General features: G+C 73.7%; 31 protein-coding genes and 1 pseudogene (1 of these 32 running past the window's edge). 15 read left to right on the forward strand and 17 right to left on the reverse strand.

The annotated features are described in order from the left end of the window. Together BMY61_RS46480 and BMY61_RS27235 are read right to left on the reverse strand one after the other, a co-directional pair. Window positions 1-888: pseudogene (locus BMY61_RS46480) on the reverse strand (iron-sulfur-binding reductase); the annotation flags it as partial. A gap of 105 nt (window positions 889-993) precedes the next feature. After that, entirely contained in the window at window positions 994-3,099 is a 2,106-nt protein-coding gene (locus tag BMY61_RS27235; protein WP_052438685.1) for a transglycosylase domain-containing protein, read from the reverse strand. Window positions 3,100-3,331: 232 nt separating this feature from the next. On the opposite strand from BMY61_RS27235, the gene BMY61_RS27240 reads away from it, so the two are divergent. From BMY61_RS27240 to BMY61_RS27250, 3 genes are all read left to right on the forward strand, one after another. Then, complete coding sequence (locus tag BMY61_RS27240) at window positions 3,332-3,775, forward strand: DUF6325 family protein (RefSeq protein ID WP_042447414.1); 444 nt, start codon at window positions 3,332-3,334, stop codon at window positions 3,773-3,775. Between the two features lie 37 nt (window positions 3,776-3,812). Further along, window positions 3,813-4,151 (forward strand): SHOCT domain-containing protein, encoded by a 339-nt coding sequence (locus tag BMY61_RS27245; RefSeq protein WP_075004085.1) that lies wholly within the window; start codon window positions 3,813-3,815, stop codon window positions 4,149-4,151. A gap of 208 nt (window positions 4,152-4,359) precedes the next feature. Next, window positions 4,360-4,719: a hypothetical protein gene (locus BMY61_RS27250; protein ID WP_042445068.1), complete on the forward strand. Its 360-nt coding sequence runs from the start codon at window positions 4,360-4,362 to the stop codon at window positions 4,717-4,719. Window positions 4,720-4,723: 4 nt separating this feature from the next. Here BMY61_RS27250 and BMY61_RS27255 read toward each other — a convergent pair whose 3' ends face one another. The 3 genes from BMY61_RS27255 to BMY61_RS45280 all read right to left on the reverse strand — a co-directional run bounded on the left by BMY61_RS27255 (window position 4,724) and on the right by BMY61_RS45280 (window position 6,295). After that, window positions 4,724-5,392, reverse strand: coding sequence for a maleylpyruvate isomerase family mycothiol-dependent enzyme (locus tag BMY61_RS27255; protein WP_042445065.1), 669 nt, complete (start codon window positions 5,390-5,392; stop codon window positions 4,724-4,726). Next, a complete protein-coding gene (locus BMY61_RS27260; RefSeq protein ID WP_143094536.1) occupies window positions 5,389-5,799 on the reverse strand; it encodes a (R)-mandelonitrile lyase in 411 nt (136 codons plus the stop codon). Before BMY61_RS27260 ends, BMY61_RS27255 begins: the two co-directional genes overlap by 4 nt. Before the next feature lie 88 nt (window positions 5,800-5,887). After that, window positions 5,888-6,295 (reverse strand): hypothetical protein, encoded by a 408-nt coding sequence (locus BMY61_RS45280; RefSeq protein WP_143094537.1) that lies wholly within the window; start codon window positions 6,293-6,295, stop codon window positions 5,888-5,890. A 274-nt stretch (window positions 6,296-6,569) separates the two neighbouring features. Between BMY61_RS45280 and BMY61_RS27275 the strand changes: the two genes are divergently transcribed. The 4 genes from BMY61_RS27275 to BMY61_RS27290 all read left to right on the forward strand — a co-directional run bounded on the left by BMY61_RS27275 (window position 6,570) and on the right by BMY61_RS27290 (window position 10,419). Next, window positions 6,570-7,112 (forward strand): pyridoxamine 5'-phosphate oxidase family protein, encoded by a 543-nt coding sequence (locus tag BMY61_RS27275; RefSeq protein ID WP_042445057.1) that lies wholly within the window; start codon window positions 6,570-6,572, stop codon window positions 7,110-7,112. Between the two features lie 88 nt (window positions 7,113-7,200). After that, on the forward strand, window positions 7,201-8,871 hold the full coding sequence (locus BMY61_RS27280) for a sensor histidine kinase (protein WP_143094538.1): 1,671 nt from the start codon (window positions 7,201-7,203) through the stop codon (window positions 8,869-8,871). Window positions 8,872-8,928: 57 nt separating this feature from the next. Continuing rightward, a complete protein-coding gene (locus BMY61_RS27285) occupies window positions 8,929-9,660 on the forward strand; it encodes a response regulator transcription factor (protein ID WP_042445055.1) in 732 nt (243 codons plus the stop codon). A 93-nt stretch (window positions 9,661-9,753) separates the two neighbouring features. Then, window positions 9,754-10,419, forward strand: a complete 666-nt coding sequence (locus tag BMY61_RS27290) for a pyridoxamine 5'-phosphate oxidase family protein (protein ID WP_042445269.1) — start codon at window positions 9,754-9,756, stop codon at window positions 10,417-10,419. Window positions 10,420-10,431: 12 nt separating this feature from the next. Here the strand turns inward: BMY61_RS27290 and BMY61_RS27295 are convergent, their stop codons facing one another. The 8 genes from BMY61_RS27295 to BMY61_RS27330 form a co-directional block, all read right to left on the reverse strand. Beyond that, entirely contained in the window at window positions 10,432-11,238 is an 807-nt protein-coding gene (locus BMY61_RS27295; protein ID WP_042445052.1) for a class I SAM-dependent methyltransferase, read from the reverse strand. 5 nt (window positions 11,239-11,243) lie between these two features. Continuing rightward, on the reverse strand, window positions 11,244-12,263 hold the full coding sequence (locus BMY61_RS27300; RefSeq protein ID WP_042445048.1) for an aminotransferase class I/II-fold pyridoxal phosphate-dependent enzyme: 1,020 nt from the start codon (window positions 12,261-12,263) through the stop codon (window positions 11,244-11,246). Continuing rightward, the gene (locus BMY61_RS27305; RefSeq protein WP_236655941.1) at window positions 12,260-13,600 is read right to left on the reverse strand and encodes a radical SAM family protein; all 1,341 of its coding nucleotides are present in this window, start codon (window positions 13,598-13,600) and stop codon (window positions 12,260-12,262) included. The genes BMY61_RS27300 and BMY61_RS27305 overlap by 4 nt, the downstream gene beginning before the upstream one ends. Before the next feature lie 41 nt (window positions 13,601-13,641). Continuing rightward, a complete protein-coding gene (locus tag BMY61_RS27310; protein WP_143094539.1) occupies window positions 13,642-14,550 on the reverse strand; it encodes an SDR family oxidoreductase in 909 nt (302 codons plus the stop codon). Between the two features lie 7 nt (window positions 14,551-14,557). Continuing rightward, window positions 14,558-15,394 carry an enoyl-CoA hydratase/isomerase family protein gene (locus BMY61_RS27315; RefSeq protein ID WP_042445046.1) on the reverse strand — a complete coding sequence of 279 codons (837 nt, stop codon included), beginning with the start codon at window positions 15,392-15,394 and terminating at the stop codon, window positions 14,558-14,560. 76 nt (window positions 15,395-15,470) lie between these two features. Continuing rightward, window positions 15,471-15,824: an arsenate reductase ArsC gene (locus BMY61_RS27320; RefSeq protein ID WP_425314715.1), complete on the reverse strand. Its 354-nt coding sequence runs from the start codon at window positions 15,822-15,824 to the stop codon at window positions 15,471-15,473. Between the two features lie 91 nt (window positions 15,825-15,915). Beyond that, window positions 15,916-16,662, reverse strand: a complete 747-nt coding sequence (locus tag BMY61_RS27325; protein WP_052438538.1) for an aquaporin — start codon at window positions 16,660-16,662, stop codon at window positions 15,916-15,918. After that, entirely contained in the window at window positions 16,659-17,057 is a 399-nt protein-coding gene (locus BMY61_RS27330; RefSeq protein WP_042445040.1) for an ArsR/SmtB family transcription factor, read from the reverse strand. The genes BMY61_RS27325 and BMY61_RS27330 overlap by 4 nt, the downstream gene beginning before the upstream one ends. A gap of 94 nt (window positions 17,058-17,151) precedes the next feature. On the opposite strand from BMY61_RS27330, the gene BMY61_RS27335 reads away from it, so the two are divergent. Beyond that, complete coding sequence (locus BMY61_RS27335) at window positions 17,152-17,622, forward strand: ArsI/CadI family heavy metal resistance metalloenzyme (RefSeq protein ID WP_042445037.1); 471 nt, start codon at window positions 17,152-17,154, stop codon at window positions 17,620-17,622. Between the two features lie 18 nt (window positions 17,623-17,640). Here BMY61_RS27335 and BMY61_RS27340 read toward each other — a convergent pair whose 3' ends face one another. From BMY61_RS27340 to BMY61_RS27355, 4 genes are all read right to left on the reverse strand, one after another. Next, window positions 17,641-18,414, reverse strand: a complete 774-nt coding sequence (locus BMY61_RS27340) for a thioesterase II family protein (protein ID WP_063773215.1) — start codon at window positions 18,412-18,414, stop codon at window positions 17,641-17,643. 83 nt (window positions 18,415-18,497) lie between these two features. Further along, window positions 18,498-18,710 (reverse strand): MbtH family protein, encoded by a 213-nt coding sequence (locus BMY61_RS27345; protein ID WP_042445034.1) that lies wholly within the window; start codon window positions 18,708-18,710, stop codon window positions 18,498-18,500. Window positions 18,711-18,829: 119 nt separating this feature from the next. After that, window positions 18,830-19,492 carry a cysteine dioxygenase family protein gene (locus tag BMY61_RS27350; RefSeq protein ID WP_082014893.1) on the reverse strand — a complete coding sequence of 221 codons (663 nt, stop codon included), beginning with the start codon at window positions 19,490-19,492 and terminating at the stop codon, window positions 18,830-18,832. A 71-nt stretch (window positions 19,493-19,563) separates the two neighbouring features. After that, the gene (locus BMY61_RS27355) at window positions 19,564-20,910 is read right to left on the reverse strand and encodes a cysteate synthase (RefSeq protein WP_042445031.1); all 1,347 of its coding nucleotides are present in this window, start codon (window positions 20,908-20,910) and stop codon (window positions 19,564-19,566) included. Between the two features lie 377 nt (window positions 20,911-21,287). On the opposite strand from BMY61_RS27355, the gene BMY61_RS27360 reads away from it, so the two are divergent. The 7 genes from BMY61_RS27360 to BMY61_RS44340 form a co-directional block, all read left to right on the forward strand. After that, window positions 21,288-22,622 carry an aminotransferase-like domain-containing protein gene (locus BMY61_RS27360; RefSeq protein ID WP_042445028.1) on the forward strand — a complete coding sequence of 445 codons (1,335 nt, stop codon included), beginning with the start codon at window positions 21,288-21,290 and terminating at the stop codon, window positions 22,620-22,622. A 19-nt stretch (window positions 22,623-22,641) separates the two neighbouring features. Next, window positions 22,642-23,730, forward strand: coding sequence for a 3,5-dihydroxyphenylacetyl-CoA synthase DpgA (gene dpgA / locus BMY61_RS27365; protein ID WP_042445026.1), 1,089 nt, complete (start codon window positions 22,642-22,644; stop codon window positions 23,728-23,730). An 85-nt stretch (window positions 23,731-23,815) separates the two neighbouring features. Beyond that, complete coding sequence (gene dpgB, locus BMY61_RS27370; protein WP_042445025.1) at window positions 23,816-24,493, forward strand: enoyl-CoA-hydratase DpgB; 678 nt, start codon at window positions 23,816-23,818, stop codon at window positions 24,491-24,493. A 35-nt stretch (window positions 24,494-24,528) separates the two neighbouring features. Then, the gene (dpgC, locus tag BMY61_RS27375) at window positions 24,529-25,797 is read left to right on the forward strand and encodes a (3,5-dihydroxyphenyl)acetyl-CoA 1,2-dioxygenase DpgC (RefSeq protein ID WP_169791848.1); all 1,269 of its coding nucleotides are present in this window, start codon (window positions 24,529-24,531) and stop codon (window positions 25,795-25,797) included. A gap of 90 nt (window positions 25,798-25,887) precedes the next feature. Beyond that, on the forward strand, window positions 25,888-26,697 hold the full coding sequence (gene dpgD / locus BMY61_RS27380) for an enoyl-CoA-hydratase DpgD (RefSeq protein ID WP_042445022.1): 810 nt from the start codon (window positions 25,888-25,890) through the stop codon (window positions 26,695-26,697). A gap of 90 nt (window positions 26,698-26,787) precedes the next feature. Continuing rightward, a complete protein-coding gene (locus tag BMY61_RS27385; protein WP_052438536.1) occupies window positions 26,788-45,930 on the forward strand; it encodes a non-ribosomal peptide synthase/polyketide synthase in 19,143 nt (6,380 codons plus the stop codon). Continuing rightward, a protein-coding gene (locus BMY61_RS44340) for an amino acid adenylation domain-containing protein (RefSeq protein ID WP_052438535.1) crosses the window boundary here: on the forward strand, window positions 45,930-57,671 show its 5' portion. Its footprint extends 1,818 nt past the window's final position; the window shows 11,742 of its 13,560 coding nt (coding positions 1-11,742); the start codon lies at window positions 45,930-45,932; its stop codon lies off the right edge, out of view. The genes BMY61_RS27385 and BMY61_RS44340 overlap by 1 nt, the downstream gene beginning before the upstream one ends.

Genomic DNA, 57,671 nt, shown 5'->3' on the forward strand with positions numbered 1-57,671 from the left:
CTCGGCGTCTGTCTCGGCCTGGGCCTCCGCCTGAGCGTCTGCCTCGGCCCCGGCCTCCGGCTTGGCCTGGGCCTCCGGCTGGTCCTCGGCGTCTGCCTCGGGCTGGGCTTGCGCCGGAGCCTCTGCCTCTGGCTGCGCCTCAGCCTCCGGCTTGGCTTGGGCCTCTGCCTCCGCTTCAGCGTTTGCCTCCGGCTCGGCCTCCGCCTGGGCCTTCGGCTGGTTCTCGGCGTCTGTCTCGGCCTGGGCCTCCGCCTGAGCGTCTGCCTCCGGCTTGGCCTGGGCCTTCGGCAGGTCCTCGGCATCTGCCTCGGGCTCGGCTTTCGCCGGGGCCTCTGCGTTTGGCTGTGCCTCTGCCTCCGGCTGGGCCTTGGCCTGGGCCTCCGCCTGGGCGTCTGCCTCCGGCTTGGCCTGGGCCTGGGCCTGGGCCTGGGCCTCCGCCTCAGCGTCTGCCTGGGCCTCTGCCTGGGCCTCCGCCTGGGCCTCCGCCTCAGCGTCTGCCTCGGCCTCCGCCGGGGCCTCCGCCTCCGGCTTGGCCTGGGCCTGCGGCAGGCTCTCGGCATCTGCCTCGGGCTCGGCTTTCGCCGGGGCCTCTGCCTTTGGCTGCGCCTCTGCCTCCGGCTTGGCCTGGGCCTGCGGCAGGCTCTCGGCATCTGTCTTGGGCTCGGCCTCCGCCTGCGGCAGTGCCTCGGCCTGGGCCGCCTCCGGTGGTGCTTCGGTGGGTGCCTCCGGTGGGGCGGTGGGCCGGGCCGTCGGGGTGGGCTCCGTGTCGCCGCCGTCGGCGTCCCGCGGGGTGCCCGCGTCCGCGTTCTGCGCCTGCTGCGCGGGATCGGGGGTGGCCGGAGTGGAGTCCGGGCGCGGGTGCTGATGCTCGTCGGTCGACGCGGGCACGACTGACCTCAGTCCTCAAGGAGCCGAAGGAATGGGGAACGCGGGGCCGGGCCCCGGGGGTGGACTGTACAAGGTCCGCCCCGGTCCGTGCCGACACTGGTCGGCCTATGGTGCGGGGGCGAAGCCGAGCGGGTTGTCAGGGAGGCCGTTCATGGCGGCGAGCATGGCGTCGTGCCAGATGGGGCCGGAGGTCAGGTAGCCGTAGGCGGGGTCGTAGCTGTGGCCGCCGATGTCCACTCCGTTGAGGGTCCGCGTCGGGTGGTTGGGGTCGGTGACGACGGTCGCGTCGGACAGCTCCGAGGTGTAGCCGGCGAACCAGGCCTGGGCCTCGCTGTTGGTGGTGCCGGTCTTGCCCGCGTCGGAGTACGGGATCGCGATCGTCGCGCCGGTGCCCTGGTCGGAGACGACCGAGTGCAGCAGGGTGTTGACCTGTTGGGCCACGGACGGCGAGAGCACCTGGTGGCAGCCGGCGGACGGCACCGGCAGGCTCTTGCCGGCGGCGTCCACCACGGACGTGAGGGCGGTGGGGCTGCAGTACGTGCCGTTGTCCGCGAAGGCGGCGTACGCGTCCGCGATCTGCAGCGGGGTGAGGTCGTTGACGCCGAGGGTCAGCGACTGTGCCTGGGAGAGCGGCGTCAGCGCAGTGCCGGAGGAGTCGACCATGCCCTGGTCGCCGAGGCCGAGGCTCTGCGCCATGTGGACGACGTTGCACAGGCCGGCCTGTTGCTCCAGCGGCACGAAGTAGGTGTTGACGGAGGCGGCCATGGCCTGGACCATGTTGATCTTCCCGTACGGCTTCGTGGTGTCGTTCTGGTCGCCGGGGACGGCGGGGTGGACCACGCCGTTGCAGTCGGTCATCGCCGGGTAGTCCGCGGAGGCGGGGGAGTCGATCTGGTAGCCGAGGGGGTAGCCCTCGGACAGGGCGGTGGCCGCGGTGACCGCCTTGAAGACCGAGCCGGTCTGGAAGCCCTCGCCGCCGCCCTGCAGGCCGTTCACGTTGTAGTTGATCTCGGTCTGGTGGGTGCCGGTGCCGAACGGGCGGCTCTGGGCCATGGCGAGGATCTGGCCGGTGCCGGGCTGGACCATGCTGGAGACCGCGACCGCGCTGTCCCTCGCGGAGATGTGGGCCTGCATGGCCTGCTCCTCGGCGGCCTGGTCCTTCGGGCTGAGGGTGGTGTGGATCCGCAGCCCGCCCTGGTCGAAGAGGGCCTGGCGGGCCTGGGCCGTGGCCCCGAACGCGGGGTCGTCCAGCAGCACGTGCTCGACGTAGTTGCAGAAGAACTCGTCGCCCGCCTTGGCGGCGATGCAGCCGGTCTTCGGCACGGTGATCCTCAGCCCGAGCGAGGTGGCCTTGGCCTGGGCGGCCTGGGCCTTGCTGATGGTGCCGTAGGTGGCCATGGCGTCCAGGACCTCGTTGCGGCGGGTGAGCGCCGCGGCGGGGTTGTGCACCGGGTCGTAGGCCGAGGGTGACTGGACCAGCCCCGCGAGCAGTGCGGCCTGCGGGAGGGTCAGTTGGCTCGCGTGCACGCTGAAGTACAGCTGTGCGGCGGCCTCGACGCCGTAGGCGCCGCCACCGAAGTAGGTGATGTTCAGGTAGTTGTCGAGGATCTGCTGCTTGCTGAGCCTCTGCTCCAGCGCGATCGCGTACTTCAGCTCCTGGATCTTGCGGCCCAGAGTCTGCCGGGTCGCGTCGGCGACCCCGGACGAGCTGTCGCCGGCCTCCTCGATGAAGACGTTCTTCACGTACTGCTGGGTGAGCGTCGAGCCGCCCTGGGAGACGCCGCCGCTGGCACCGTCCCTGAGCAGCGCGCGCAGCGTGCCCTGCAGGTCGATCGCGCCGTGCTGGTAGAAGCGGTGGTCCTCGATGTCCACCAGGGCGTTCTGCATCACCGGGGCGATCTTGGAGATCGGCACCACGGTGCGGTCGCGGGAGTAGACGGTCGCGATCACGTCGTTGTCGGCGTCGTAGATCTTCGACGCCTGCGAGAGCGTCGGCACGACCAGGTCCCCGGGGAGGTTGTTGAAGTCGTCGGCCGCGGCCTTGGCGCCCAGCCCCAGCCCGCCGACGGCGGGCAGTGCGACGGCGGCGAGGACCGCACCCGCCACGGTACTGACGCCCAGCAGGCGCGCGCCGAGCAGGAGCTGCCGCCCGGGGCGTCGGGGGGTGTGCGGGGGAACGACGGAGGGTATGTCAGAGCGCTTCGGAGCCACGGAACAATGCTACGTACCAAGATCGATGAGTCTGGCCGTTCGGCGTCACAGGTCTGCGACAAACCGCTGTGAACCAGCCGGGACCGGGGTCCATGCAAGCTGGGAGAGCCAAGGCCCCATGTCCCTGTGGGCCGAGCACCGGCCGGATCGGACCCGCGCCGCCCAAGATCGGGATGCCGTGGACGGCATCCCGACCGAGGATGGTCACAGACCCGACCCCCGGAGGTTCTCCATGTCCACGCCGTCCACGCCGGCCTACGGACCCGTCGAATACGCCGTGATCGCCTTCCCCGGCAACCGGTTCACCGGCGAGATCGCGACCGAGCTGACCAAGCTGACCAGCCAGGGCATCGTGCGGGTCATCGACATCACCTTCATCAAGCGCGACGCCGACGGCGCGACCGAGATCGTCGAGCTCGAGGACCTCGACGACTTCGAGTCCGGGCCGTTCGCCGACGTCGACGGCGAGGTCACCGGCCTGCTCAGTCAGGAGGACCTCGAACAGGTCGCCGAGGAGATCCCCCCGAACAGCTCCGCCGCGATCATCGTCTGGGAGGACGTCTGGGCCACTGCCCTCTCCCAGGCGCTCCGCCGCGCCGACGGGATCCTCGTCGCCCACGAACGCATCCCCGCCGCCGTCGTCGAGCAGAGCGTGGCAGCCGCCCGCGCCGCCTGACCTCCCGACCGCACCTCGACACCCTTCGGAGGACACCATGCTCGGACGTCGCGTCGCCCGCGCCGGCCGGCCCGGCCTGCTCGGTACCGCCGCCCGCACCGCCGTCGTCGCCGGCACCGCCACGGCCGTCAGCGGCCGCGTCGCCAACCGCCAGCAGCAACGCGCCGAAGCCGCGGCCCCGCCGGCCGCCCCGGCTCCGGCCCCCGCTCCCGCCGAGCCGCAGCCCCAGGCGGCACCGGCTCCCGCCCCGGCCGCGGCGGCCCCGGCGGGGGACTCGATCCCGGAGCAGATCGAGCGCCTCGCGGCCCTCCAGGCGCAGGGCGTCATCACCCCCGAGGAGTTCGCCGCCGGCAAGCGGCGCCTGCTCGGCATGTAGCCGGGAACGAGCGGGCGTCCGCGGGCACGGCCACCGCCGCCGGGGACGTCAGCGCCGACGGCGGCCGGCGCGCCAACCTGGCCCCCTCCCGCGGCCGGAGGCGGCGCCGGGTGGTGGTGGCGCAATCGTGACCGTGACGCGATCGCCCCGGCGGCCTTGGGTGCCCACACTCCTTCAGGAGGGGCGCACGCCGCCAGGAGGGGGCCGCATGGCGAAGAAGAGGTACCAGCCGCCGGCGCAGGTCTGGTCGGTCGATCCGTCACTTGTGCCACGCCGGGCTGCGGTCGGCCGCCCGCCGGGGGAGGCCGTGGTGGTGGGGGTCGTGCTCGCCGTGGTCCTCGGGCTCGCCAACCTCTACCTGCTCGAGTTCCAGGTGATCGGCACCCGGCACCTCGACGGGCGTCTCGAGGCCGCCACGCTGCTGCCCGTGCTCGGCGGGGCCCTCGTGACCGCGGCCTGGGGGATCATGCGGATCCGGCGACGGCGCTCACCGGCGCCGGCCTACGTCGTGGGAGCCCTGCTGGGCTGCCTGTCGGCGGTGCCCTGGTTCCTCGTCCGAGCCGGCTGAACGCTCACCGGCGGCCGGGGTCGGCCGGCCCTCCGGCTTGGCGCTCACGCAGGACGGCGACGCCTTCGCCCTCGAGCTCGTCGCAGGAGGGTGCCCGCCCGGCCATCGCCATGACCAGCGCCATCGTGGTGCCGGAGACAAGGGGGCCCTCGCCTGCGGCGAAGGGGCCGTCGGTCGCGGTCAGGCGCAGGCCGTCCGCCCGCTTCTTCGTGGCGACGGGCACGTCGGAGCCCTGGTAGTACTCCGCGAGGGTGGTCAGGGTGGCGATGTCGCGGTCCCGCCCGATGCCCAGCGGCTGACGGATGTCCTCCCCGTGCACGACGGCCTCCCCGAGCATGGCCAGGACCGGCACGGGGGCCTTGGTCGTGCTGGTGACCACGCGGCGGAAACGCGCGAGCGTGTCGGCCGGAGTGGAGCCGAGGTGCTCGGCCAGCCGCATCGCGTTCATCCGGTCGAAGTCGAAGCGGCAACGGATCACTCCGGCCATCCAGCGCACCGGCCCGAGGCTCGCCCCGGCCGTCAGGTGGGCCACCACCTCCCGGACGGTGAAGGCGTCGCACAACGACCGGGTCGCCCACTGTTGTTCGGTCAACCCGGCAAGGTCGGTGGCCAGCGCCTCACGCTCGGCGTGGATCAGAGCCCACGCGGCGGACGCGGACGGGCGTCCGGTCATGCCTGCGGCCCGTGGAAGTCGGCGTCGGCGACGTGCTCCAGCCAGGTGACGTTCGCGGCGGGGTCGTCACCGGCCTCCATCAGGGCGATGTGCTCCATGAAGCAGCCGTCCGCCGCCGCATGCCAGTGCTCGACACCGGGCGGTGTGTAGAGGGTCTGCCCGGGGCGGACCTCCACCACCGTGCCGTCCCGGGTGCCGAACCACGCCACACCGTCGGTGACATGCAGGAACTGCCCGCGTGCATGCGAGTGCCACGCCGTGCGCGCGCCCGGCGCGAAGCGCACCTTGGCGACGGTGGCCCGCTGGTCCGTGCCCGGCTGCGGGACCGCCAGGAAGTCCGCCCAGACGTCACCGGTGAACAGCTCGGGTGGGTTCTTGCTGGTGGGAGGGAGGTTCAGGATGTACACAGTGCTGCCCTTCGCTCGCTCGCTTGCCTGCTCGCTCCACCCTGCCAGCGCAACCCCGGTCGCGCCCGCAACCGGCGCGCCGTGTCCGTCAGGCGCCGCCCGAGGGGCCCGTGGCTGTCAGTCCCGGAGTCTGGCAGAGCCCGGCCCATTCTGCGGTCACCCCGATCTGGTTGGCGTCCAGGTGCGACCAGCCGTGCCCCTCCAGCAGCCCGTCACAGGCCTTCAGGCCTGCGGCGAGGAGGACCGGGTCCGGCGTCGCCCCCCGGAGGAACCGCGGGAACCTCGTCGGGTGCTGCGCGGCGTAGTCGTGCAAGGAGTTCAGGTACAGGGTGACGCTGACCGGCGTCCCGGTGGGGCTCGGCTTGGCCTTCGCCGCAGCGGGCGCGCGCGTGGGCGCGGGGGACGTGGGGGACGGCGACGAAGCGCTGCAGCCTGTTGCGGCGGTGAGCGCGCACAGGGCGACGACGGCGACGGCGATGGTCGATCTCAGGTTCACGGCGGTTCACTGTACGGATCCGGCCGACTGCCTGGCGACCTGTTAAAAACCTGCCCTGATCTGCTGAATCACCGGTGAACGACCGTCGAACGCGGTCAGCCGTGGCCGTGGCGACGCCTTGCCACGTGCGCCGACCCGCTACCCGCTGTCCTCCCGCACGCGACGTGGGTGCGCACCGCCGAGCCCGCAGGCGTGGTCCGTTGGCGCCGACACCGTGGCCGGGACAGACTCGATCTCGACACCGGTACCGGACGGCTTCGAGGAGTGAGGGACGATGGCCGGCAGGGATCCCGTCGAGGTGACCAATCTCGACCGCTACGGCAATCCGCCGCTGCTGTGGAGTCGGGTCGACGAGGCCCTCGCGGCGGCGACCCCGAGTCCCTCGGTCACATGCTTCCTCGGGACGGTCCGGCCCGACGGCCGACCGAGTGCCGCAGGGGTCGGGGCGGTGTGGCTCAACGGCGATCTCTACTTCACCAGCAGCCCGAAGGCACGCAAGGCCCGCAACCTGGCGGAGAACCCGGCCTGCACGCTCTCGATGCGGCTGGAGGGCGTCGACGTCGTCGCCGAGGGCCAGGCCGCGCAGGTGACCGACGGGCCGACCCTCGAGGAGGTCGCGGCCGTCTACCGGGGAGCCGGATGGCCCGCGGAGGTCACGGGGGAGGCGTTCACCGCACCGTTCAACGCGCCGAGCGCCGGTCCCCCGCCGTGGCAGCTGTATCGGATGCGGGTCGGCACGGTCTTCGGGGTCGCCACCGTCGAACCCTACGGTGCGACCAGGTGGAGGTTCGAGGCAGGCGCGGAGCGTCGCGCGTAGCGCGGGGCAGCGGGGCAGCGGGGCCAGTCGGGTGGTGCCGTCGGCGGGGCTCGGCGGTGCGGAGGAAGGCGTGGAGATACTCGGCCGTATGCGTTTCGTGCCGGTGCTCCCCGCCGATCCCGCCGCGTCGCCCGGAGGCGGACCCGTCCTGCTCGTGGCCGAGGCGCTGGCCGGCGGGGTGGTCATGGTGGTCACCTACGCCGTGCTCCACTACGTGGGCCAGTCCGGGACGCTGAGCCGCGGTGCGTTGCTGCTGCTGGGCTGCGCGGCGCTGGCCCTGCTGGTGGGGCGGCGCCGGTACCCGCAGGCGGCCATGCTGGGGCAGGCGGCGCTGGTCGGCGTCATGCCCGCGGCGTCGATGCTCTGCGCCATGGTCTGCTACAGCTCCACCCGGCGCTGCGAGCGGCCCCGCCGTCGTGACCTGCTGCTGGGGGCGGCCGCGGTGCTGCCCGTGGTGGTGTGCCTGCTGCGGGTGGTGGTGTGGCAGGACGGCCGCTGGCAGTACGCGGTGCAGCTGGGCGTCGTGCTGGCGGCCGTCACCGTCCTGGTGCCCGGTCTCGTCGGCACCGCGGCCGGTCAGCAGGACCGGCTGGTGCGGGCGCTCCAGGAGCGGACCGCGGCGGCCGAGCAGGCGCGGCGCCTGGTGGAGAGCGAGTCGCGGATCCACGAGCGGTCCCGGATCGCCGCCGAGATGCACGACCTGGTGGGGCATCGGCTGAGCCTGATCGCGCTGCACGCCGGCGGGTTGGAGATGGCGCTGGACGCTCAGGCGCCGGAGCTGCGCGAGGAGGCCGCCCACGTGCGACGGGCCGGCCGGGACGCCATGGACGAGCTGCGCCAGGTGCTGGGTGTGCTGGGCCCGCTGGGACGCGACACCGGCACCGATGCGCTCACCGACGCCACCGGCACCCGGGCCGATGTGCTGGCCCTAGTGGAGGAGTCACGCGCGGCGGGGGTGCCGGTCGAGTACGCCTGGGAGGGGGAGGACCTGGACACGGTCCAGCCCAAGGTGCGCCGCGCCGTGAACCGGGTGGTGCGCGAGTCGCTCACCAACGTGCACCGCTATGCCGTCGGCGCGCCGGTGCAGGTGACGGTCCGCCACCTGCCCGGCCGGGTCGAGTTGCGGGTGCGCAACGGTGTGCCGCCCGCCAGGCCGGTCGCCGACTCCGGCCTGGGCACCGGACGCGGGCTGGCGGGGCTGCGCGAGCGGGTCGAACTGCTCGGGGGCGAGTTGGCGGCCGGTCCGACCGCGCGGGGCGGGTTCCAGGTCGAGGCGACCGTCCCGACCGACCCGGACCAGGGCGGCCGACCGGACGGGCCGGCGTGGCAGGCCGTCGTGCCGGAGGGCCTGCCGGCGGTCGAGGGCCCGGTGCGCCGACAGATGGCCGGCGTCGTGTCGGCGGTGCTCGGCCTGGCGGGCCTCGGCGCGATCCTGCTGCTCGGCCTGGCAGTGGTGCAGGAGGCCCACTACTACAACGACCCGACCGCGCCGCCGCCGGACTCGCTGCACCTGGGCATGTCGTTCAGTGCGGTGACGGCGCTGGTGGGCGGCAACAACGACGCGGTCAGCTCGGCGGCCGCAGGCCGGGAGCCGGAGCGGGCGGCGGGCACCACCCGGTGCATCTTCCCGTACACCTCCGCGACGTTGCAGGACCGGCTGGAGATCACCCGTTACTGTTTCGTCGGGAGCGTGCTGACCGATATCTCCCATTTCAGTACCCCCCTGGCCCATGACGCCGCCCGTTCCGTCCTGCCCTGAATCCGGGCCGACGAGCCGACCTCGGCCGACCCCGGCCGATCCGATCCGGGAGTTGCGATGACCGAGACCAGTGAGACCACCGCGCCGATCCGGGTGCTGCTGGCCGACGACGAACCGGCGGTCCGGGCCGGGGTCCGGCTGATCCTGCGTCACGCCGAGGGCATCGACGTGGTGGCCGAGGCAGCCAACGGCGCCGAGGCGCTGGAGCTGGCCGCGCGCCAGCCGGTGGACGTGGCGCTGGTCGACATCCGCATGCCGGTGCTGGACGGCCTGGCCACCATCGCCCCGCTGCGCGGGCTCGACCCGCGCCCGGTGGTGGTGATGCTGACGACCTTCGGGGACGAGGAGAACGTCACCCGCGCCCTGCAGTCCGGCGCGAGCGGCTTCCTGCTCAAGGACGACGGACCGCAGGAGCTCGTCAGCGCGGTCCGGGCGGCGGCCGCCGGGGACGCGGTGCTCTCACCCGGCGTCACCGGCGTCGTCGTCAAGCGGATGCTGGCCGGCGGGCTCCAGGACGGCGCGACCCCGAACGGCGCAACCCCGAACGGCGCGACTCCGAACGGGAACGGGCAGCCGACCGCGCGGCAGCGGGTGGAGGCGCTGACCGAGCACGAGCGCGAGGCGCTCTCGCTCCTGGGCCAGGGCATGCCCAACCTGGAGCTGAGCCTGCGCCTCGGACTGGGGCCGGACGCGGTCAAGCTGCTGGTCAGCGACATCCTCGACAAGACCGGCGCGGACACCCGGGTCCAGGCCGCCCTGGTGGCCGCCGAAGCCGGCCTGGTCCCCTGACCGCGTGCCGACCGCCCGGAGTCCTCGACCGTTCGGAGGAGCGACGGGCGTCTCCGGTCGCCGCCGGTTCGCACGATTCCTAGTGTGACGATCATGTCAGCCACCGAACGCACCACGGCCGAGCGCTACCCGGAACGGGTCACCTACGACCGCGACGCCGCCTACGCCGTCCTCGACGAGGCCCTCTCCGTGCACGTCGGCTTCACCACCGACCACGGCCCGGTGGTCATCCCCACGCTGCACATGCGCGAGGGCGACCAGCTGCTCCTGCACGGTTCCGCCTTCGGCCGCTTCATGACCACCGCCGCCGCGGGCGCGCCGCTGTGCGTCACGGCCACCCTCGTCGACGGCGTGATCCTCGGCCGCGCCTCCTCGCACCACTCGGCCGCCTACCGCTGCGTCATGATCTTCGGCAGGGCGCGCCCGATCGAGGACGAGCAGCAGCGCGCCGACGCGCTGGCCAAGGTCGTGGAGAGCGTCATCCCGGGCCGCCTCTCCGGCCCGAACTCCGCCCGCCGCCCGGACGTCGAGGAGGCGCACTACACCGCCGTGCTGACCCTGCCCATCGAGGAGTTCTCGATGAAGGTCCGCGCCGGCTTCGCCCGCGACGAACCCAAGGACGACCATGTGGAGGCCTGGGCCGGCTGGATCCCCCTCACCACCACCCCCGGCACCCCCGTCCCGGACACCATCACCGGCGAGCGCTTCCCGGCCCCGACCTACGACCCCACCGTCCACCGCTTCCGCCAGGACCGCTGACGTCCCCGGCAGTCAGCCCTGCGACACCCTCACGGCGTCCCGGGCGCGGCACAGCAACAGCTGTTTGGGTGAGCCGCTCGTGAACGGGGAGCGGTCGTAGTCACCGTAGCGCTGCACGACCTCGAGACCGGCCAGCCGGCACAGCGCCGACAGCTCCTGCGGGAAGAAGCAGCGCATGCTGACCTTCTTGGTGCGCACGCACGAGCCGTCGCGCAGGTAGTCCAGGGTGAAGTGCAGCACCTGGGTGGCGGCGTCGTAGCCGGTCGCCGCCCGCACGTCGAGTCTCCTCCCGTCCCGGTCCACGACCGACTTGTGGTGGTAGGGCTCGTCGGGGAGTCGGGACAGCTTGGCGGGGTTCGGGTTGAACACGTCCAGGATCAGCGTGCCGCCCGGTCGCAGCACGTCGCGCGCCGAGGTGAGGAAGGCGAGCACGGAGTCCACGTCGTGCAGGTGCTGCATGGCGTTGGTGGCCGAGAACACCAGGGCGAAGCGCTGGTCGGTGCGGATGGCGCGGCAGTCCTGTTCCAGCCACTGGACCGTCAGCCGCTCGTCCTCGGCCCGCCGTCGGGCGCGCGCCAGCATCGAGGGCATCACGTCGAGGCCGGTGACCTCGACGCCCGCTCGCGCGATCGGCAGGGTGATGCGCCCGGTCCCGCAGGCCACCTCCAGGACCGGCCCGTCCGCCCGGACCGCCTCGTCGAGGAAGTACGGGATGTCGTGGGTACGCCCGGCGAACTCCTGGTCGTAGAAGTCCGCGTCGTCGTAGACCGCCAGGTCCTGCAGTGGCTGCAGCGCGTTCATCGGCTGCAGCGGCTCCATCGGCTTCATCGCACGACCGCCGGCGTCGGGCCGAAGGCGTCGGCCAGGCTGGTCAGGACGGAGCCGGACCAGTTGCTCTCGCCGAACACGCCGACCGGCAGGGCGAGCACGCCGTGCTCGCGCAGGAGTGTCTGCGCCGGGAGGGCCACTGGGAAGAAGTAGTTGCCGGGGCTCGTCCGGCTCGCGGCGGGAACCGCCGCGAGGACCTGAGCCGGAAGCCGCTCGAACAACCGCTCCGCCCGTGCCGCCAGCTCGGCGGCGACCTGCTGCGGCGCGTCGGCGTGCTCGCTCAGCAGCCGCTCGGCCAGCCGCAGTTGCTCCGGCGAGGGCGGATCGGCCCGGAACGCCTCGGCAAGCTCGGACTGTTCCGGCCCCAGCAGGGCCACACCGAAGCTGCGCGGCCACAGCCAGCCCTTGGTGACCGAGTGCAGCAGCACCGCACGGCCGGTCTCCAGCAGCCGCGTCGTCCCGGTGGCGAAGGGCGCGCCGAGATCGTAGACGCAGTCCAGCAGCAGGTGACGGCGGGGCGACTGCTGCAACCACGCGATCACCGCGTCGCACTCGGCGTCGGACAGGTAGCGGCCCAGCGGCTTGCTGGGGTTGGCGAGCAGCAGGTACTCGGGCCGGTCGTCCGCCGGCGCGACGGGCAGGACCGGCGCGGGAAGCGTCGGGTAGGACGCGGGCGTCAGGCCCGCCGCGCGGGCCAGTTCGAAGTAGACCGGGTACACGTCGCCGGGCAGCCACAACCGCGCCTGCTCGGTGCCCAGCCAGCGGAACACCACGTCGAGGCCGTGACGGACACCCCGGGTGACCATCGCCCGCCGGGACCATTCCTGCGGCAGCTCGTAGCGCCGCAGCCAGGCACGTGCCAGATCGCACCGGTACACCACCGAGTCCGCCTCCGCCGGCGGTTCCGGGCGCAGCGCCGCCAGCGCCCGGTAGACGTTGGTCTCGGCGGCGTCCATCAGCGACGCGGAGGCCGCGAGCTGACGCTGCCGGAACTCCTGGAACTCCTCGAACCTCATACCGCAGCGCCTTCCGCGACGATCTCGCTGGCCCGGTCCTCCAGGGACGCGTAGCAGCGTCCGTCGGCCATGACGTTCCAGCTGCGGGCGATCCCGTTGCTGCGCTCCCAGAGCAGGCTGGGCTCGGTGTAGGCGGCGATCCGCATCGGCCTGCCGTCCCAGGTGCCGTCGTAGACCGGGGCGCCCCACGGCAGGCGGCCGGCCACCTCGAACCCGTGCTGCTCGGCGAACCCGGTGACCACGGACAGCGACACCTGGTGCTCCCGGCTCCAGAGGTTGGCGTTGCGGTCGAAGTAGAGCGACTCGGTGCTGGTGGAGACGTAGAGCTCCTTGAAGCAGACCTCCTCGACCCCGAGTGCCGCCGCCCACGAGAGGTAGGCGGCGACGCCGGCCGCGTCGGCCACGCCGCCGTGCTGGAGCACGCAGATGAGCCGCAGCCGCAGGCCCGGCCAGCGGTCGCGTTCCTCGCGCCAGGTGTCGATCACGGAGCTCACCGGCGTGCGGAGCATCATCAGCTTCTCGCTGGCGTCGTCGTCCTGGTGGTGCCGGGAGACGGCCAGCACGCTCAGGCCGGCGGAGCTCAGGGCCGCCAGTCGCTCCGCCCGGTCGGCGTGCTCGCCCTTCGCCAGGGTGTGCGCGTTGGTGATCAGGACGACCTTCGGGAAGGCCTCGGCGCAGGCGGACACCAGTCGCAGCTGCTGCTCGAACGGTATGAGCGTGGGCTCCCCGCCCCCGGTGATCACCGCGCGTTCGGCGCCCGCCTCACGGGCGCGCTCGAGCCAGCGACCGACCGCCGCCCACGGGACCGGGGCCGGCGGCTGGTCGGTGGAGATGGAGGCGGCGGAGAAGCAGAACGAACACCGCGCCTGACAGGCGGAGGCGACCGGTAGGACCGAGACCGAGCGCGGCCGGATGTCGGCGTAGCGGCGCAGGGCCGACTCCTGCAGCTGCAGCGAGGCCGCCATCGCGTCCTCGACGGTCGTCGGGCGCAGCGTGAGCTCCTCGCCGGCCTGGTCGACCTCGTGGACCGCCGAGAGCCGGATGGCGGGCTCGCGCCATTCCATGCCGAGGCCGGTCCTCGCGTTGGGCACCAGCCGGCCGGGGTCCACCGCGGTCTCCAGCACCAGCAGTCGGTCGCCCGAAATGCCCAGCCGGTCCAGCAGGCCCTGTGCCTTGCCGACGCCGATCCCCAACTCCGCGCGGGTCAGCAGGTGGAACCGGTCGGGAAAGGTGCTCTCCGGGATGCCCGCCTTGCCGTAGGCGAACGCGTACTTGTCGAAGCCCCTCGCGAAGTTCGACAGCACGATGACGTGGAAGCGCTGGTCGGTGTCGGTCACCGGGTCATCATGCACCACCGCGTCTGCGGCCCCCGCCCCGCTCAGAGCGAGCGAGGCCGCAGTTGTTCGGCGACGGGGACGACCGGAGGCATCACGAAGTCGCGCCGCAGGTGGTTGCCGCCGTCCAGGACGAGCGTGTGCCCGGTCAGGAACCCGGCGAACGGCGAGCACAGGTAGGTCGCGGCCCAGCCGAGCTCGTGGGGCTGTCCGACCCGTCCGGCGGGCTGCCTGCGGGCGTCCGTCGCGTCCTGGTCCGGGTCCCGCTCGCGCAGGGCGCGCAGACTCGCGGGCAGGTCCTGGTGCGGGAAGAGCCCCGGTACCAGGCCGTTGACGCGGATGCCGTCCGGTGCCCACTCGACTGCGAGGGTCTTCGTCATGGCGTCCACACCGGCCTTGGCGGAGGCGCTGTGCACCATGCCGGGGCCGCCGGTGAACGCCTGCGCCGCCGAGATGTTGAGGATCGCCCCGGGGCGGGCTCCGCGGGCGACGTGACGACGGTGGAGCTCGCGGGAGCACAGGAAGCTGCCGGTGAGCACGACGTCCACCACCGCCCGCCAGCCGCCGGGGCTCAGCTCCGCGGCAAGGACGGGAAAGTTGGCTGCCGCGTTGTTGACCAGCACCGACACCGGCCCGAGGGCCGACTCGACCGCGTCGAACGCGGCGGCCACCTGCTCCGGATCACGCACGTCCGCCACGGCGCCGACCGCCACAGCGCGCTTCGGCCGTCCTGCGGGAGCGGCCTCGTCGACGGCCTGCTCGACAGCGGTGACCCCGGCCGCGTGGTGCGCGGGATCGCGGCTGACGATGCCGACACGGGCGCCGAGCCGGGCGAACTCCACCGCCATCGCACGGCCAAGGCCCGTGCCGCCGCCGGTGATCAGCACCGTGGTGCCGTCGTAGCTGCCCGCCGGGAGCATCGCGGTGCCCGGCGGCGGGGGAGGAGTGGCCACGGGCCCGTCACCGCCCCTCGAAGGTCGCGCGCTCGCGTCGGGCGGCGGCCGCGTAGCCGGAGGTCTTGTCGGTGGAGGCGAACAGCGCGGCGGCGGACAGCGCCTGGGTGCGCAGGCCGTCCGCGAGGGCCTGGTCGGTGTAGGCGTCGATGCTGCGCTTGACCGCCTGCACGGCGAGCGGGGCGTTGGCCGCGAGCTCCCGGGTCACCTCCAACGCAGCGCTGTGCAGTTGGTCGTTCGGCACCACCGACTGCACGGCCCCGATGCGCTCGGCGGTCGCGGCGTCGATCCGCCGTCCGGTGAGCGCCAGCAGCTTGGCCCACCCGGCGCCGACCTCCCTGGCCAGTCGCAGGTCCCCACCCGCGTCGACCGCCACGCCGAGCGTCACCTCCGGCAACGCGAACACCGCGTCCGCGGCGGCGACGCGGATGTCGCACATCAGCGCGAGCTCGAAGCCGAACCCGAGACAGTACCCCTGCACGGCGGCGACCACGGGCTGCGGCAGACCGGAGAAGGCCCGCAGCCGCTCGTGGACGTGGCGGATCCCCTCGTAGTAGTTCCGCACCAGCTCGGCATCGGAGCGTCCGGTGACGGGCGACCCGGGTGCTGCGGCGTCGATCCCGGCGCAGAACGCCCGACCGTTGGCCCGCAGCAGCACGGCCCGCACCTGCGGGTCGAACCGGATCTGGTCCGCCCGCGCGGCGAGCTGCCGGGTCGCCTCCCAGCTCCACCCGTTGAGTCTGTCGGGGGTGTCCAGCGTGAGCACGGCGACTCGGCCCTCGTCGGTGCGCTCCAGCCGGATGAACCACTCCTCCTCGGGCAGCAGCGGCGCAGTGGGGAACACGGCACTCCCTCCGGCCTGGACGGACGCCCAGGACGCCGTATTCTGACACTGCGTCAGCTAGAGCGCCAGCGCGGAATCAGTGCGCCTGGAGCCCGAGTTCGGCCAGGAGGCGGGTGACTCGGTCCTTGATCTCGTCGCGGATCGGCCGCACCGCGTCGACGCCCTGGCCGGCCGGGTCCTCCAGCTTCCAGTCGAGGTAGCGCTTGCCCGGGAAGATCGGGCAGGCGTCGCCGCAGCCCATCGTGATGACCACGTCGGAGGCCTGGACGGCCTCCGTGGTGAGAACCTTCGGGATCTCGGCGGAGATGTCGATGCCGACCTCCGTCATGGCCTCGACGACGGCGGGGTTGACCGCGTCGGCGGGCGCGGAGCCGGCCGAGCGGACCTCGACGCTCCCCTGGCCCAGGTGGGTCAGGAAGGCGGCGGCCATCTGGGAGCGTCCCGCGTTGTGCACGCAGACGAACAGGACGGACGGGCGGGACTGGCTCACAACTGGCTCACTTCCGGGCGGTTCGGTCAGGTCAGTGGCGGGAGGAGGCGAGCTCCTGCTCGCCGGGGGCGGCCGCCGTGGCGGCGCGGTGCCCGTCGCGGCGGCCGAACACCACGGTGACCAGGGCGAGGCCGACCGCTGCGCCGACGAGCTGCGCGACGATGAACCCCGGCGCGGACGCGGGGGCGATCCCGGCGAAGGTGTCGCTGAACATCCGGCCGACCGTCACGGCGGGGTTCGCGAAACTGGTGGACGAGGTGAACCAGTAGGCGGCCCCGATCCAGCCCGCGACGGCGAGCGGCGCGAAGCGCTCGCGGCCCGTCCGGCCGAGGCCGAAGATCAGCAGCACCAGGCCGGCCGTGGCCACGGCCTCGGCGAGCCACAGATGTCCGGCCGAGCGGTGGTGCGTCGACCAGGAAACCAGTGGCTTGGCGAACATGGCGTCGGCCAGCACGGCGCCGGCGATCGCCCCCGCCGTCTGCGCGAGCGAGTAGACGCCGACCTCGCGCAGGTCCGGGCCGGTGCCGTCGCGGCGGCCGTGCCACCAGGCGGCGAGTGACACGGCCGGGTTGAAGTGCGCGCCGGAGACAGGGCCGAGCAACGCGATCAGCACGGCCAGGCCGAAGACGGTCGCCAGACAGTTCGCGAGCAGCTGGAGGCCCACGTCCGAGGTCAGGGCGGTGGCCTGGATCCCGGAACCGACCACGACCGCGACCAGCACGGCCGTCCCTGCGGCCTCGGCGACGGCCCGGCGGGCGAGCGGTGCGGCACTGGTCATCTCGCGCCTCCGGCGGCAGCGGTCGGGGCCTCGGCCGGCGCCTGGAGCAGGCTGGACAGTCTGGCCAGCGCGGGCGGCAGCACCCAGTAGTAGACCCAGGTCCCGCGGCGCTCGGAGTCGACCAGACCGGCCTCGCGCAGCACCTTCAGATGGTGGGAGATCGTCGGCTGGGAGACGTCGAACGGCCCGGTCAGGTCGCAGACACAGGCCTCGCCGCCCTCGAAGGAGGCGATCAGGGAGAGCAGGCGGAGCCGGATCGGGTCCGACAGCGCCTTGAACATCCTGGCCAGGTCGACGGCCGCGGCCTCGTCCAGCGGCTCGCGGACCATGGGCGAGCAGCAGACGTCCGCGTCCTGGCCGATGACCTCGAGGGCCGGAAGCTCTGATTTCGACATGCGTCTATGTTGACATCCGTCGATACAGGAGAGCAAGCTCGGTCCTGCATAGATGCTCATCGAAACAGCCAGATCGTGCCAGTGGAGGTCCGCCATGTCCCGCGTCCAGCTCGCCCTCAACGTCGCCGACCTCGAGGCGTCGGTGGCGTTCTACTCCAGGCTCTTCGGCACCGAGCCCGCCAAGCGCCGCCCCGGCTACGCGAACTTCGCCATCGCCGAGCCCCCGCTCAAGCTCGTCCTCATCCAGGGCGAGCCGGGCCAGGAGACCCGCCTCGACCATCTCGGTGTCGAAGTCGCCTCCACCGAGGACGTCGCCGCCGCGACCACGCGCCTCAAGGACGCGGGCCTGGCCACCTTCGAGGAGAACGACACCTCCTGCTGCTACGCGCTCCAGGACAAGGTCTGGGTCCACGGCCCGGGCAAGGAGCCCTGGGAGGTCTACGTCGTCAAGGCCGACGCCGACCACCTCGGCAAGGCGCCGGTTCTGGTCGGCGACGCATGCTGCACCGCGCCGGTCTCCGCCGCCGAGCCGACCGAGGCCTCCGGTTGCGCCTGTGGCGGCTGACCGACCGCTCCGCAGCCCTCAGCGCAGCGCGGCGGCCACCGCCTCCAGTGCCGGCCCCGCGGACTCCTGGGTGAGAAAGAAGTGCCCGCCGGGGAAGGTGCGGCAGGTGAACGGACCGGTCGTGGCGGACGCCCAGCGTGAGAGGTCGTCGGGGGTGTGGCGGTCGTCGGCGCCGCCGAGGGCGGTGACCGGGCAGGCGAGCCGCCCGACGGGCGGGTCGGCGTGGTGGCTCTCGCACAGGGCGTAGTCGGCGCGGAAGATCGGCAGGAGGAGGTCGAGGAGTTCCGGCGTGGCGAGCACGTCCTCCGCGGTTCCGCCCATCTCGCGCAGGTCCTCGACGAGTTCGGTGTCGCTCCACGCGTCGCGGCCGGTCACGGGTGGCGTGGAGCCGGGTCCGCCGGTGCCGCTGAGCAGGAGGTGCTCGGGCGCGCGTCCGCCGTGTTCGGCAGCGGTCAGGGCGACGCCGTGGGCGAGCAGCGCGCCCAGGCTGTGGCCGAACAGCGCGTAGGGGAGCGGCACGAGCGCGTCCCGGATCCCGGAGTGCACCGCGGTGACGGTGGCCCGGTAGTCCGTGAGCGCGGGTTCGTTGAACCGGCCTTCGCGGCCCGGCAGGTGGATGGCGAGGGCCTCGACGTCCCGTGGCAGTCCGGTCGCCCAGGTGCGGTAGAAGGACGGTCCCGCGCCGGCCGGCGGGAAGCAGAGCAGCCGAAGTCGGGGCGTCGCGCAGTGGTTCAGCGGGCGGAGCCAGGGGGTTGCGCCCGGCGCGTGGCGGGGCGGGACGCTCGTGTGCATGGTGCGGGTGGGAGCCTTCGGATCCGAGGGAGGGTGCCGTGGGCCCGGGACGGTGCTTCGGGCCCACGGCCGTGGGGTTCCGCTCAGGCCTCGGCCATGGCGGCGACGAGGCTGGCCGGGCGCATGTCGGTCCAGTTGGTCTCGACGTAGTCGACGCAGGCCTGACGGTTGTCGGGGCCGTGAGCGGTGGTCCAGCCGGCCGGGACGTCGATGAAGGCGGGCCAGAGCGAGTGCTGGTTCTCCTGGTTGACGAGCACGAGGTAGGTGCTGTCGGCGTCCTCGAAGGGATTGGCCATGGGGGGTTCCTTTCTGGATGGTGGTCAGGGCGGGAGTGTTCACCGGCCGACCAGGACAGACCATGATCGACAGCGACGAACAGAACAAGTCCCTGGCATGACCGCCAGGTGAACTTGTGTCAGAGCGGGAGGCTGGGGAGGCCAGGGAAGCCGGACAGTCCCGGGAGGTCGTAGCGTCGGCGGATGCTGCTGCCGTGGCGCCGGACGTCGGTGCCGTAGACGTGCAGCGAGACCGCGAGGTCGTCGCCGCCGTTGCGGACCAGGTGGATGTCGCCGGGCGGGGTCAGGTGGGTGACGGTGCCGGGCGGGTTGACCGTCGTCGCCACCGGCTTCAGCTCGGCCCGGCCGTCCGGGTGCCGGTCGAAGCGGTAGCTCGTCTCCTCCTCCGTCCCGCGGTAGGTGCCGACGACGCACCAGGTGGTGTGGTCGTGGACGGGGGTCGCCTGGCCGGGCAGCCAGACCAGGGCGACCAGCGAGAAGCGTCCCTGCGGGTCCACGTGCAGGACGTGCTGCCGGTAGTGCTCCGGGTCGGGCTGCAGGTGCTCGGCGGCGAGCAGGTCCGGGTGGCGCAGGAAACCTGCGAGGCGGCGGGCGACCCGCTCGGCGGTGCGGTCGGCGGGCTCGGTACCGGGGGCGGCGCGCACCGCCCGGGTGAGGACCTCGGCGAGCTCGACCGTCCGCGGCGACGCGCCGGGCGCGGTGGCGGGCAGGGGTACGTGACCCGGCGCGGGCCGGGTGGGCTGCGCGGGTTGCCGGGGTGAGGGGATGGAGACGAGGGACATGGGGGAACCGCTCCTCGGCGCTGGGGTGTCGGCTGAGGGGAATGGGCAGGGAAGACCGGGGTCCGTGGGGTCTACGGGCCGGTGAGGACAGCGGGCTGACGGGTGGTCGCCACGCTGTGGGTGAGTGCGGCGGCGATGTCGGCGACCCACCGCGGGTCGTGGGCGGCCTCGCGCGGGACGACGAGCGTCGGCGCGTTGGCCTCCAAGCGGTGCTCGCGGCGGTAGCGCGCCCGGCCGCCGCCGGTGATGTTGAGCAGGACGGTGGCGTCCGCGTCGACGCGTCCCTCGCGCAGGGCCGTGCGCAGGGCGGCCAGGGCGACGCCCGCGGGGGGTTCGATGTCGACGCCCTCCAGCTCGGCGAAGGCCTCCATGGCGGCGCGGGCGGTGGCGCTGTCCTCGGCCAGGACGTCGCCGCGGCTCTCGCGCAGGGCGGCGGCCAGCCCGCCCGCGGTGTCGTACGGGGGGCGGCGGTTGGTCAGCTCGGGGGCGAACGCCCGGTGGATCGCGTCGGGTTCGGGGTCGGCGCGCTCCCACGGCCGCACGCCGGTGTGCCAGGCGGTGTGGACGGGAGCGAAGCAGGAGTTCTGGGCGAGGACCAGGCGGGGGAGCGGCCCGGCCTGCTCGCCGCCGGTACATCGCAGCCGCAGCGCTGCCTCGTGGGCGGCGATGGCTCCGGCCCCGCTGCCGATGGCCTGGACGTAGACGTCGGGCAGCCGGCCGAGCTCCTCGTAGGCGGCGAGCACGACCGTGCCGAGGCCGTCGCGGCGGCCGACGTTGCGCGTGCCGCCCTCCGGGGTGAAGCCGGGCAGCGCCGCGATCGCGTCGGCGAGGGCGATCGCGTCCGCGTACTCGGCGTCGGCCACGGCGACCAGCCGGACCGACGGGCCGTAGGGGGTGCGCGAGCGCAACTGTCCGAGTGCGCTCTGCGGCACCACCACGACGACGGGCACGTCGTGGCGTGAGCACAGCTCGGCGAAGGCGACGGCGGTGTTCCCGGCCGAGGCGACGACCAGGGTGCCGGCGGCCTCGGGGAGCCTGCCGAGGACGGTGGCGGCCTCCAGCTCCTTGAACGAGCAGGTGGTGAGGTCGGCGCCCCACTCGGGGTGGTAGCCGTTGAAGGCGATCCACAGCTCGCGCAGGCCGAGCTCGGCGCCGAGCCGTGCGGCGCGACGGACGACGGTGCGTCCGGTGTCGGGCAGGCTCCGGCGCACGGGCAGCCACCGGTGGTAGCGGTAGACGCCCGTCGCCCGGTCGTCCGGGGTGAATCCACCTCGGGTGTACTCGGTTCGCAGCAGGGAGGCGCCGTGCGGGGCGGGACAGCCGAGTGCCGTCCCGTCGTCCTCGCGGCGGTCGCCGCATTCGCAGCAGACGAGCCGGTAGTGACCGGCGTCGGTCTGTGGCAGTCGGTCAGCGGGCATGGTTACCAGTCACCTTGGGATCAGGGTGCTTCACAGGAGGGGTGCGTCGCGGGTCCGGAGTGCGCGGACCCGGGCGTGGAGCGGCGTCGGTCGAGCAGGACGCGCGGCGGTCACGCACCGTGGCAGTTGTCAATCTAGCCTGTGCCATTCGGAGGAACCCCGTCCGAGGCGGTCCAATGCATGAAGATCATCTGAACGGAAGATCAATTTCCACTGTCACGGGCCGTGGTGGAAGGGTCGTTAACCAGGTCAAATGGCAAGGCCTGCATGGGATTTGGCCGAGCCGACAGCCCCTGGCGGGCAAGTGTCGCTGTTCGGCCAAGGCCGCTAGTGTCCGGATCACTGACGTCCCACCGAAGCAAGCAGAGGAACTGATCATGGGTCCTCGACCCGTCGCCGGCCCTGCCGACGGCATCGAAGCCGACTACGCAGAGTTGCTGGTCGGCGATCTCCACGCGTCCCTCGCCTCGCCCGTGAGCGAGTCGATGAACTTCCTCAACGAGATCGCGCTGCGCTACCCCGACGCGGTCTCCCTCGCCGCCGGGCGGCCGTACGAGGGCTACTTCGACCTCGACGACCTCCCGCGCTACCTGTCGCTGTACCGGCGGCACCTGGCCGAGCGCCTCGGCGGCGACGAGGAGGGCGTGCGCCGCACCGTCCTGCAGTACGGCCGGACCAAGGGCGTCATCCACGAACTTGTCGCCGAGCACCTGCGCCTGGACGAGGGCATCCACGCGGACCCGCAGGACCTCGTCGTGACCGTCGGCTGCCAGGAGGCCCTCTACCTGACCCTGCGCGCCCTACGCCGGGACGAGCGCGACGTGCTGCTCGCCGTCGCGCCCAGCTACGTCGGCGTGCACGGAGCCGCAGGCCTGGTCGACATGACGCTGGTGCCGGTCCGTGGCACGGCCGACGGCATCGACCTCGACGACCTGGTGGCGCGCATCCGCGAGATCAGGGCGAGGGGCCTCAACCCCCGCGCCTGCTACGTGATCCCCGACTTCGCCAACCCCAGCGGCATCCGGATGAGCCTGGAGACGCGCCGGCGACTGCTGCGCATCGCCGCCGAGGAGGACGTGCTCCTCCTGGAGGACAACCCCTACGGGCTCTTCGGCGACCCGGACGGGCCGCCCACCCTCAAGGCCTTGGACACCGCCGCCCGCGTCGTCTACCTCGGCAGCTTCGCCAAGACCGGCCTGCCGGGCGCCCGCGTCGGCTACGTCCTGGCCGAACAGCGCGTCAGCGACGCTCACGGCAGCGCCGGCACGCTCGCGGACCAGCTGGCCAAGGTCAAGAGCATGCTCACGGTGAACACCTCGCCGATCGCCCAGGCGGTCATCGGCGGCAAGCTGCTGGCCCACGGCTGCAGCCTGCGCGAGGCCAACGTCCGCGAGATCGCCACCTACCGCGCCAACCTCACCCGGATGCTGGACGGCCTCGAGCGCCGCCTCGGCGACGTTCCCGGCGTCAGCTGGAACGCTCCCGAGGGCGGCTTCTTCCTGCTGCTCACCGTCCCCTTCCCGGCCGGCGACGACCTGCTGGAGCACTGCGCCTCGACCTACCAGGTGCTGTGGACCCCGGTGCACCACTTCTACGCCGACACCCGCCCCCGGAACGTCATGCGGCTCTCCTTCAGCCACCTGCGGCCCGAGGAGATCGAGACGGGACTGGACCGGCTGGCCCGGTTCGTCCGGGACCAGCAGCAGAACTGACGACGGGACCGATCCACCGATGACGACGACCCTCCCCGCCACGACCGACCTGGCCCGCATCGTCGCGGTCAGCACCGCCGTCCCGGAGACCTCCTACTCGCAGGCGGAGCTCCTGGACATCTTCCGGATCGAGGACCCCCGCGTCCGATCCGTCTTCCTCAACAGCGCCATCGACCGCCGTCACCTGACCCTGCCGCCCGAAGGCCCCGACGGCACCCGGGTGATGGAGGTCCAGGGACAGCTGCTCGCCAAGCACAAGACGCACGCCGTCGACATGGGCGTGCGTGCCGTCCAGGACGTCCTCAAGCAGACCGGGGCCGACCTCTCCGACATCGGCTACCTGTGCTGCGTCACCACGACCGGCTTCCTCACCCCGGGCCTCAGCGCCCTGATCATCCGCGAGCTGGGCATCGACCCGCACACCAGCCGTCTCGACGTCGTGGGCATGGGCTGCAACGCCGGCCTCAACGCCCTGAACGCCGTCAACGGCTGGTCCCGCGCCAACCCCGGCCGGCTGGCCGTCATGGTCTGCGCGGAGGCCTGCTCCGCCGCCTACGTCTTCGACGGCACCATGCGCACCTCCGTCGTCAACAGCCTCTTCGGTGACGGCGCCGCCGCAGTCGCGCTGATGGCCGGTGAGCCCGAGCTGCCGCTCGCGCACGCCGAGGGTCCGCGGATCCTCAAGTTCGCCAGCTACATCATCACCGACGCCGTCGACGCGATGCGCTACGACTGGGACGACACCCAGGACCGGTTCAGCTTCTACCTCGACCCCCAGGTCCCCTACGTCGTCGGGGCCCACGCCGAACGCGTCGTCGACCGCCTGCTCGCCGGCACCGGCCTGCGGCGCAGCGACATCCGGCAGTGGTTGGTCCACTCCGGCGGCAAGAAGGTCATCGACGCCGTCGGCGTCAACCTCGGCCTGACCCGCCACGACGTCCGCCACACCACCGGGGTGCTGCGCGACTACGGCAACCTCTCCAGCGGCTCGTTCCTCTTCTCCTACGAGCGCCTGCTGCAGGAGCAGGTCGTCGAACCCGGCGACCACTGCGTGCTGATGACCATGGGCCCCGGCTCGACGATCGAGACCGCGCTCGTCCGCTTCTGACCCGGCCGTGCGCCTGGCCGTCCGCCCGGCCGGCCGTGCCCGCAGAACCCCGCATCCCCTCCCCGAGCAAGAAGGCCACACCCTCATGAACAGCACCCCCGCGCCGCAGCTGACACTCGACGGCAGCCAGCCGCTGACCCCGGCGACCGTCCAGGCCCTGAGCGCGCTCTGCGACGCCGCCGAGGACCTCCCGGGCGCGGCCGCGCCGCTGGTCGTCACTGTCGCAGGCGCCCCGGCCACCCGGGCGGACGTGCCGCTGCCGCTGGTCAACAAGTGGGAGCGGGCCGTGCGTCGGCTGGAGAAGCTGGCCGTGCCGACCGTCGCCCTGGTCACCGGCGACTGCGGCGGCACCGCCCTGGACGTGCTGCTCGCCACCGACGTGCGCATCGCGACGCCCGACGCGCGGCTCGTGCCGCTCGCCGGCGCCGACACCGACGAGCGCCGGCCCGACGAGGTGTGGCCCGGCATGGCCCTGTACCGGCTCGCCAACCAGGCCGGCATCGCCGCCACCCGCCGCGCCGTGCTCTTCGGCGACCCGATCGACGCCGAACGCGCCTGCGCCCTGCACCTGTTCGACGAACTCGCCGCCGACCCGGCCGCCGCCCTCGGCCCCGTCCTCGACAAGCTGAAGGGCGGCGCCGGAACGGGTATCCGCCGTCAGCTGATGCTCGACGCCGGCACCACCAGCTACGAGGAGGCGCTCGGCCGTCACCTCGCCGCCTGCGACCGCACCCTGCGCGCGGCCGTCGAGGCTGCCTCGTGACCGCTCCCGTGGCGCTGGTCCCGGAGGAGGCGGGCTTGGCCGACGCCGCCCGCGAGCTGGCCCGGATCGCCGGGCGAACCGAGGCCGTCCTCGCCGCCCTCCCGGCCCCCGCCGAGCGCGACGCGCAGCAGCGCGAGCAGGCCGCCGACGCCAAGAACACCGCCCGCACCGCGCGCGCCCGGTTCCTGGACCGGTTCGCCGAGGCCGTCTACCGACGCCTCACCGCCGACCTCACGCTCCACCTGCGCCTGCCCGAACTGGTCGCCGCCGCGGCCGAGGAGTGGCCCGGCCTGGTGCCCACCGTCGAGCAGCTGGCCACCGAGCGCGGCCGACTCCAGGCGGAGAAGGAGGGCCACGAGATCGACCAGGGCCTCTTCCTGCGTGCCGTGCTGCGCTCGCCCGTCGCCGGGCGGCACCTGATCGACACCATGGCCCTGCCCACCGAGCGCGCGCTCACCCTGCTGCCCGAGTTCCTGCGCACCGGTGAGCTCGACCTCGGCTCGGTGCACCTGGCCCGCCGCGACGGCGCCGCGCACCTGACCATGACCCGGCCCGACTGCCTCAACGCCGAGGACAACCGCCAGGTCGACGACATGGAGACGGCCGTCGACCTCGCCCTGCTCGACCCGGGCGTGCACGCGGCCGTGCTGCGCGGCGGCGAGATGACCCACCCGCGCTACCGCGGCCGCCGGGTCTTCAGCGCCGGTATCAACCTCAAGAGCCTGCACAGCGGCGACATCTCGCTCGTCGACTTCCTGCTGCGCCGCGAGATCGGCTACATCAACAAGATCTTCCGCGGCCTGCGCGTCGACCACGACGGCGCCTGGCACACGCCCGTCATCGAGAAGCCCTGGGTGGCGGCCGTCGACACCTTCGCCATCGGCGGCGGCGCGCAGCTCCTCATGGTCTTCGACCGGGTCATCGCCGCGTCCGACTCCTACATCACCGTCCCCGCCGCCCAGGAGGGCATCGTCCCCGGCGCCGCCAACCTGCGCCTGGGCCGCCTCGCCGGCGGCCGGGTCTCCCGGCAGGTCGTGCTGTGGGGGCGCCGCCTGCACGCCGCCGAGCCCGACGCGCGCCTGCTCGTCGACGAGGTCGTCGAGCCCGACCGGATGGACCAGGCGATCACCGAGTCCCTGGCCCGCCTCGACGGCCCCGCCGTGACCACCAACCGGCGGATGCTCAACCTGGCCGAGGAGCCGCCGGAGCAGTTCCGGCTCTACATGGCCGAGTTCGCGATGCAGCAGGCGCTGCGCCTGTACAGCGCGGACGTCATCGGCAAGGTCGGCCGCTTCTCGGCCTGACGGCCGGTCCGGTCGCCGCACCGCTCCCGGGAGCCCGAAACCCCCGTCGGGCTCCCGGGCCCACACCTTCTCCACTAGGCAGGACAGCAGATGGAAGCCGCCAACCTCACCCGCGTGCGCTACGAGAAGCGCGGGCACGTCGCCCACGTGACCCTCGACCGGCCCGACCGCGCCAACGCGATGGACCTGCGCATGCACGAGGAACTCGCCTTCGTCTGGGACGACTTCGAGGCCGACGACGAACTGTGGCTGGCCGTCCTCACCGGCGCCGGGGAGCGTGCCTTCTCCGCCGGGCAGGACCTCAAGGAGCTCGCCGCCCGCATCGAGGACGGCAGCAACGCGCCCTCCACCTTCGGCAGCCGCGGCAAGCCCGGCTGGCCCCGACTGACCGAGCGCTTCGAGCTCGCCAAGCCGGTCCTCGCCCGCGTCAACGGCGCCGCCTTCGGCGGCGGCTTCGAGCTCGCCCTCGCCTGCGACGTCATCGTCGCGGCCGACACCGCCACCTTCGCCCTGACCGAGGCGAAGCTCGGGCTGATCGCCGGAGCGGGCGGCGTCTTCCGCCTCACCCGGCAGGCCCCCTACCGCGTCGCCCTCGGCCACCTCATCAGCGGCCGCCCGATGACCGCCGACCGCGCCTACCAGCTCGGGCTGGTCAACGAGGTCGTCCCCGCCGCGGACCTCGACGCCGCCGTCGACGCCTGGGTCGCGGACATCCTCGGCTGCGCCCCGCTGGCCGTGCGCGCCGTCAAGCAGGCCGCAGCGGCCGCCGCCACGATGCCGCTCCAGCAGGCGTTCGCGACCCGGTTCCCGTGGGAGGAGCGCCGCATGCACAGCGAGGACGCCGACGAAGGTCCGCGCGCCTTCGTCGAGAAGCGCCCGCCGCGCTGGCAGGGCCGCTGACGGCCCGCCGCCGTCCCCCACCACCCACCACGCCACGGCTCGTGCCGTGGCCGCACGCACTCGCACCTGACACGAACCGGAGCACTGACCATGTCGGACACCACCCCCGCCACCTGGCCGCTGACCGCCGCCCAGGCGGGCGTCTGGTTCGGCCAGCTGTTGGACCCCGCCAACCCGGCGAACCAGGTCGCCGAGTGCGTGGAGATCCACGGTCCGGTCGACGCCGCCCTGTTCGAGCGGGCGGTGCGTCACATGGTGACGGAGGCCGACGGGCTGCGGATGCGCTACCGCGTCGAGGCCGGTGAGGTCTGCCAGTTCCCCGCCGCCGACGAGGGCGTCTCGCTCCACGTCCAGGACGTCAGCGGTGAGCACGACCCCGAGGCCGCCGTCGAGCAGTGGATCCGCGCCGACCTTGCCCGCCCGGTCGACCTGGCCCAGGACCCGACCACCGCGCTGGCGCTGTTCCCCGCCGGACCGGACCGCTTCTTCTGGTACCAGCGCGCCCACCACATCGCCTGCGACGGCTACGCCGGCTCGCTCGCCTCCGGTCGCGTGGCCGAGATCTACTCCGCCCTCGCCGCCGGAAGCGACGACCTCGGCGCCCCGCTGCCCACCTTCCGCTCCCTGCTCGACGAGGACCTCGACTACCGCGCCTCGGAGAAGTTCGAGGCCGACCGCCGCTACTGGACCGAGCGCCTCGCCGACCGCCCCGAGCCGGTCACCCTCGCCGGGCGCCACGCCCCCGCCGGTCACCGCCACGTGCGCCACGAGCGCCCGCTCGCCGTCGACCACGCCGAGCGCCTGCGCACCGCCGCCCGCAGCCTCGGCACCGGACTGCCCGTCCTGGCCGCGGCCGCAGCCGCGCTCCACCTCGCCCGCCTCACCGGCGCCGAGGAGGTCGTCCTCGGCCTGCCCGTCACCGGCCGGGCGACGGCGATCCAGCGCCGCTCGGTGGCGATGACCGCCAACGTCCTGCCGATCCGGCTCTCCCCGCGCCCCGAGCTCAGCGTGCGCGAGTTCGTCCGCGAGACGTCGAAGACGATGCGCGAGGCGCTGCGCCACCAGCTCTTCCGCTACGAGGACATGCGCCGCGAGCTCGGCGTCCCCGTCAGCGGCGCCCTGGTCGGGCCGAGCGTCAACGTCATGTCCTTCGACCGCGACGACATGACCTTCGCCGGGCACCGGGCCACCTTCCGCAACCTCGGCAACGGGCTCGTCGAGGATCTCGCCTTCATCCTCTACGACCACCGCGCGGGCGCGGGCGGCCGGCTCGTCGTCAACGGCAACCCGGCCCTGTACTCGGCCGAAGAGCTCCCCGGCCACGCCGACACCTTCCTGCGCGTCCTCGACGCCTTCGCCGACCAGGCCCCGGAGACGCTGCTCGGCCGCATCGGTCTCGCCGCGGACACCGACGCGCAGGCCGCGCTGACGCGGGGCACCGGCCCGCGCGTCGAGCGGCCCCGCACCACCCTCACCACCGCCTTCGAGGAGCGCGCCGCCCGCACCCCCGACGCGACCGCCCTGGTCTGCCGCGACGAGGCCGTCGACTACGCGTCCCTCAACGCCCGCGCCAACCGGCTCGCCCGCCTGCTCGTGGAGCGCGGAGTCGGCGCGGAGGACCTCGTCGCCCTCGCGCTGCCCCGCTCGCCCGAGCTGGTCGTCGCGCTGCTGGCGGTGCTGAAGGCCGGCGCCGCCTACCTGCCCGTGGACCCGGCCTGGCCCGCCGAGCGCGTCCGCTACATGCTCGGCGACGCCCGTCCCTTCCTCGCTCTCACGGCCGCCGCGACGGCCTCCGTTCTCGCGGGCACCGACGTGGCGACGCTGGCGCTGGACTCGGTCTCGGTCGCGGCGGACCTGGCCGACCGTCAGGCCGCGGACCTCACCGACGCCGAGCGCCGCACGCCGCTGCGCCCTGAGCACCCCGCCTACGTCATCTACACCTCCGGCTCGACCGGCCGTCCCAAGGGCGTCGTCGGCGTCCACGCCGCCGAGATCAACCACCTGGCCGCCATCGCCGGACGCGACCCCTACCGGCCCGGCCGCCCGGCGCTCGCCAAGAGCTCGATGAGCTTCGTCGACGGCGCCACCGAGATCCTCGGCTCGCTGCTGCACGGCGAGGGCCTCGTCCTCGCCGACAGCGACCAGGCCAAGGACCCCGCCGCGCTGGCCGCGCTGATCGAACGGCACCGGGTCGGCCGTATCATGCTCGTCCCGAGCCTGCTCGCCGCGCTCCTCGACATCGCCGGGCCGGAGCGACTGGCCACCTGCGAGCTGTGGGTGACCACCGGTGAGACCATCCCCGCCTATCTCGCCGCCCGCTTCGCCGAGGCGCTCCCGGGCGCCCGCCTGGCCAACTACTACGGCGCCTCCGAGGTCAGCGGCGACGCCGTCACCGGCGACGTCGACGGCGAGCGGCAGCCCATCGGCCTGCCGCTCGACAACATCGACGCCCACGTCCTCGACGCCGCCCTGCGCCCCGTCCCGGCCGGCGCGACCGGCGAGCTCTACGTCGGCGGCGACGCCCTCTCCCGCGGCTACCTGCGCCGCCCGGCCCTGACCGCCGAGCGCTTCGTCGCCGACCCCTTCGGCGCGCCCGGCGCCCGCCTCTACCGCACCGGCGACCTGGCCCGCTGGACCGCGGAGGGCGCCGTCGAGTTGCTCGGCCGCGCGGACGCGCAGGTCAAGGTGCGCGGCCAGCGCGTCGAGCTCGGCGAGGTCGAGGCCGCCCTCTGCGCCCACCCCGGCGTCCGGCGCGCCACCGCGGTCGTCCGCGAGGACCGCGCGGGTGACCCCCGCCTGGTCGGCTACGTCGTGCGCGAGGACGGCGCCCAGGTCGCGCCCGAGGAGATCCGCGCCCACCTCGCCGCGACCCTGACCGACGCCATGGTTCCGAGCGCCGTCGTCGCCCTGGACGCGCTGCCGCTGACCCCGAGCGGCAAGATCGACCGACTTGCCCTGCCCGCACCGGAGTTCACCGCCACCACCGGCTACCGTGCGCCCTCGACGCCGCGCGAGAAAGTCCTGTGCGAGGTCTTCGAGCAGGTCCTCGGCGTCGACCGGGTCGGCGTCGACGACAGCTTCTTCGCCCTGGGCGGCCACTCGCTGCTCGCCGTGTCGCTGGTGGAGCGGCTGCGCGCGCGGGGCCTCGGTGTGGACGTGCGCGCGCTCTTCGGCGCGCCGACCGTCGCCGCCCTGGCGGCCGTTGCCACGGCGGACAGCGGCACCCACGACGTCGTCCCCGTCCCGGCGAACCTGATCCCAGCCGACGCGCAGCGCGTCACGCCGGAGATGCTGCCGCTGGTGTCGCTGACGCAGGACCAGATCGACCGGATCGCCGAGGCCGTCCCCGGCGCCGCCGCCAACATCGCGGACATCTACCCCCTGGCCCCCCTCCAGGAGGGCATCCTCTTCCACCACCGGATGGCCGCCGAGGGCCGCGACGTCTACGTCCTGCCCGTGGTGCTGGCCTTCGACGGCCGCGAGCGGCTCGACAGCTTCCTGGCCGCGCTGCACTCCGTCGTCGCCCGTCACGACGTGCTGCGCACCGCTGTGCTGTGGGAGGGCCTGCCCGAGCCGGTCCAGGTCGTCGCCCGCCATGTCACCGTCCCGGTCCGGGAGATCGACCTCGCGGAGGCCCCGGCTGCGGAGGGCGACGCGGTGCAGCGGCTCCTCGCCGCCTGCCCGACCACCATGGACCTCACTGGCGCCCCGCTGCTGCGCGGCCACGTCGCCGCCGAACCCGGCACCGGCCGGTGGCTGCTGCTGCTCCAGCAGCACCACCTCGTCGTCGACAACACCGCCCTGGCCGTGCTCCTCGCCGAAGTGCAGGCGCTGCTCGCCGGTGAGGCCGACCGCCTGCCCGCGCCCGCCCCCTACCGCGACTTCGTCGCCCAGGCCCGTCTGGGCGGCCAGGACGCCGACCACGCGCGCTACTTCACCGAGCTGCTCGGCGACGTGACCGAGCCCACCGCGCCCTTCGGCGTGCTGGACGTGCGCGGCGACGCGGGCGGCCTCGCCGAGGCGAGCTTCCCCGTCGAGGCCGAGCAGGCCGAGCGCCTGCGCGCTCTGGCGCGCCGCCACGGCGTCAGCACCGCCGCGCTGTTCCACCTCGCCTGGGCCCGCGTCGTCGCGGCCACCGCCAACCAGGACGACGTCGTCTTCGGCACCGTCCTCTTCGGCCGCGCGGCCGGCGGCGGCAACGTCCCGGGCCTCTTCATCAACACCCTGCCCGTCCGCCAGGCCACCGGCGCCACGGCCGTGGCCGACGCCGCCCGGGAGATGCAGGGGCAGCTTGCCGCCCTGCTGGCCCACGAGTACGCGCCGCTGTCGCTCGCGCAGCGGGCCTCCGCCGTCGAGGGCACCGCGCCGCTGTTCACCGCACTGCTCAACTACCGCCACGGCCAGGGCTTCGCCCTGCGCGCGGGCACAGTCGAGGCGCTGCCCGGCGTCGAGCTGGCCCACCTGGAGGACCGCACCAACTACCCGCTCGCGCTGACCGTCGACGACCGCGGTTCGGCCTTCGCCTGCGCCGTCCAGGCGGCCGCCCCGATCGACGCGGCGTCCGTCGCCGCCCTGGTCGAGCAGGCGCTCACCGCGCTCGCCGACACGCTGGACCACGCCCCACAGACCGCCGTCGGCGACCTCGACGTCCTCGGCGCGGCCGAGCGACAGCGTCTGCTCACGCAGGGGAGCGCGGGCGGCCCGGTCGCGCCCGCGCTGCTGCCGGAGCTGTTCGCCGCGCAGGCCGTCCGTACGCCGGACGCCACCGCGCTGGTCGTCGGCGACACCACGTTCTCCTACGGCGAGCTGGACGCCCGCGCCAACCGCCTGGCCCGGCTGCTCGTGGAGCGTGGCGTCGGCCCCGAGGAGCGCGTCGCCCTCGTCCTGCCGCGCACCGCCGACCTGCTCGTCGCGCTGCTGGCCGTGCTCAAGGCCGGCGGCGCGTACGTGCCCGTCGACCCCGAGTACCCCGCCGACCGCATCGGCTACGTCCTCGACGACGCCGCGCCCGTCCTCGTCCTGGCCTGTGCCGAGACCACCGAGCGGCTCGGCGACCTCGACCCGGCGCGGGTGCTGCTGTTGGACGGCGACCCGGCCCGCGACCACGCGGACGCCCCGGTCACCGACGCCGACCGTCGCGCGCCGCTGCGGCCCGCGCACCCCGCCTACGTGATCTACACCTCCGGCTCGACCGGCCGCCCCAAGGGCGTCGCCGTCCCGCACGCGAGTCTCGCCAACTTCCTGGCCGACATGGCGCTGCGCTTCCCGCTCACGGCGGCCGACCGCTGGACCGCGGTCACCACGATCTCCTTCGACATCGCCGCACTGGAGCTCTACCTGCCGCTGATCAGCGGCGCCGTCGTCGACCTCGCCCCGCGCGACGCGGTCGTGGACCCGGCCGCGCTGACCGCACGGCTCGCCCGTACCGGCACGACGGTCATGCAGGCCACGCCGTCCCTGTGGCAGGCCCTGGTCGAGCACGCCCGGGAGACCGGCACCGCGCTACCCGCGCTGCGCGTCCTGGTCGGCGGCGAGGCCCTGCCCGGCCCGCTCGCCGCCGCCCTCACCGCCGCCGGCGAGGTCACCAACCTCTACGGCCCGACCGAGACCACCATCTGGTCCACCGCGCTGAGCGTGGACCCGGCGACCGACGGCTCCGTCCCGCCGATCGGCGCCCCGATCGCCAACACCCGCGTCCACGTGCTGGACCGTCGCCTCCGCCCGGTCCCGGCCGGGGTCGTCGGCGACCTGTACATCGCGGGCGACGGTCTGGCCCGCGGCTACCACGAGCGTCCCGCGCTGACGGCGGAGCGCTTCGTGGCCGACCCGTCCGGTCCGGCCGGGACCCGTATGTACCGCACCGGCGACCTCGCACGCTGGAACGCAGCGGGTCACCTGGTCTTCGTCGGCCGGGCCGACACCCAGGTGAAGGTCCGCGGCCACCGCATCGAGCTCGGCGAGATCGAGGCCGCGTTGCTGCGCCACCCGCGCGTCGCGCAGTCCGCGGTGATCGTCCGCGAGGACCAGCCGGGTGACGTGCGGCTGGTCGGCTATGTCGTCCCGGCGGGGGAGCTGGATGCGGCCGAGCTGCAAGCACACGTCGCGGCGACCCTGCCCGACTTCATGGTCCCGGCCGCGCTGGTCCTGCTGGACGCGATGCCGCTGACGCCCAACGGCAAGCTGGACCGCCGCGCCCTGCCCGCGCCGCAGTTCACGCAGACCGCCGCCGGCCGTGCCGCACAGACGCCCCAGGAGGAGCTGCTGTGCACGGTGTTCGCGGAGGTGCTCGGCCGACCTGCGGTCGGTGTGGACGAGGACTTCTTCGCGCTGGGTGGTCATTCGCTGCTGGCGACGCGGTTGGTGAGTCGGGTGCGGTCGGTGCTGGGTGTGGAGGTGCCGATCCGTGCGGTGTTCGAGGCGCCGACGGTGGCGGGTCTTGCGGCGCGGTTGGGTGAGTCGGGTGTGCGGCGGCCGGCGCTGGTGGCGGGTGAGCGGTCGGAGGCTCCGGTCGTGTCGTTCGCGCAGCGGCGGTTGTGGTTCCTTTCGCAGTTGGAGGGGCCGAGTGCGACGTACAACATCCCGCTTGCGGTCCGTCTGACCGGTGCGCTGGACGTGGCGGCGCTGGAGGCGGCGCTCGTGGACGTGGTGGAGCGGCACGAGGTGCTGCGGACGGTCTTCCCGTCCGTCGACGGCGAGCCGCACCAGCACGTGCTGCCCGTGCCGGAGATCGGATCGCTGCTGACCGTCCACGCCTACGCCGCGGACGCCGTCGCCGCCGCGGCGGCGCACCGGTTCGACCTGAACCGTGAACTGCCGATCCGTGCTTGGTTGTTCGAGCAGGGCGTGGCGGAGCGGGTGTTGGTTGTGGTGGTGCACCACATCGCGGGTGACGGCTGGTCGCTGGCGCCGCTGGCGCGCGACGTGTCGGCCGCTTACACGGCGCGCGTTGACGGTGCTGCGCCGGTGTGGGAGCCGCTGCCGGTGCAGTACGTGGACTATGCGCGTTGGCAGCGTGAGCTGCTGGGTGAGGAGTCCGACCAGGGCAGCCTGCTGGCGCGGCAGTTGGAGTTCTGGCGCGGCGCGCTCGCGGATCTGCCCGAGGAGCTGACGCTTCCGGCCGACCGGGCGCGTCCGGCGGTGGCGAGCTACGAGGGCGGGACGGTGGAGTTCGCTGTCCCGGCCGAGTTGGACGACCGGTTGCGGGAGGTGGCGGGCGCCGAGGGTGTGACGCCGTTCATGGTGCTGCAGGCCGCGCTCGCGGTGCTGCTGTCGCGTCTGGGCGCGGGTCAGGACATTCCGATCGGCACGCCGATCGCCGGCCGTACCGATGAGGCGTTGGACGAGCTGGTCGGGTTCTTCATCAACACGCTCGTGCTGCGCACGGACCTGTCCGGCGACCCGACCTTCGCCGAACTGCTCGGTCGCGTTCGTGAGGGCAGTCTGAGCGCGTTCGCGCACCAGGACGTGCCGTTCGAGCGGCTGGTGGAGGAGCTGGCGCCGTCGCGGTCGATGGCCCGGCACCCGCTGTTCCAGGTCATGCTGTCGGTGCAGAACAACGCGGCCGCCGTCCTGGACCTGCCGGGCGTGGACGCCGATGTGGTCCCGGCCGGAGAGCTCGCCGCCAAGTTCGACCTGGCCTTCACCCTGGAGGAGCAGCCCGGCACGGACGGCCTGCGGGGCCAACTCACCTTCGCCACTGACCTCTTCGACACCGGCACCGCCACCGTCCTTGCCGCGCGGTTCGTGCGGGTCCTGCAGGCCCTTCTCGCCGACCCGGCCCAGCCGGTGGCCCGGGCCGAGATCCTCGACGTCGCCGAGTGCCACCGGATCTCCACCGAGTGGAACGACACCGCCGTCGACCTGCCTGCCGCCACCCTCCCGGAGCTGTTCGCCGCCCAGGCGGCGCGGACGCCGGACGCGACGGCCCTGGTCTTCGGCGACGAGACGCTCACCTACGCCGAACTCGACGCACACGCTGAGCGGTTGGCCCGGCTGCTGGTCGCCCGGGGCGCAGGCCCCGAGCGAACGGTCGCGCTCGTGCTGGAGCGCTCCGTCGAGATGGTCGTCGCGCTGCTGGCGACGGTGAAGGCCGGCGCCGCCTACCTCCCGGTCGACCCGGAGTACCCGGCCGACCGCATCGCCGTCGTGCTCGCGGACGGCAACCCGGCCCTGGTACTGGCCACGCGGGCCACCGCCGCCGTCGCACAGGAGGCGGGCGCACAGCCGCTGCTGCTCGACGCCGAAGAGATCCTCGCGCAGCTCGCCGAAGACATGGGCACCGCACCCACCGTCGCGCCGCGACCCGAGCACCCCGCCTACGTCATCTTCACCTCCGGCTCGACCGGCCGTCCGAAGGGCGTCGCCGTCCCGCACGCGGGCATCGTCAACCGTCTCGCCTGGATGCAGCACGCCTACGGCCTGACCACCGAGGACCGCGTCCTGCAGAAGACGCCCTTTGGCTTCGACGTCTCCGTGTGGGAGTTCTTCTGGCCGCTGCTGGAGGGCGCGACGCTCGTCCTCGCCAAGCCCGGCGGCCACCGCGACCCGGCCTACCTGGCCGAGCTGATCCGCCGCGAGCGGATCACCGTCACCCACTTCGTGCCGTCGATGCTCCAGGCCTTCGTGCAGGAGTCGGCCGCCTCCGGCTGCACGGACCTGCGCGCCGTCATGTGCTCGGGCGAGGCCCTGCCCGCCGACCTGCGCGACCGGTTCTTCGCCGTTCTGCCGCAGGTCCCGCTGCACAACCTGTACGGCCCCACCGAGGCGTCCGTCGACGTCACCGCCTGGGCCTGCACCCCCGCCGACACCGGCGCGAGCGTGCCGATCGGGCGGCCCGTCTGGAACACCCGCGTGCACGTCCTCGACGCCGCGCTGCGGCCGGTGCCGGTCGGCGTCGCGGGAGAGCTCTACCTCGCGGGCGACCAGCTCGCCCGCGGCTACCTCGGCCGCCCGGCGCTGACGGCGGAGCGTTTCGTCGCCGACCCGTCCGGTCCGGCCGGGACGCGGATGTACCGCACCGGCGACCTGGTGCGCTGGAACGCCGACGGCGCCCTGGAGTACCTCGGCCGCACCGACGACCAGGTCAAACTGCGCGGCTTCCGCATCGAGCTCGGCGAGATCGAGGCGCGCCTCGCCGCGCACCCCTCGGTCGCGACCGCCGCGGTGATCGTCCGGGAGGACCAGCCCGGCGATCGCCGTCTCGTGGGCTACGTCGTCCCGGCAGGCGGAGAGGTGGCGACAGCCGAGCTCCTCGCGCACGTCGCGGCCGGCCTGCCGGACTACATGGTCCCGGCCGCAGTCGTCGTCCTTGACGCCCTGCCCGTCACCGTCAACGGCAAGCTGGACCGCCGCGCTCTGCCCGCGCCGCAGTTCACGCAGACGGCCTCCGGGCGCGCCGCGCGCACGCCGCAGGAGCAGTTGCTCCGTGAGGTCTACGCCGACGTCCTGGGGCTCGCCCAGGTCGGGATCGACGACGACTTCTTCACCCTCGGCGGTCATTCGCTGCTGGCGACCCGGCTGGTGAGCCGGGTGCGGTCGGTGCTGGGTGTGGAGGTGCCGATCCGTGCGGTGTTCGAGGCGCCGACGGTGGCCGGGCTTGTGGCCCGGTTGGGTGAGTCGGGTGTGCGGCGGCCGGCGCTGGTGGCGGGTGAGCGGTCTGCGGCTCCGGTCGTCTCGTTCGCGCAGCGGCGGTTGTGGTTCCTCGCGCAGTTGGAGGGGCCGAGCGCGACCTACAACATCCCGCTCGCGGTCCGCCTGACGGGTGCGCTGGACGTGGCGGCGCTGGAGGCGGCGCTCGCGGACGTGGCGGAGCGGCACGAGGCGCTGCGGACGGTCTTCCCGTCCGTCGACGGCGAGCCGCACCAGCACGTGCTGCCTGCCGAGGGCGTCTCGATCCCGCTCGCCGTCGCGCCGTACAGCGACGAGGCCGTGAGGCAGGCCGCCTCCCACGCGTTCGACATCAGCACCGAACTCCCGATCCGTGCCTGGCTGTTCGAGCAGGGCGAGGTGGAGCGGGTGTTGGTCGTGGTGGTGCACCACATCGCGGGTGACGGCTGGTCGTTGGCGCCGCTGGCGCGCGACGTGTCCGCCGCCTATGCGGCGCGGACGACTGGTGCCGCGCCGGTGTGGGAGCCGCTGCCGGTGCAGTACGCGGACTACGCGGTGTGGCAGGGTGAGCTGCTGGGTGAGGAGTCCGACCAGGGCAGTGTGCTGGCGCAGCAGTTGGACTTCTGGCGCGGGGCCCTGGCCGACCTGCCGGAGGAGCTGACGCTTCCCGTGGACCGGGCCCGCCCTCTGGTCGCCGACTACGACGGTGGGACGGTGGAGTTCGCGGTCCCGGCGGAGCTGGACGGGCTGCTGCGGGAGGTGGCGCGGGCGGAGGGCGTGACGCCGTTCATGGTCGTGCAGGCCGCGCTCGCGGTGCTGCTGTCGCGTCTGGGCGCGGGTCAGGACATTCCGATCGGCACGCCGATCGCCGGCCGTACCGATGAGGCGTTGGACGAGCTGGTCGGGTTCTTCGTCAACACCCTCGTGCTGCGTACGGACCTGTCCGGCGACCCGACCTTCGCCGAACTGCTCGGTCGCGTCCGTGAGGGCAGCCTGAGCGCGTTCGCGCACCAGGACGTGCCGTTCGAGCGGCTCGTGGAGGAGCTGGCGCCGTCGCGGTCGATGGCCCGGCACCCGCTCTTCCAGGTCATGCTGTCCGTGCAGAACAACGCGGCCGCCGTCCTGGACCTGCCGGGCGTGGACGCCGAGGTGGTGCCCGCAGGCGAGCTGGCAGCGAAGTTCGACCTGGCCTTCACGCTGGAGGAGCAGCCCGGCACGGACGGCCTGCGCGGCCTGCTCACCTTCGCCACCTCCCTCTTCGACCGGGAGACCGCCGAGGAGCTCGCAGCCCGGTTCGTGCGCGTGCTCGACGGCCTGCTCGCCGACACCTCCCGGCCCGTGGCGGACGCCCCGGTCCTTGACGCCGCCGAGCGCCACCGGATCCTGACCCACTGGAACGACACCGCCACCGACCTCCCCACCGCGACCCTCCCGGAGCTGTTCGCCGCCCAGGTCGCGCGGACCCCGGACGCCGTGGCGATCGTCGGCCCGGACGGCACCGAGCTCACCTACGCCGCCCTCGACGCCCGCGCCGAGCGGCTCGCCCGTCGTCTGGTTGCCGAGGGCGTGGGCCCGGAGCGCGGCGTGGCGGTCCTGATGGAGCGCTCCACGGAGCTCACGGTCGCCCTGGTGGCGATCGTCAAGGCGGGCGGCTTCTACGTGCCGCTCGACGCCCGCTACCCGCTCGCCCACCGCGAGGCGCTGACCACGGAGACCCGTGTCGGCGTCGTCCTGACCGACGAGACGCTGCGAGCGCAGGCGGACGAGCTGGGCCTGACGGTCCTGACCGTCGACTCCGAGGCCGGTGAGGACTGCGACGAGGGCAGCCCCCTCGCCGTCGCCTGCGACCCGCGTCAGCTCGTCTACGTGATGTACACCTCCGGCTCGACCGGCCGCCCCAAGGGCGTCGCAGTCACCCACCGCGACGTGGTCGCGCTCTCCTGCGACCGGCGCTTCGCCGGACCGGACCTGGATGCGGTGCTGATGCACTCGCCGCACTCCTTCGACGCGAACACGTTCGAGCTGTGGACGCCGCTGCTGACCGGACGCCGCGTGGTCGTCGCGCCGGCCGAGGACCTGACGGCGCAGTCGCTCGCGCGGCTTGTCGCCGAGCACGGCGTGACGTGGCTCTTCCTCACGATCGGGCTGTTCGGCCTGTTCGCCGAGGAGGACCCGGCCTGCTTCGCCGGGCTGCGCCAGGTGTGGACCGGCGGCGACGTGGTGTCGCCGACGCTGGTCGCCCGGGTGCTGGCGGCCTGCCCGCAGACGGTCGTCGCCAACGTCTACGGCCCGACGGAGACCACCACCTTCGCCACCGCCGAGCCGGTGCGCGGCACGGGTGCTGCTCTGCCGATCGGCGGCCCGATGGACAACATGCGCGCCTACGTCCTGGACGAGCGCCTGCGGCCCGTCCCGACGGGCTGTGTGGGTGAGCTGTACCTCGCGGGCGCGGGCCTGTCGCGTGGCTACTTCGACCGCCCGGCACTGACAGCCGAGCGCTTCGTCGCCGATCCGAACGGTGTCGATGGCGACCGCATGTACCGGACCGGCGACCTGGCCCGCTGGAACCGCAGCGGCTCGCTGGAGTACGCGGGCCGCGCCGACCAGCAGGTCAAGCTGCGCGGCTTCCGCATCGAGCTGGGCGAGATCGAGGCCGTGCTCGGGGCGCACCCCGCCGTCGGGCAGGTCGCGGTCGTGGTCCGCGAGGACCTGCCGGGCGGCAAGGGCCTGGTCGGCTACGTCGTCCCTGCCGGGGAGCCGACGACGGAAGAACTGCGTGCCCACCTCGCCGAGCGGCTGCCGGAGTACATGGTCCCGGTCGCCTTCGTGCTGCTGGACGCGCTGCCGCTGACCGTCAACGGCAAGCTGGACCGGCGCGCCCTGCCGGCGCCCGTCGTCACCGTCACGCCCGGCCGCGCGCCGCGCACGGCGCGCGAGGCGGTGCTGTGCGAGCTGTTCGCGCAGGTCCTCGGCCTGCCGCGGGTCGGCATCGACGACGGCTTCTTCGACCTCGGCGGCCACTCACTGCTGGCGACCCGCCTGGCCAGCCGGATCCGCACCACGCTGGGCGTCGAGCTGCCGATCCGCGACGTGTTCGAGGCGCCGACCGTCGCCGCCCTCGCCGAGCGCCTCGGCGCCCTGGAGGGCGTCCGCGCGGACCGCCCGGCGCTGACGGCGGGGGAGCGGCCCGAGCACCTGCCGGTCTCGTTCGCACAGCAGCGCCTGTGGTTCCTGGGCGAGCTGGAGGGCCCGAGCGCCACCTACAACATCCCCCTCGGGCTGAGCCTGACCGGCCCCCTCGACACCGAGCTGCTGCACCAGGCGCTGCGCGACGTCGTCGCCCGGCACGAGGTGCTGCGCACCGTCTACCGGGCGCAGGACGGGCGGCCGGTGCAGCGGGTGCTCCCGATGGACGAGGTCGGCGCGCTGCTGACCGTCACCCGCACCGACGGCCACGACGAGCAGGCCCTCGCCGTTGCCGCCGCGCACGTCTTCGACCTGAGCCAGGACATACCGCTGCACGCCTGGCTGTTCCAGGAGGCAGCGGGCACCCACACCCTCGTCCTGGTGGTGCACCACATCGCCGGTGACGGCTGGTCGATGGCGCCGCTGGCCCACGACGCGTCGATTGCCTACGCCGCCCGCCTGCGCGGCGAGGCGCCGGTGTGGGAGCCGCTGCCGGTGCAGTACGCGGACTACGCGCTGTGGCAGCGTGAGCTGCTGGGTAGCGTCGAGGACGAAGGCAGCCTGCTGGCGGAACAGTTGGGCTACTGGCGTGAGGCCCTGGCCGAGCTGCCGGAGGAGCTGGCGCTGCCGGCCGACCGGCCGCGCCCGGCCGTGGCCACCCACCGCGGCGGATCCGTGGACCTGGACGTCCCGGCCGACCTGCACGAGCGCCTGCGCGCGCTCGCCCGCGCCGAGGGCGTGACGCCCTACATGGTGCTGCAGGCCGCGCTCGCCGTGCTGCTGTCGCGCCTTGGTGCGGGCCAGGACATCCCGATCGGCACGCCGATCGCGGGCCGCACGGACGAGGCGCTGGACGAGCTGGTCGGGTTCTTCGTCAACACCCTCGTGCTGCGCACGGACCTGTCCGGCGACCCGACCTTCACCGAACTGCTGGCCCGCGTCCGCGAAGGCAGCCTGAGCGCCTTCGCGCACCAGGACGTGCCGTTCGAGCGGCTCGTGGAGGAGCTGGCGCCGTCGCGTTCGATGGCCCGGCACCCGCTCTTCCAGGTCATGCTGGCGGTGCAGAACAACGCCGAGGCCTCGCTCGACCTGCCCGGCGTGCAGGCCGCGCCGCTCTCCCTGGAGGCGGACGCCGCCCGCTTCGATCTGGGCTTCACACTGACGGAGTCCTTGGCCGCCGACGGCGCCCCGGCCGGTCTGACCGGCACCCTCACCTACGCCGCGGACCTCTTCGACGGATCGACCGTCGAGACGCTCGCTCAGCGCTTCGTCCGGGTGCTGGACGCGGTCCTCACCGCGCCGGACCAGCCGGTCGCCCGGACGGAGGTCCTGGCGGAGGAGGAACGCCACCGCATCCTGACCGAGTGGAACGCCACCGGCCACGCCGTCCCGACGACGACCCTGACCGCGCTGTTCGAGGCCCAGGTCGCCCGCACACCGCAGGCGGTGGCGCTCGTCCACGAGACCACCGAGCTCAGCTACGCGGAGACCGGCGCCCGCGCCAACCGCCTCGCCCGCCTGCTCGCCGCGCACGGCGTGCGGCCGGAGGACCGCGTCGCGGTCCTGCTGGAGCGGTCGAACGAGCTGGTGGTCAGCCTGCTGGCGGTACTGAAGGCGGGTGGCGCGTATGTGCCGATCGACCCGGAGTACCCGGTGGACCGGATCGCGTACATGGTCGCCGACTCAGGGCCGCGGGTGCTGCTGACCAGCCGCGCGTGTGTGGAGCGGGCCGGTGACACGTCCGGCGTCGAGGTTCTGCTGCTGGACGAGCTGTCCACCGACGGCTTCGAGGACACGGACCTGGGTGTGGCGATCGAGCCGCAGCACCCGGCCTACGTGATCTACACCTCCGGCTCCACCGGCCGCCCCAAGGGCGTCGTGCTCCCGCACGCAGGCCTGGTGAACTACGTCCTGCGAGCCCAGGAGGCCTACCCCGAGGTCCAGGGCAACACCCTGCTGCACGCCTCGATCTCCTTCGACGCGGGCGTCACCGCCCTCTACGGAGCGCTCACCTCCGGCGGACGCATCCGCGTCGCGCCACTAGACGAGCGGCTCCCTGCTGTCCTCGGCGCGGAGCGGCTCACCTTCCTGAAGGCCACGCCGAGCGGTCTGGCGTACCTGGACGCGATGTCGGACGCGCACGTGCCGTCGGGCCGGTTGATGGTCGGCGGTGAGGCGATCCAGGGTGCGCAGTTGGAGCAGTGGCGCAAGGCCCACCCGGGCGTGGCGGTGGTCAACCACTACGGTCCGACCGAGGCGACGGTCGGTTGCACCGACTATCTCGTCGGCGATGACGTCGAGTTGGGTGCGGTGGTGCCGATCGGTCGTCCGATGTGGAACACGCAGGCCTACATTCTGGATGCCGGGCTGCGCCCGGTGCCGGCGGGTGTGGCGGGCGGGCTCTACATCGCGGGTGCGCAGTTGGCGCGCGGTTACCTCGGCCGTCCGGCGCTCACGTCCGAGCGGTTCGTCGCCAACCCGCACGACGCCTCCGGCGCGCGCATGTACCGCACCGGCGATTTGGCCCGCTGGCGCGCGGACGGCAACATCGAGTACCTGGGCCGCACCGACGACCAGGTCAAGATCCGCGGCTACCGCATCGAACTGGGTGAGATCGAAGCCCAGCTGGCAGCCCGGCCGGGTGTGGTGCAGGCCGTCGTGGTCGTCCGCGAGGACGTGCCCGGCGACAAGCGCCTCGTCGGCTACGTCGTCGGCGACGCGAGTCTCGACGCGGCGGAGGTCCGCGCGGGCCTGGCCGAGTCGCTCCCGGAGTACATGGTCCCCACGGCGATCGTCGCCCTGAACGCCGTGCCCCGGACGGTCAACGGCAAGCTGGACCGCCGGGCCCTGCCCGCACCGGACTTCGGCAGCGCCGGCACGACCACCTACCGCGCCCCCGCGACGCCGCAGGAGGAGGTGCTGTGCCAGGAGTTCGCCCGCGTCCTGGGCGTGGAGCGCATCGGCGTCGACGACGACTTCTTCGAGCGCGGCGGCCACTCGCTGCTCGCCGTCTCGCTCGTGGAGAAGCTGCGCGCCCGCGGCGTCCCGGTGGACGTGCGCACCCTGTTCACCTCCCCGACCCCGGCCCGGCTCGCTGCCGCGACCGCAGCCGGTGAGACCAACGGCGTCGTCGTGCCGCCGAACCTGATTCCGGCCGACGCCACGCACCTCACCCCGGACATGCTGCCGCTCGTCGCCCTCACCGAGGCGGAGATCGACCGTCTCGTCTCCGCCTTCCCCGGCGGCGCGGCCAACATTACCGACGTCTACCCCCTCGCGCCGCTCCAGGAAGGCATCTTCTTCCATCACCTGATGGCCGCCGGTGAGGACGGCGGACGCGACATGTACGTCGTGCCGGCGCTGCTCACCCTCGACTCGCGCGAGCGCCTCGACGACTTCCTCGGCGCGCTCCAGCAGGTGATCGACCGTCACGACATTCTGCGCACCGGCGTGTTCTGGGACGGCCTGCCCGAGCCGGTGCAGGTCGTCGCCCGCCGCGCCCAACTGCCGGTCGAGACCGTCACCTTGTCCGGTCCCGCCGAGCAGGCCATGGACGAGCTGCAGGCGGCCTGCCTGCCCGTGATGGACCTGACCCGGGCGCCGCTGCTGCGCGCCTTCGTCGCCGCCGAACCCGGCAGCGGACGCTGGCTGCTGGCGCTCCAGCGCCACCACCTGGTCACCGACCACACCGCACTGGACATCCTCCTCGGCGAGATCCGGGCCGTGCTGGCGGGGGAGCAGGAGAGCCTGCCCGCGCCGTTGCCGTTCCGCGAGTTCGTCGCGCAGGCCCGGCTCGGCGTCTCCCGCGAGGAGCACGAGCAGTTCTTCACCGGCCAGTTGGGTGACGTCGCCGAACCTTCCGCGCCGTTCGGGCTGCTGGACGTGCGCGGCGACGGAACCCGGGTCAGCGAGGCGGAGCACGTGCTCGCGCCCGAACTGGCCGATCGCATACGGGAGCTGTCCCGCGTGCTGGGGGTGAGTCCGGCGACGCTGTTCCACGTGGCCTTCGCCCGTGTCGTGGCGGCGACGGCCAACCGTGACGACGTCGTCTTCGGCACGCTGCTCTTCGGCCGGATGAACGCCGGCAGCGGCGCCGACCGCGTGCCCGGCCTGTTCATCAACACCCTCCCCGTCCGTCTCGACACCGCCGCCCACACGGTCGCCGACGCGGTCGGCGCGATGCGCGGCCAGCTCGCCGACCTCCTCGTCCACGAGCACGCGCCCCTCGCGCTGGCCCAGCGCGCCAGCGGCATCACCGCCCCCGCGCCGCTGTTCACAGCCCTGCTCAACTACCGCCACAGCCAGTCGGCGGACGAGGCAGAGGGCACCGGCCTGGCCGGGGTCGAGCACGCCGAGCACGGCGAGGACCGCACCAACTACCCGCTCACCGTCGCGATCGACGACTTCGGGTCGCGCCTCCAGCTGTCCGTCCAGGCGCTCGCGCCGATCGACCCCGAGCTGGTCTGCGCGCTCGCGCTCACCACGCTGACGGGGCTGGTCGACGCGCTCGAATCGGCCCCGGAGACGCCGCTCACCGCCGTCGACGTCCTCGACGAGGACCGCCGCCGGACGGTCCTGCACACCTGGAACGACACCGCGGCCGACATCCCCGCCGTCAGCCTCACCGACCTCTTCGAGGCCCAGGCGGCCCGCACCCCCGACGCCGTCGCCCTGGTGGCCGACGACACGGCCCTCAGCTACGCCGAGCTCAACGGCCGGGCGAACCGCCTCGCCCGCCTGCTCGTCGAGCGCGGCGTGACGCCGGACTCGCTGGTGCCGGTGCTGATGCGGCGCTCCGCCGAGCTGGTGGTCACCCTGCTCGCCGTCCTCAAGGCCGGCGGCGCGTTCGTGCCGATCGACGCGCGGGCGCCCGAGTCCCGCATGGCCGTCATCCACGCCGACGCGGGCAGCGCGCTGCTGCTCGCCGACACGGTGACGCGCGAGCACGCCTTCGTGCGCGCTGTCGAGGCGGCCGGCACCGACGTCCTGGTGGTCGAGCCCACGGTCGGCACCGAGTCGGGCGACGCCACGAACCTGGACCGGCGCAACCTGCCGGACCAGCGCGTCTACGTGATGTACACCTCCGGCTCCACCGGCGTCCCCAAGGGCATCGCCAACACCCACCGGGGCGTGGTCGACCTTGTCTCGGACCGCTGCTGGAGCGAGACCGGCCCGCACCGGGCCCTGTTCCAGGCCCCGCACGCCTTCGACGCGTCCACCTACGAGCTGTGGGTGCCGCTGACCTCGGGTGGCACGGTCGTCGTCGCGCCCGAGGGCCGGATGGACGCCGGGGCGATCCGGGCGCTCAAGCAGCGCCACGAGCTCACCCACCTGCACCTGACCGCCGGGCTCTTCCGGGTCCTGGCCGAGGACGACCCGACCGCGTTCGCGGGCATCCACGAGGTCGGCACCGGCGGCGACATCGTCCCTGCGAGCGCCGTGCGGCGCGTCCTGGAGGCCTGCCCCGGCATCGTGGTCCGCAACACCTACGGGCCCACCGAGACCACCCTGTGCACCACGCAGGTCCCGGTCACGGACACCCGGCAGATCCCGCCGGTGCTGCCCATCGGCCGGCCCATGGACAACAGCCGCGCCTACGTCCTGGACGCCGCGCTGCGTCCGGTGCCCGTCGGCACCGTCGGCGAGCTGTACTTGGCCGGGACCGGTCTGGCCCGCGGCTATCTCGGCCGTCCCGCCCTGTCCGCCGAGCGCTTCGTGGCGGACCCGTACGGCGTCGATGGCGGGCGGATGTACCGCACCGGCGACCTGGTGCGCTGGACGCCGGACGGTCAGTTGGAGTTCGTCGGCCGCGCCGACGACCAGGTGAAGATCCGCGGCTTCCGCATCGAGCTCGGCGAGGTCGAGGCGGTCCTGGCCGCACACCCGGCGCTCGCCCACGCGGCCGTCATCGCCCGCGAGGACCGGCCCGGCGACAAGCGCCTGGTCGCCTACGCCGTCCTCGCCGATCCGGCCGACGCGGCCACCGTCACGGGCGAGGACCTGCGGCGCCATGTGGCGGCCGCGCTGCCGGACTACATGGTCCCCTCGGCGGCGATCCTGCTGGACGCGCTGCCGCTGACCGCGAACAGCAAGCTCGACCGCAAGGCCCTGCCCGCCCCCGAGCTCGGCTCAACGGTTGCTCACCGCCCGCCGACCACGCCGCGCGAGGAGCAGCTGTGCGAGGCGTTCGCGCAGGTGCTGGGCGTCGACGTCGAACGGGTCGGTCTGGACGACGACTTCTTCGAACTCGGCGGCCACTCGCTGCTGGCCACCCGGCTGGTCAGCCGGATCCGCACCGCCCTGGGCGTCGAACTGCCGCTCCAGGCGCTGTTCGAGGCGCCGACCGTCGCGGGTGTCGCCGCGCGGATCGAGAGCCTCACCACCACCAAGAAAAAGGCACGGCCCGCGTTCCGGCCGATGCGCGGGCACAAGGAGTCCTGATGATCCCGGTTTCTTTCGCACAGCAGCGGCTGTGGTTCCTCGGCCAGCTCGAAGGACCGAACGCCACCTACAACATCCCTCTCGGCCTGCGGCTCACCGGCCCGCTCGACGCCGCGGTGCTCGACGCCGCCCTGGTGGACGTCGTCGGCCGGCACGAGGTGCTGCGCACTGTCTTCCCCGCCGTCGACGGCGAGCCCTGGCAGGACATCCGGCCCGCCGACAGCGTCGGCTCGCTGCTGACCGTCGTCGACGCCGCCGCCCTCGACGAGACGGCCCTGCGCGAGGAGATCGCGCGCGCCTCCGCGCACGCCTTCGACCTCGCCGACGAACTGCCGCTGCGGGCCTGGCTGTTCAGCCAGGGCCCCGCGGACCACGCGCTGCTGCTGGTGGTGCACCACATCGCCGGTGACGGCTGGTCCATGGGACCGCTCGCCCGCGACGTCTCCACCGCCTACGCCGCCCGCCTGGCGGGCGGCGAGCCCGAGTGGGACGAACTGCCTGGCCAGTACGCCGACTACGCGCTGTGGCAGCGCGAACTGCTCGGCGAGGAGGACGACCCGGAGAGCCTGCTCACCGAGCAGCTCGCCTACTGGCGCGAGACGCTGGCCGACCTCCCCGAGGAGCTGGCCCTGCCCTACGACCGGCCGCGCCCGCCGGTCGTCGGGCACCGTGGCGGCACGGTCGAGTTCGCGATCCCGGCCGAGCTGCACCAGCGCGCCGCCGACCTGGCCCGTGCCCAGGGCGGCACGTTGTTCATGGTGCTCCAGAGCGCCCTGGCCGTGTTGCTGTCGCGTCTCGGCGCCGGCACCGACATCCCCGTCGGCACCGCCGTCGCCGGCCGGATGGACGAGGGCCTGAACGACCTCGTCGGCTTCTTCGTCAACACCCTCGTGCTGCGCACCGACCTGTCCGGCGACCCGACCTTCGCCGAGGTGCTGCGCCGCTCCCGCGAGGCGGGGCTCGGCGCCTTCGCCCATCAGGACGTGCCGTTCGAGCGGCTGGTGGAGGACCTGGCCCCCTCGCGGTCGATGGCCCGGCACCCGCTGTTCCAGGTCATGCTGTCGCTCCAGAACAACGCCCAGCCGCAGCTGGACCTGCCGGGCCTGACGGCCCAGGCGTTGGAGGGCGGCGAGGCCCCGGCCAAGTTCGACCTCGCCTTCACCTTCGGCGAGCAGGCGGACGCAGCAGGCCTGTGGGGCAACGTCACCTTCGCCGCCGACCTGTTCTACGCCGCGACGGCGCAGCAGCTCGGCGACGGCTTCATCCGCGTGCTGGAGTCCGTGGTCGCCGACCCCCGGCAGCCCGTCTCCCGCGTCGAGATCCTGGACGCGCCCGAGCGCGACCGGATCCTCGCCGAGTGGAGCACCGGCGCCGCGCCACTGCCGGAGGCAGCCGGGACCCAGTCGGAGGCGTCCGGGACCCTGCCGCAGCGGTTCGCCGCCCAGGCCGCCCGCACCCCGCAGGCCGTGGCCGTCGCGGCGGCCGACGGCGTCGAGCTGACCTACGCCGAGCTGGACGCGCGCGCCAACGGCCTGGCCCGGCGCCTGGCCGCCGAGGGCGTACGCGCGGAGAGCGCCGTCGCCGTGCTGATGGACCGCTCCGCCGACCTCGTCGTCGCCCTGCTCGCCGTGGCGAAGGCGGGCGGGTTCTTCGTGCCCCTGGACTCCCGCTACCCCCTCGCGCACCGCGAGGCGATCGTCGCCGAGACGGGCGCGAAGCTCGTCCTCACCGACGCCGCCTCGCGCGACGAGGCCGACGCGCTCGGCCGCACCGTCGTCCTGGTCGGCGACGACCGAGGCGAGCCCGTCCAGGTGGCCTGCGACCCGAGTCAGCTTGCCTACGTGATGTACACCTCCGGCTCGACCGGCCGCCCCAAGGGCGTGGCCGTCACGCAGCGCGACGTGGTCGCGCTGGCCTCGGACTCCCGCTACTGCGATGGGGGTTTCGAGCGAGTGCTCGTGCACTCGCCGTACTCCTTCGACGCGTCGACGTTCGAGCTGTGGGTGCCGCTGCTGAACGGCGGCCGCGTGGTCGTCGCGCCCGCCGGCGAGCTGTCGGCGGCAGCGCTCGGTCGCATCGTGGCCGAGCAGGGCGTGACGGCGCTGTGGCTGACGGCGGGCCTGTTCGCCGTCGTCGCCGAGGAGGAGCCGGGCAGCCTGCGCGGCGTCGCGCAGGTGTGGACCGGCGGCGACGTCGTCTCGCCCGTCGCGGTCGCGCGCGTCCTTGACGCCTGCCCCGGCCTGACGGTCGTCAACGGCTACGGTCCGACGGAGACGACGACCTTCGCCGCCACCCACGCGGTCGAGCAGGCCCCCCAGGGTGCGTTCCCGATCGGGCGCCCGCTCGACGGCATGCGCGCCTACGTGCTGGACGAGCGCCTGCGCCCCGTCCCGGCGGGCTGCATCGGCGAGCTCTACCTCGCGGGGGCCGGCCTGTCGCGCGGCTACTACGACCGTCCGGCGCTGACGGCGGAGCGGTTCGTCGCCGACCCGCACGGCGTCGACGGCGGGCGGATGTACCGCACCGGTGACCTGGCCCGGTGGAACCGCAGCGGCCTGCTGGAGTACGCGGGCCGTGCCGACCAGCAGGTCAAGCTGCGCGGCTTCCGCATCGAGCCGGGCGAGATCGAGGCCGTGCTCGGCGCACACCCCGCCGTCGGCCGGGCCGCCGTCGTGGTCCGCGAGGACGCCCCGGGCGTCAAGCGTCTGGTCGGCTACATCGTCCCGGCAGCCGAGGTGACGGCCGAGGAGCTGCGCGCCCACCTCGCGCAGCGGCTGCCCGAGTACATGGTCCCGGCCGCCTTCGTGCTGCTGGACGCGCTGCCGCTGACCGTCAACGGCAAGCTCGACCGCCGCGCCCTGCCCGCCCCGGACCTGGCCGTCACCGAGAGCCGCGAGCCGCGCACCCCGCAGGAGCAGGCGCTCGCCGCCCTCTTCGCCGAGATCCTCGGCCTGCCGGCCGTCGGCGCCGACGACGACTTCTTCGAGCTCGGCGGCCACTCGCTGCTCGCCACCCGCCTCGTCAGCCGCGTCCGCACCGCCCTCGGCGTCGAGCTGCCGATCCGCGCGCTCTTCGAGGCGCCCACCGTCGCCGCGCTCGCCGCCCGCCTCGTCACGCAGCAGGACGGCGTCGACCGCCGCCGCCCCGCGCTGACCGCCGCCGAGCGGCCCGAGCACCTGCCGGTCTCGTTCGCGCAGCAGCGCCTGTGGTTCCTCGGCGAGCTGGAGGGGCCGAGCGCCACCTACAACATCCCGCTCAGCCTCGACCTCACCGGTCCGGTGCAGGCCGACGCGCTGGAGGCTGCCCTGCGCGACGTCGTCGCCCGGCACGAGGTACTGCGCACCGTCTTCACCACCGTCGAGGGACAGCCGTGCCAGCGCGTCCTGCCCGTCGACGCAGTGGGCCCGCTGCTGACCGTCGGCGCCCACGACGACGAGGCCGTCACCCGCGCGGCCCGGCACGTCTTCGACCTGGCGGCCGAACCCCCCGTCCACGCCTGGCTGTTCTCCCAGGACACCGAGCGGCACAGCTTCGTCGTGGTGGTGCACCACATCGCCGGTGACGGCTGGTCGATGGCGCCGCTGGCGCGCGACGTCTCCGTCGCCTACGCGGCCCGCCTGCGCGGCGAGGCGCCGGTGTGGGAGCCGTTGCCGGTGCAGTACGCGGACTACGCGCTGTGGCAGCGTGAGCTGCTGGGCTCCGTTGAGGACGAAGGCAGCCTGCTGGCCGAGCAGTTGGGCTACTGGCGCGAGGCCCTGGCCGAGCTGCCGGAGGAGCTGGCGCTGCCGGCCGACCGGCCGCGTCCGGCCGTCGCGAGCCACGAAGGCGGAACCGTCGCCTTCACCGCCCCCGCCGAGGAGCACGCACGCTTGCTCGAGCTGGCGCGCGCGGAGGGCGTGACGCCGTTCATGGTGCTGCAGGCCGCGCTCGCGGTGCTGCTGTCCCGCCTGGGCGCCGGCACGGACATCCCGATCGGCACGCCGATCGCGGGCCGCACCGACGACGCGCTGGACGAGCTGGTCGGCTTCTTCGTCAACACGCTCGTGCTGCGCGCCGACCTGTCCGGCGACCCGACCTTCACCGAGCTCCTCGCCCGCGTGCAGGAGCGGAGCCTCGGCGCGTATGCGCACCAGGACGTGCCGTTCGAGCGGCTTGTCGAGGAGCTCGCGCCGTCGCGCTCGATGGCCCGGCACCCGCTCTTCCAGGTCCTGCTCTCGCTGCAGAACAACGCGCAGGCCGCGCCGGACCTGTCCGGACTCGACGTCCGCCACGTCCCCGCCGGTGACCTGGCCGCCCGCTATGACCTCGCCTTCACACTCGGCGAGCGCCACGCCGCCGACGGCGCCCCGGCGGGTCTGTACGGCACCGTCACCTTCGCCCGCGACCTCTTCGACGCCGCCACCGCCGAGCGGCTCGCCGAGCGCCTGCTCGCCGTCCTGCGCACCGTCCTTGCCGACCCGGGCCGCCCCGTCGCCCACGTCGAGGTGCTGGACGCCGAGGAGCGGCACCGCATCGTGACCGAGTGGAACGCCACCGGCCACGCCGTCCCCGACACCACGCTGACGGGCCTGATCGAGGCCCAGGTCTCCCGCACGCCGGACGCCGTCGCGCTCGTCGACGAGAGCGCCGAGCTGACCTACGCCGAGATGAACGCGCGGGCCAACCGCCTCGCCCGGCGGCTCGCCGCGCGCGGCGTGGGCGCGGAGACGACGGTGGCGCTGCTCCTGGAGCGTTCGGCGGACGTGTTTGTCGCCATGCTGGCGGTGCTCAAGGCGGGTGGGGCGTATGTGCCGATCGACCCGGAGTACCCGGTAGACCGGATCGCGTACATGGTTTCGGACCCGGCGCCGCGGGTGCTGCTGACGAGCCGCGCGTGCGTGGAGCGGGCCGGTGACACGTCCGGTGTCGAGGTTCTTCTGCTGGACGAGCTGTCCACCGACGGTTTCGAGGACACGGACCTGGGGGTGGCGATCGAGCCGCAGCACCCGGCGTACGTGATCTACACCTCCGGCTCGACCGGGCGCCCGAAGGGCGTCGTGCTGCCGCACGCGGCCGTGGTCAACTACCTCGCGCGCGTCGTCGAGGCGTATCCGGAGGTGCGCGAGAGCACCCTGATGCACTTCTCGATCTCCTTCGACGCCGGTGTCACGGCCCTCTACGGCGCGCTGGCCTCCGGCGGACGCGTGCAGGTCGCGCCGCTGGACGAGCACTTGCCGGACGCGCTGGCCGACGCCCGGCCCGGCTTCCTCAAGGTGACGCCCAGCGGTCTGGCGTACCTGGACGCGATGTCGGACGCTCACGCGCCGTCGGGCCGGTTGATGGTCGGCGGTGAGGCGATCCAGGGTGCGCAGTTGGAGCAGTGGCGCAGGGCGCACCCGGGCGTGGCGGTGGTGAACCACTACGGCCCGACCGAGGCGACGGTCGGCTGCACCGACTATCTCGTCGGCGACGACGTCGAGTTGGGTGCGGTGGTGCCGATCGGTCGTCCGATGTGGAACACCCAGGCCTACATCCTGGATGCCGGGCTGCGCCCGGTGCCCGCCGGTGTGGCGGGCGAGCTCTACATCGCGGGCGCGCAGCTCGCGCGCGGCTACCTCGGCCGTCCGGCGCTGACCTCCGAGCGGTTCGTCGCCAACCCGTTCGTCGGGTCCGGCGCGCGGATGTACCGCACCGGCGACCTGGCGCGCTGGCGCGCGGACGGCAACATCGAGTACCTGGGCCGCACCGACGACCAGGTCAAGATCCGCGGCTACCGCATCGAACTCGGCGAGATCGAAGCCCAGTTGGCCGCTCACCCGGCCGTCGCGCACGGAGTCGTGGTCGTCCGCGAGGACGTGCCCGGCGACAAGCGGCTGATCGGATACGTGGTCCCCGAGGCGGACTTCGACGCGGCCGTCGTGCGGGCCGATCTCGCCGCCGTCCTGCCGGACTTCATGGTGCCCGCGGCCATTGTGGCGCTGGACGTCCTGCCGCGGACGGTCAACGGCAAACTCGACCGTCGCGCGCTGCCCGCACCGGACTTCGGCACCGCCACCGCGAGCGCCTACCGTGCCCCCGTCACCGAGCGCGAGCAGGTCGTCTGCGAGGTCTTCGCCCAGGTGCTGGGTGTCGAACGGGCCGGTCTGGACGACGACTTCTTCGAGCGCGGCGGCCACTCCCTGCTCGCCGTCTCACTGGTGGAGAAGCTCCGGGCCCGCGGCGTGCCGGTGGACGTGCGCACCCTGTTCACCTCCCCGACCCCGGCCCGCCTGGCCGCCGCGACCGCCGCCGGTCAGGCCACCGGCGTCGTCGTGCCGCCGAACCTGATCCCGGCCGACGCCACGCACCTCACCCCGGACATGCTGCCGCTCGTCGCCCTCACCGAGGCCGAGATCGACCGCATCGTCTCCGCTCTCCCCGGCGGCGCGGCGAACATTGCCGACGTCTACCCCCTCGCGCCGCTCCAGGAAGGCATCTTCTTCCACCACCTGCTCGCCACCGACGGCGAGGACCCCTACGTCCTGCCGTCGCTGCTCACCTTCGACTCGCGCGAGCGCCTCGACGCCTTCCTCGATGCGCTGCGATTCGTGATCGACCGTCACGACATCCTGCGCACCGCCTTCTTCTGGCAGCGTCTCCCCGAGCCGGTGCAGGTCGTCGCCCGCCGGGCCCAGCTGCCCGTCGAGACCGTCGAGTTGAGCGGCGAGCTGGACCCGGTCGCCGAACTCCACGCCGCCTGCCCGGCCCGGATGGACATCGGCGCCGCACCGCTGCTGCGCGCCTTCGTCGCCGCCGAACCCGGCAGCGGGCGCTGGCTGCTGGTGCTCCAGCGGCACCACCTGATCAACGACCACACTGCGCTCGACGTGCTGATGTCCGAGATCCGGGCGGTACTGGCGGGGGAGCAGGAGAGCCTGCCCACGCCGCTGCCGTTCCGCGACTTCGTCGCCCAGGCCCGGCTCGGCATCTCCCGTGAGGAGCACGAGCGTTACTTCGCCGGCGTGCTGGGCGACGTGGCCGAACCGTCCGCACCCTTCGGGCTGCTGGACGTGCGCGGCGACGGCAGCACCGTCGACCGCGCCCGCCTGCCGCTCGCGCCTGAACTCGCGGCCCGCGTCCGGGATCAGGCGCGCCTGCTGGGGGTGAGCCCGGCGACGCTGTTCCACGTGGCCTTCGCTCGTGTCGTGGCGGCGACGGCCAACCGTGACGACGTCGTCTTCGGCACGCTGCTCTTCGGCCGGATGAACGCCGGCAGCGGCGCCGACCGCGTGCCCGGCCTGTTCATCAACACCCTCCCCGTCCGCCTCGACACCGCCGCCCACACCGTCGCCGACGCGGTCGGCGCGATGCGCGGCCAGCTCGCCGACCTCCTCGTCCACGAGCACGCCCCGCTGGCCCTCGCCCAGCGCGCCAGCGGCATCACCGCCCCTGCCCCGCTGTTCACCGCCCTGCTCAACTACCGCCACGGGCGCGGCCACAGCGAGGAGCCCGCCACCGACCTCGGCATCGGCCTCGAACACGGCGAGGACCGCACCAACTACCCGCTCACCGTCTCCGTCGACGACCACGGCAACGCGCTCAACCTCTCCGTCATCGCCGTCGCGCCCATCGACGCGGAACTCGTCTGCACCCTGCTGGGCACCGCCGTCGAGGGCCTGGTCACCGCGCTGGAGACCGCGCCGCACACCTCCCTGCACGCCATCGACGTCCTGGACGACGCACTGCGGCAGCGCATGCTGACGGAGTGGACCAAGCAGCCCGTCCACCGGCCCGTCGCGACCCTCCCGGAGCTCTTCGAGGCGCAGGCCGCGCGCACGTCCGACCACGTCGCCGTCTCCTTCGGCGCGCCCGGCCAGGACCGTACCGAGCTGACCTACGCCGACCTGAACGCCCAGGCCAACCGCCTCGCCCGCCTGCTGGTCGACCGCGGCGTCGGACCCGAGACGCTGGTGGCCGTCGCCATGCCGCGCTCGGCCGAGCTGGTCGTCGCGCTGCTCGCCGTCCTCAAGGCCGGTGGTGCCTATCTGCCGATCGACCCGGACTACCCGGCCGACCGCATCGCCTACATGCTCGACGACGCCCGTCCGCTGCTGACCCTCACCACCGCAGGCAGCGGCGAGACGCCCGGGGAGCGCCTGGTCCTGGACGACCCGGCCACGCGGCAGCTCCTCGCGGCCGTCCCCGACACCGACCTGACGGCGGACGAGCGGCGCGGCCGGCTGCTCCCCGAGCACCCCGCCTACGTCATCTACACCTCCGGCTCCACCGGCCGCCCCAAGGGCGTGCTGATCCCGCACGGCAACGTCGCCCGCCTCTTCGGCGCCACCGACGACTGGTTCGGCTTCACCGCCGACGACGTGTGGACGTGGTTCCACTCCTTCGCCTTCGACTTCTCGGTGTGGGAGCTGTGGGGCGCCCTGCTCGTCGGCGGCCGGCTCGTCGTCGTGCCGTCCGACGTCTCCCGCTCGCCCGCCGACTTCCTCGCGCTGCTGGTCCGCGAGCAGGTGACGATCCTCAACCAGACGCCGTCCGCCTTCTACCAGCTGATGCAGGCCGACGCGCAGGACCCGGAGCTCGGTGCGAGGCTGAAGCTGCGCGGCGTCGTCTTCGGCGGCGAGGCCCTGGACCTGCCGCGCCTGCGCTCCTGGTACGCGCGCCACCGCGACGACGCCCCGGTGCTGGTCAACATGTACGGCATCACCGAGACCACGGTGCACGTCAGCTACGCCGAACTGGACGCCGCGCTGGTCGGCGGCGGCGCCACCGGCAGCGTCATCGGGCGCGCCATCCCGGACCTGCGTGTCTACGTGCTCGACCCGTCGCTGCGGCTGTGCCCGCCCGGGACGGCCGGCGAGCTCTACGTCGCGGGCGCCGGGCTGGCCCGCGGCTACCTCGGCCGTCCGGCCCTGACCGCGGACCGCTTCGTGGCCGACCCCTACGGCACCACGCCCGGCGAGCGCATGTACCGCACCGGGGACGTCGTGCTGTGGAACCGCCACGGGGAGCTGGAGTTCGTCGGCCGCGCCGACGACCAGGTCAAGATCCGCGGCTTCCGCATCGAGCTGGGCGAGGTGGAGAACGCGCTCGCCGCGCACCCGTCCGTCGCCCAGGCCACCGCCCTGGTGCGCGAGGACGTGCCGGGCGACAAGCGCCTGGTCGCCTACGTGGTCCCCGCCGCTGCCGCGGCCACCGTCGACCCGGCCGAGCTGCGCCGCCACGCGGCCGAGTCGCTGCCGGACTACATGGTCCCGGCCGCCGTCGTGCCGCTGGACGTGCTGCCGCTGACCGTCAACGGCAAGCTGGACCGCCGGGCGCTGCCCACCCCGGAGTTCACCGCCGCCGCCGGGTACCGGGCACCGTCCGGTGCCCGCGAGGAGGTCATCTGCGAGGTCTTCGCGCAGGTCCTCGGCGTCGAACGCGTCGGCGTGGACGACGACTTCTTCGAGCTGGGCGGTCACTCGCTGCTCGCCGTCTCGCTCGTGGAGAAGCTGCGCACGCGCGGCGTCCAGGTCAACGTCCGGGCGCTGTTCTCCACCCCCACCGTGGCCGGGCTCGCGGGTGCCGCGACCGTCGCCGAGGTGGAGGTGCCGCCGAACCTGATCCCGGCCGACGCCACCGAGCTGACCCCGCAGATGCTCCCGCTGGCCTCCCTGACGCAGGCAGAGCTGGACCGGATCGTCTCCGTCTTCCCCGGCGGCGCCGCCAACATCGCCGACGTCTACCCGCTGGCGCCGCTCCAGGAGGGGATCTTCTTCCACCACCTGATGAACGCCGGCGGACGCGATGTCTACGTGCTCCCGACGGTGCTCGCGTTCGACTCCCTCACCCGCCTGCACGGTTTCCTCGGCGCGCTGCAGACGGTCGTCGACCGCCACGACGTGCTCCGCACGGCCGTGGTGTGGGAGGGCCTGGCCGAGCCCGTGCAGGTCGTCGCCCGCGCGGCGGAGATCCCCGTCACGGTCCTCGAACTGACCGGCGCCGACGACCCGGTGGCCGAGCTGCACGCCGCCTGCCCCGCCGCGATGGACCTCGGCGCGGCGCCGCTCATGCGCGCCCACATCGCCGCCGACCCGTCCGGCGCGGGCCGCTGGCTGATGCTCTTGCAGCGCCACCACCTGACCACCGACCACACCGCCATGGAGGTCCTGCTCGCCGAGATCCAGGCCGTCCTGGCCGGGGAGGGCGCGAGCCTCCCGGCGCCGATCCCGTTCCGCAACTTCGTCGCCCAGGCCCGCCTGCGGGTCACCCGCGAGGAGCACGAGCGGTTCTTCACCGACCTGCTCGGCGAGGTCACCGAGCCGACCGCCCCGTTCGGCCTGCTCGACGTGCGCGGCGACGCGGCCGAGGTCGCCGAGGCCCGCCTGCACCTCGCCGACCCGCTCGCCGGGCGCCTGCGCGGCCAGTCCCGCCGCCTGGGCGTCAGCCCCGCGACGGTGTTCCACCTCGCCTGGGCCCGCGTGGCCGCCGCGACCTCCCACCGCGAGGACGTGGTCTTCGGTACCGTCCTCTTCGGCCGCATGAACGGCGGGGACGGCGCGGACCGGGTCCCGGGGCTCTTCATCAACACCCTGCCCGTCCGGGCCCACACCACGGGCGTCAGCGTCACCGACGCGCTCGCCGCGATGCGCGGCCAGCTCGCGGACCTGCTCGTGCACGAGCACGCCCCGCTCACCCTCGCGCAGCGCGCGAGCGGTATCGACGGCACCGCTCCGCTCTTCACCTCGCTGCTGAACTACCGTCACAGCGCGGGCGCGGAGGAGTCGGGCCGCCCGGCGGGTCCCGAGGGCATCGAGCTGCTGCTGAGCCAGGAGCGCACCAACTACCCGCTCACCGTCTCCGTCGACGACCTCGGCGACGGCTTCCGCCTCACCGCCCAGGCCCTCGCCCCGATCGACGCGGAACGTGTCTGCCGACTGCTCCACACGACCCTCGACGCGCTCGTCGACGCCCTGGAGAACGAGCCCGGCACGGCACTCGCCACCGTCCCTGTCCTCGACGAGACCGAGACGTGGCAGGCCCTGTCGTCCGGGGACGACACCCCGCGCGAGCGCCTCCTCGGCACCGTCCCCGGGCTGTTCGCCGCCCGGGCGGCTCGCACGCCCGACGCGGTCGCCCTCGTCGGCGACAGCGGCGTGAGTTGGACCTACGCCGAGCTCGACTCCCGGGCCAACGCCCTGGCCTGGCAGCTCCGCGCCGAGGGCGTGGGCGCCGAGCGCGCCGTCGCCGTGCTGATGGAGCGCTCGCCCGAGCTGGTCGTCGCCCTGCTCGGCATCCTGAAGGCGGGCGGCTGCTTCGTCCCGCTGGACGCCCGGTACCCGCTGGCGCACCGCGAGGCGATCGTCGCCGAGACCGGCGCCGCGCTGGTCGTCACCGACGCGGCGCTGCGGACCGAGGCCGGGCAGCTGGGTCTCCCCGTCGTCGAGATCGGCGCGCAGCAGCGCCCGGACGCGCCGGAAACGATCTGCGACCCGCGGCAGTTGGCGTACGTGATGTACACCTCGGGCTCGACCGGCCGCCCGAAGGGCGTCGCCGTCACCCACCGCGACGTCGTGGCACTCGCCACCGACGCCCGCTTCGCCGGCGAGGCGTTCGCGCGCGTGCTGGTGCACTCGCCGCACTCCTTCGACGCGTCGACGCTCGAGCTGTGGGCGCCGCTGCTGCGCGGCGGCCGCGTCGTCGTCGCCCCCGCGGGCGAGGTGACCGCATCCATGCTGCGGCGGACGGTGGCCGAGCACGGTGTCACCGCGCTGTGGCTGACGGCG

Source organism: Streptacidiphilus jiangxiensis (assembly GCF_900109465.1).
GTDB classification, from domain to species: domain Bacteria; phylum Actinomycetota; class Actinomycetes; order Streptomycetales; family Streptomycetaceae; genus Streptacidiphilus; species Streptacidiphilus jiangxiensis.

Excerpts from the sequence above, each read along its gene's own strand:
- BMY61_RS27240 (WP_042447414.1), top strand. The coding sequence starts at position 3,332 with ATGTCCACGCCGTCCACGCCGGCCTACGGACCCGTCGAATACGCCGTG.
- BMY61_RS27245 (WP_075004085.1), top strand. The coding sequence starts at position 3,813 with ATGCTCGGACGTCGCGTCGCCCGCGCCGGCCGGCCCGGCCTGCTCGGT.
- BMY61_RS27250 (WP_042445068.1), top strand. The coding sequence starts at position 4,360 with ATGGCGAAGAAGAGGTACCAGCCGCCGGCGCAGGTCTGGTCGGTCGAT.
- BMY61_RS27255 (WP_042445065.1), bottom strand. The coding sequence starts at position 5,392 with ATGACCGGACGCCCGTCCGCGTCCGCCGCGTGGGCTCTGATCCACGCC.
- BMY61_RS27275 (WP_042445057.1), top strand. The coding sequence starts at position 6,570 with ATGGCCGGCAGGGATCCCGTCGAGGTGACCAATCTCGACCGCTACGGC.
- BMY61_RS27280 (WP_143094538.1), top strand. The coding sequence starts at position 7,201 with ATGCGTTTCGTGCCGGTGCTCCCCGCCGATCCCGCCGCGTCGCCCGGA.
- BMY61_RS27285 (WP_042445055.1), top strand. The coding sequence starts at position 8,929 with ATGACCGAGACCAGTGAGACCACCGCGCCGATCCGGGTGCTGCTGGCC.
- BMY61_RS27290 (WP_042445269.1), top strand. The coding sequence starts at position 9,754 with ATGTCAGCCACCGAACGCACCACGGCCGAGCGCTACCCGGAACGGGTC.
- BMY61_RS27295 (WP_042445052.1), bottom strand. The coding sequence starts at position 11,238 with ATGGAGCCGCTGCAGCCGATGAACGCGCTGCAGCCACTGCAGGACCTG.
- BMY61_RS27300 (WP_042445048.1), bottom strand. The coding sequence starts at position 12,263 with ATGAGGTTCGAGGAGTTCCAGGAGTTCCGGCAGCGTCAGCTCGCGGCC.
- BMY61_RS27320 (WP_425314715.1), bottom strand. The coding sequence starts at position 15,824 with ATGGCCGCCGCCTTCCTGACCCACCTGGGCCAGGGGAGCGTCGAGGTC.
- BMY61_RS27325 (WP_052438538.1), bottom strand. The coding sequence starts at position 16,662 with ATGACCAGTGCCGCACCGCTCGCCCGCCGGGCCGTCGCCGAGGCCGCA.
- BMY61_RS27330 (WP_042445040.1), bottom strand. The coding sequence starts at position 17,057 with ATGTCGAAATCAGAGCTTCCGGCCCTCGAGGTCATCGGCCAGGACGCG.
- BMY61_RS27335 (WP_042445037.1), top strand. The coding sequence starts at position 17,152 with ATGTCCCGCGTCCAGCTCGCCCTCAACGTCGCCGACCTCGAGGCGTCG.
- BMY61_RS27340 (WP_063773215.1), bottom strand. The coding sequence starts at position 18,414 with ATGCACACGAGCGTCCCGCCCCGCCACGCGCCGGGCGCAACCCCCTGG.
- BMY61_RS27345 (WP_042445034.1), bottom strand. The coding sequence starts at position 18,710 with ATGGCCAATCCCTTCGAGGACGCCGACAGCACCTACCTCGTGCTCGTC.
- BMY61_RS27350 (WP_082014893.1), bottom strand. The coding sequence starts at position 19,492 with ATGTCCCTCGTCTCCATCCCCTCACCCCGGCAACCCGCGCAGCCCACC.
- BMY61_RS27355 (WP_042445031.1), bottom strand. The coding sequence starts at position 20,910 with ATGCCCGCTGACCGACTGCCACAGACCGACGCCGGTCACTACCGGCTC.
- BMY61_RS27360 (WP_042445028.1), top strand. The coding sequence starts at position 21,288 with ATGGGTCCTCGACCCGTCGCCGGCCCTGCCGACGGCATCGAAGCCGAC.
- dpgA (WP_042445026.1), top strand. The coding sequence starts at position 22,642 with ATGACGACGACCCTCCCCGCCACGACCGACCTGGCCCGCATCGTCGCG.
- dpgB (WP_042445025.1), top strand. The coding sequence starts at position 23,816 with ATGAACAGCACCCCCGCGCCGCAGCTGACACTCGACGGCAGCCAGCCG.
- dpgD (WP_042445022.1), top strand. The coding sequence starts at position 25,888 with ATGGAAGCCGCCAACCTCACCCGCGTGCGCTACGAGAAGCGCGGGCAC.
- BMY61_RS27385 (WP_052438536.1), top strand. The coding sequence starts at position 26,788 with ATGTCGGACACCACCCCCGCCACCTGGCCGCTGACCGCCGCCCAGGCG.